The 56,300-nt window shown below is 64.4% G+C and carries 53 protein-coding genes (2 of these 53 only partly in view); 19 read left to right on the top strand and 34 right to left on the bottom strand.

The window, feature by feature from the left end; genetic code table 11:
* A protein-coding gene (locus FHP91_RS04750) for a recombination-associated protein RdgC (protein ID WP_144308480.1) crosses the window boundary here: on the bottom strand, positions 1-692 show its 5' portion. 217 nt of this gene lie to the left of the window's left edge; only the first 692 of its 909 coding nucleotides appear in the window; its start codon is at positions 690-692; the stop codon falls past the left edge of the window.
* 22 nt (positions 693-714) lie between these two features.
* A complete protein-coding gene (locus tag FHP91_RS04745) occupies positions 715-1,188 on the bottom strand; it encodes an SRPBCC family protein (protein WP_144308479.1) in 474 nt (157 codons plus the stop codon).
* 69 nt (positions 1,189-1,257) lie between these two features.
* On the opposite strand from FHP91_RS04745, the gene FHP91_RS04740 reads away from it, so the two are divergent.
* From FHP91_RS04740 to FHP91_RS04700, 9 genes are all read left to right on the top strand, one after another.
* Positions 1,258-1,977 carry a pseudouridine synthase gene (locus FHP91_RS04740; protein ID WP_144308478.1) on the top strand — a complete coding sequence of 240 codons (720 nt, stop codon included), beginning with the start codon at positions 1,258-1,260 and terminating at the stop codon, positions 1,975-1,977.
* A 505-nt stretch (positions 1,978-2,482) separates the two neighbouring features.
* Positions 2,483-3,613, top strand: a complete 1,131-nt coding sequence (gene earP, locus FHP91_RS04735; RefSeq protein ID WP_144308477.1) for an elongation factor P maturation arginine rhamnosyltransferase EarP — start codon at positions 2,483-2,485, stop codon at positions 3,611-3,613.
* A 56-nt stretch (positions 3,614-3,669) separates the two neighbouring features.
* The gene (efp, locus tag FHP91_RS04730; protein ID WP_144176122.1) at positions 3,670-4,227 is read left to right on the top strand and encodes an elongation factor P; all 558 of its coding nucleotides are present in this window, start codon (positions 3,670-3,672) and stop codon (positions 4,225-4,227) included.
* Between the two features lie 167 nt (positions 4,228-4,394).
* Positions 4,395-4,874, top strand: a complete 480-nt coding sequence (locus FHP91_RS04725; protein ID WP_144308476.1) for a hypothetical protein — start codon at positions 4,395-4,397, stop codon at positions 4,872-4,874.
* 15 nt (positions 4,875-4,889) lie between these two features.
* On the top strand, positions 4,890-6,203 hold the full coding sequence (locus FHP91_RS04720; RefSeq protein ID WP_391527558.1) for an AmpG family muropeptide MFS transporter: 1,314 nt from the start codon (positions 4,890-4,892) through the stop codon (positions 6,201-6,203).
* Positions 6,200-6,922, top strand: coding sequence for a uracil-DNA glycosylase family protein (locus tag FHP91_RS04715; protein ID WP_144308475.1), 723 nt, complete (start codon positions 6,200-6,202; stop codon positions 6,920-6,922). Before FHP91_RS04720 ends, FHP91_RS04715 begins: the two co-directional genes overlap by 4 nt.
* A gap of 1 nt (position 6,923) precedes the next feature.
* Complete coding sequence (locus FHP91_RS04710) at positions 6,924-7,823, top strand: ROK family protein (protein ID WP_222105108.1); 900 nt, start codon at positions 6,924-6,926, stop codon at positions 7,821-7,823.
* Positions 7,820-8,515 carry an MOSC domain-containing protein gene (locus FHP91_RS04705; protein ID WP_246116215.1) on the top strand — a complete coding sequence of 232 codons (696 nt, stop codon included), beginning with the start codon at positions 7,820-7,822 and terminating at the stop codon, positions 8,513-8,515. The genes FHP91_RS04710 and FHP91_RS04705 overlap by 4 nt, the downstream gene beginning before the upstream one ends.
* A complete protein-coding gene (locus FHP91_RS04700) occupies positions 8,508-8,765 on the top strand; it encodes a PGDYG domain-containing protein (RefSeq protein ID WP_222105107.1) in 258 nt (85 codons plus the stop codon). The genes FHP91_RS04705 and FHP91_RS04700 overlap by 8 nt, the downstream gene beginning before the upstream one ends.
* A 6-nt stretch (positions 8,766-8,771) precedes the next feature.
* Here FHP91_RS04700 and FHP91_RS04695 read toward each other — a convergent pair whose 3' ends face one another.
* The 17 genes from FHP91_RS04695 to rpmH form a co-directional block, all read right to left on the bottom strand.
* The gene (locus FHP91_RS04695) at positions 8,772-10,943 is read right to left on the bottom strand and encodes a primosomal protein N' (protein WP_144308474.1); all 2,172 of its coding nucleotides are present in this window, start codon (positions 10,941-10,943) and stop codon (positions 8,772-8,774) included.
* Between the two features lie 406 nt (positions 10,944-11,349).
* Positions 11,350-12,420: a uroporphyrinogen decarboxylase gene (gene hemE / locus FHP91_RS04690; protein ID WP_144308473.1), complete on the bottom strand. Its 1,071-nt coding sequence runs from the start codon at positions 12,418-12,420 to the stop codon at positions 11,350-11,352.
* Between the two features lie 91 nt (positions 12,421-12,511).
* Positions 12,512-13,975, bottom strand: a complete 1,464-nt coding sequence (locus FHP91_RS04685) for a TrkH family potassium uptake protein (protein ID WP_144308472.1) — start codon at positions 13,973-13,975, stop codon at positions 12,512-12,514.
* Between the two features lie 16 nt (positions 13,976-13,991).
* Positions 13,992-15,449, bottom strand: a complete 1,458-nt coding sequence (locus FHP91_RS04680; RefSeq protein WP_144308471.1) for a TrkH family potassium uptake protein — start codon at positions 15,447-15,449, stop codon at positions 13,992-13,994.
* Positions 15,450-15,516: 67 nt separating this feature from the next.
* The gene (gene trkA, locus FHP91_RS04675; protein ID WP_144308470.1) at positions 15,517-16,920 is read right to left on the bottom strand and encodes a Trk system potassium transporter TrkA; all 1,404 of its coding nucleotides are present in this window, start codon (positions 16,918-16,920) and stop codon (positions 15,517-15,519) included.
* Positions 16,921-17,017: 97 nt separating this feature from the next.
* Entirely contained in the window at positions 17,018-18,268 is a 1,251-nt protein-coding gene (locus FHP91_RS04670) for a sigma-54-dependent transcriptional regulator (RefSeq protein ID WP_144308469.1), read from the bottom strand.
* Between the two features lie 4 nt (positions 18,269-18,272).
* The gene (locus tag FHP91_RS04665; RefSeq protein ID WP_144308468.1) at positions 18,273-20,393 is read right to left on the bottom strand and encodes a sensor histidine kinase; all 2,121 of its coding nucleotides are present in this window, start codon (positions 20,391-20,393) and stop codon (positions 18,273-18,275) included.
* Entirely contained in the window at positions 20,390-20,950 is a 561-nt protein-coding gene (locus tag FHP91_RS04660) for a DUF4390 domain-containing protein (protein ID WP_246116214.1), read from the bottom strand. Before FHP91_RS04660 ends, FHP91_RS04665 begins: the two co-directional genes overlap by 4 nt.
* A gap of 7 nt (positions 20,951-20,957) precedes the next feature.
* Entirely contained in the window at positions 20,958-22,247 is a 1,290-nt protein-coding gene (rsmB, locus tag FHP91_RS04655; RefSeq protein ID WP_246116213.1) for a 16S rRNA (cytosine(967)-C(5))-methyltransferase RsmB, read from the bottom strand.
* Between the two features lie 32 nt (positions 22,248-22,279).
* Positions 22,280-23,152, bottom strand: a complete 873-nt coding sequence (speE, locus tag FHP91_RS04650; protein WP_144308465.1) for a polyamine aminopropyltransferase — start codon at positions 23,150-23,152, stop codon at positions 22,280-22,282.
* Positions 23,153-23,170: 18 nt separating this feature from the next.
* Positions 23,171-23,602: an adenosylmethionine decarboxylase gene (gene speD / locus FHP91_RS04645; RefSeq protein WP_246116212.1), complete on the bottom strand. Its 432-nt coding sequence runs from the start codon at positions 23,600-23,602 to the stop codon at positions 23,171-23,173.
* A 52-nt stretch (positions 23,603-23,654) separates the two neighbouring features.
* Positions 23,655-24,425: a sulfite exporter TauE/SafE family protein gene (locus tag FHP91_RS04640; protein WP_144308464.1), complete on the bottom strand. Its 771-nt coding sequence runs from the start codon at positions 24,423-24,425 to the stop codon at positions 23,655-23,657.
* A gap of 51 nt (positions 24,426-24,476) precedes the next feature.
* Positions 24,477-25,823: a tRNA uridine-5-carboxymethylaminomethyl(34) synthesis GTPase MnmE gene (gene mnmE / locus FHP91_RS04635; RefSeq protein ID WP_144308463.1), complete on the bottom strand. Its 1,347-nt coding sequence runs from the start codon at positions 25,821-25,823 to the stop codon at positions 24,477-24,479.
* Positions 25,807-27,453 (bottom strand): membrane protein insertase YidC, encoded by a 1,647-nt coding sequence (gene yidC, locus FHP91_RS04630; RefSeq protein WP_144308462.1) that lies wholly within the window; start codon positions 27,451-27,453, stop codon positions 25,807-25,809. Before yidC ends, mnmE begins: the two co-directional genes overlap by 17 nt.
* Before the next feature lie 24 nt (positions 27,454-27,477).
* Positions 27,478-27,687 (bottom strand): membrane protein insertion efficiency factor YidD, encoded by a 210-nt coding sequence (gene yidD, locus FHP91_RS04625; RefSeq protein WP_144176137.1) that lies wholly within the window; start codon positions 27,685-27,687, stop codon positions 27,478-27,480.
* Positions 27,684-28,055, bottom strand: coding sequence for a ribonuclease P protein component (gene rnpA, locus FHP91_RS04620; RefSeq protein ID WP_144176138.1), 372 nt, complete (start codon positions 28,053-28,055; stop codon positions 27,684-27,686). The genes yidD and rnpA overlap by 4 nt, the downstream gene beginning before the upstream one ends.
* A 1-nt stretch (position 28,056) precedes the next feature.
* Positions 28,057-28,191 (bottom strand): 50S ribosomal protein L34, encoded by a 135-nt coding sequence (gene rpmH, locus FHP91_RS04615; protein ID WP_144176139.1) that lies wholly within the window; start codon positions 28,189-28,191, stop codon positions 28,057-28,059.
* A gap of 258 nt (positions 28,192-28,449) precedes the next feature.
* Between rpmH and dnaA the strand changes: the two genes are divergently transcribed.
* The 4 genes from dnaA to FHP91_RS21265 all read left to right on the top strand — a co-directional run bounded on the left by dnaA (position 28,450) and on the right by FHP91_RS21265 (position 34,033).
* Positions 28,450-29,901 (top strand): chromosomal replication initiator protein DnaA, encoded by a 1,452-nt coding sequence (gene dnaA / locus FHP91_RS04610; RefSeq protein WP_144308461.1) that lies wholly within the window; start codon positions 28,450-28,452, stop codon positions 29,899-29,901.
* A 49-nt stretch (positions 29,902-29,950) separates the two neighbouring features.
* Positions 29,951-31,057, top strand: a complete 1,107-nt coding sequence (gene dnaN, locus FHP91_RS04605; protein WP_144308460.1) for a DNA polymerase III subunit beta — start codon at positions 29,951-29,953, stop codon at positions 31,055-31,057.
* Between the two features lie 155 nt (positions 31,058-31,212).
* Positions 31,213-33,696 (top strand): DNA topoisomerase (ATP-hydrolyzing) subunit B, encoded by a 2,484-nt coding sequence (gyrB, locus tag FHP91_RS04600; RefSeq protein WP_144308459.1) that lies wholly within the window; start codon positions 31,213-31,215, stop codon positions 33,694-33,696.
* Positions 33,697-33,742: 46 nt separating this feature from the next.
* Positions 33,743-34,033, top strand: a complete 291-nt coding sequence (locus FHP91_RS21265; protein ID WP_222105106.1) for a VOC family protein — start codon at positions 33,743-33,745, stop codon at positions 34,031-34,033.
* A 10-nt stretch (positions 34,034-34,043) separates the two neighbouring features.
* Here the strand turns inward: FHP91_RS21265 and FHP91_RS04590 are convergent, their stop codons facing one another.
* The 6 genes from FHP91_RS04590 to FHP91_RS04565 form a co-directional block, all read right to left on the bottom strand.
* Positions 34,044-36,035: a sigma-54-dependent Fis family transcriptional regulator gene (locus FHP91_RS04590; RefSeq protein WP_144308458.1), complete on the bottom strand. Its 1,992-nt coding sequence runs from the start codon at positions 36,033-36,035 to the stop codon at positions 34,044-34,046.
* 330 nt (positions 36,036-36,365) lie between these two features.
* Positions 36,366-38,345, bottom strand: a complete 1,980-nt coding sequence (locus FHP91_RS04585; RefSeq protein WP_144308457.1) for an AMP-binding protein — start codon at positions 38,343-38,345, stop codon at positions 36,366-36,368.
* A 30-nt stretch (positions 38,346-38,375) separates the two neighbouring features.
* Complete coding sequence (locus FHP91_RS04580; RefSeq protein ID WP_144308456.1) at positions 38,376-39,413, bottom strand: zinc-dependent alcohol dehydrogenase family protein; 1,038 nt, start codon at positions 39,411-39,413, stop codon at positions 38,376-38,378.
* 110 nt (positions 39,414-39,523) lie between these two features.
* Complete coding sequence (locus FHP91_RS04575) at positions 39,524-40,030, bottom strand: acetone carboxylase subunit gamma (RefSeq protein WP_144308455.1); 507 nt, start codon at positions 40,028-40,030, stop codon at positions 39,524-39,526.
* 65 nt (positions 40,031-40,095) lie between these two features.
* Complete coding sequence (locus FHP91_RS04570) at positions 40,096-42,420, bottom strand: hydantoinase B/oxoprolinase family protein (RefSeq protein ID WP_144308454.1); 2,325 nt, start codon at positions 42,418-42,420, stop codon at positions 40,096-40,098.
* A gap of 10 nt (positions 42,421-42,430) precedes the next feature.
* Positions 42,431-44,587 (bottom strand): hydantoinase/oxoprolinase family protein, encoded by a 2,157-nt coding sequence (locus FHP91_RS04565; RefSeq protein ID WP_144308453.1) that lies wholly within the window; start codon positions 44,585-44,587, stop codon positions 42,431-42,433.
* Positions 44,588-44,675: 88 nt separating this feature from the next.
* On the opposite strand from FHP91_RS04565, the gene FHP91_RS21260 reads away from it, so the two are divergent.
* Positions 44,676-45,299: a hypothetical protein gene (locus FHP91_RS21260; protein WP_222105105.1), complete on the top strand. Its 624-nt coding sequence runs from the start codon at positions 44,676-44,678 to the stop codon at positions 45,297-45,299.
* Between the two features lie 120 nt (positions 45,300-45,419).
* Here the strand turns inward: FHP91_RS21260 and FHP91_RS04555 are convergent, their stop codons facing one another.
* Together FHP91_RS04555 and FHP91_RS04550 are read right to left on the bottom strand one after the other, a co-directional pair.
* Positions 45,420-45,743 (bottom strand): hypothetical protein, encoded by a 324-nt coding sequence (locus FHP91_RS04555; RefSeq protein ID WP_144308452.1) that lies wholly within the window; start codon positions 45,741-45,743, stop codon positions 45,420-45,422.
* A gap of 111 nt (positions 45,744-45,854) precedes the next feature.
* Complete coding sequence (locus tag FHP91_RS04550) at positions 45,855-46,322, bottom strand: DM13 domain-containing protein (RefSeq protein WP_144308451.1); 468 nt, start codon at positions 46,320-46,322, stop codon at positions 45,855-45,857.
* Positions 46,323-46,780: 458 nt separating this feature from the next.
* Between FHP91_RS04550 and hppD the strand changes: the two genes are divergently transcribed.
* The gene (hppD, locus tag FHP91_RS04545) at positions 46,781-47,857 is read left to right on the top strand and encodes a 4-hydroxyphenylpyruvate dioxygenase (protein ID WP_144308450.1); all 1,077 of its coding nucleotides are present in this window, start codon (positions 46,781-46,783) and stop codon (positions 47,855-47,857) included.
* A gap of 83 nt (positions 47,858-47,940) precedes the next feature.
* Here the strand turns inward: hppD and FHP91_RS04540 are convergent, their stop codons facing one another.
* The 3 genes from FHP91_RS04540 to FHP91_RS04530 form a co-directional block, all read right to left on the bottom strand.
* Positions 47,941-48,750 (bottom strand): DUF2145 domain-containing protein, encoded by an 810-nt coding sequence (locus tag FHP91_RS04540; protein WP_144308449.1) that lies wholly within the window; start codon positions 48,748-48,750, stop codon positions 47,941-47,943.
* A complete protein-coding gene (locus tag FHP91_RS04535; RefSeq protein WP_222105104.1) occupies positions 48,747-49,241 on the bottom strand; it encodes a hypothetical protein in 495 nt (164 codons plus the stop codon). Before FHP91_RS04535 ends, FHP91_RS04540 begins: the two co-directional genes overlap by 4 nt.
* Before the next feature lie 167 nt (positions 49,242-49,408).
* Positions 49,409-50,536: an aminotransferase class V-fold PLP-dependent enzyme gene (locus FHP91_RS04530; protein ID WP_144308448.1), complete on the bottom strand. Its 1,128-nt coding sequence runs from the start codon at positions 50,534-50,536 to the stop codon at positions 49,409-49,411.
* Positions 50,537-50,770: 234 nt separating this feature from the next.
* Here FHP91_RS04530 and FHP91_RS04525 point away from each other — a divergent pair, with 234 nt between their 5' ends.
* Positions 50,771-51,475, top strand: a complete 705-nt coding sequence (locus FHP91_RS04525; protein ID WP_281281759.1) for a pirin family protein — start codon at positions 50,771-50,773, stop codon at positions 51,473-51,475.
* A gap of 266 nt (positions 51,476-51,741) precedes the next feature.
* On the opposite strand, the gene murB is transcribed toward FHP91_RS04525, so the two are convergent.
* Together murB and FHP91_RS04515 are read right to left on the bottom strand one after the other, a co-directional pair.
* Positions 51,742-52,758: a UDP-N-acetylmuramate dehydrogenase gene (murB, locus tag FHP91_RS04520; protein WP_144308447.1), complete on the bottom strand. Its 1,017-nt coding sequence runs from the start codon at positions 52,756-52,758 to the stop codon at positions 51,742-51,744.
* Positions 52,755-53,201 (bottom strand): PACE efflux transporter, encoded by a 447-nt coding sequence (locus FHP91_RS04515; RefSeq protein WP_144308446.1) that lies wholly within the window; start codon positions 53,199-53,201, stop codon positions 52,755-52,757. Before FHP91_RS04515 ends, murB begins: the two co-directional genes overlap by 4 nt.
* Positions 53,202-53,317: 116 nt before the next feature.
* On the opposite strand from FHP91_RS04515, the gene FHP91_RS04510 reads away from it, so the two are divergent.
* Positions 53,318-53,755, top strand: a complete 438-nt coding sequence (locus FHP91_RS04510) for an acyl-CoA thioesterase (protein ID WP_144308445.1) — start codon at positions 53,318-53,320, stop codon at positions 53,753-53,755.
* Complete coding sequence (locus FHP91_RS04505; RefSeq protein WP_144308444.1) at positions 53,755-54,111, top strand: hypothetical protein; 357 nt, start codon at positions 53,755-53,757, stop codon at positions 54,109-54,111. The genes FHP91_RS04510 and FHP91_RS04505 overlap by 1 nt, the downstream gene beginning before the upstream one ends.
* A gap of 6 nt (positions 54,112-54,117) precedes the next feature.
* Here the strand turns inward: FHP91_RS04505 and FHP91_RS04500 are convergent, their stop codons facing one another.
* Both FHP91_RS04500 and ilvA read right to left on the bottom strand, forming a co-directional pair.
* Positions 54,118-54,537 (bottom strand): hypothetical protein, encoded by a 420-nt coding sequence (locus FHP91_RS04500; RefSeq protein WP_144308443.1) that lies wholly within the window; start codon positions 54,535-54,537, stop codon positions 54,118-54,120.
* A 9-nt stretch (positions 54,538-54,546) separates the two neighbouring features.
* A complete protein-coding gene (ilvA, locus tag FHP91_RS04495; protein WP_144308442.1) occupies positions 54,547-55,824 on the bottom strand; it encodes a threonine ammonia-lyase in 1,278 nt (425 codons plus the stop codon).
* Positions 55,825-56,003: 179 nt separating this feature from the next.
* Between ilvA and FHP91_RS04490 the strand changes: the two genes are divergently transcribed.
* Positions 56,004-56,300 carry the beginning of a PAS domain-containing protein gene (locus tag FHP91_RS04490; protein ID WP_186301441.1) on the top strand. Its footprint extends 3,027 nt past the window's final position, so the window shows 297 of its 3,324 coding nt (coding positions 1-297); its start codon is at positions 56,004-56,006; its stop codon lies off the right edge, out of view.

The following is a 56,300-nucleotide window of genomic DNA, read 5'->3' as shown; positions in this document are numbered from 1 at the left end:
AATGCCAGCTTGGTCGGCAACTTGCCTTCCTGCAAGTGGGTCTTGATCTCGTCGCCATCGAGGCTGTGACGCACATAGCGCACCGCCGCCTTGTCTTCGGTCACCGACTTGAGTTCGCAGTCCATGTCAATGGTGAAGTTGCCCGGCACATCGCCGCCGGCGAGCCAGTCGCTCATGGCAGCCACCGGACTCAATTCGGTGCGCACCAGGGTCAGCGGGAACGCTTCAAGGCTCTGACGCAGCGCTTCGAGGATGTCCTCGGCGCGGGTCACGCTGGCCACATCCACCGCCAGCCAGCCGTCCTGCGGGTCGATCCAGGCATACACCTTGTTGCGACGGGTAAAGGCGCGGGGCATGAACTCCTGAGTCACCTCGTCGCGCAGATCTTTCATCTGCTTGCGACCGGGTTTGAAACCTTGCTCCAGCTCGATGCGCGCCGCGCGTTCTTCGGCTTCCTGCTTGACCACGGAGGACGGCAGCAGGCGATGTTCGATGCCCAGCGCGATCAACCATTGGCCACCCACGGCGTGCACCAGCGGACCATTGGCCACCGGCGGCAGCCAACCGCGGGATTCCGGATCTTGCGAACCGCAGGGCGTGAACGCGCGGCGGGCAAGCTGATCTTCGAGTTGGTCGATACGCATATCCCAGCGCACCGGCAGACGATACAACTGCAGGTTACGAAACCACATGAGTCAGGATTCTCTTCAGAAACTAGTCGGTTCGGGTGGACTCGACGATCATGCGCACGACCTTGACCGTATCCAGATCGGACTGGTGATAGGCAGAGCGCACATAGTCGGCGTATTTCGCGTCATCGCCAGCCGTCTCCGACAAGCCAGTGCGGTAGGCAAAACGCAAGAACAGCGCCGCGCTGTCCGGTTCGGGTTGTTCAAGGCTGATGGTCAGCCGGCCACTGGGATGCTCAGCCGTCGCGGCCGATTCGAAACAGATCCAGTCCATCGCCTGCCAGCGCACGGCATCGAAAATCTGCACCTTGCCGAAATTCAGACGACGCGTCAGCGCGGTTTCGCTGCGTGTGAGCACCTCGCAGGACTCGAGCCCGGGCAGAAAGGGGCGTGGATCCTCGGCCCGGCACAACAGGCCAAACCACACTTCTTCGCGGGTCAGATCCGGAACAGCAGGGTCGTCGAGGAGATTGACCTCGACCAGATGTTCGAACTCCAAAACACCAGCTCCAATCGGTTGAGGCGGGAGTGTAGCGTAAAGCGCCGGGCCTTTCGGTAAACTGTGGCCATGCAAATCGCTCGCCTTCTTCAAACCCAGGGTTTCGGCAGCCGCAAGGACTGCCGACTGCTGGTCAGTGCCGGCCTGGTCACCGCCAACGGTGTAGTCATCGATAATCCCACCGCCGAGGTCGATCCGGCCGGGCTGGTCTTTACCGTGGAGGGCGAAGAATGGGCCTACCACGAAAAAGCCTACCTGATGCTCTACAAGCCCGAAGGCTTCGAGTGCAGCCGGGTGCCCAAACACCACCCCTCGGTGTTCAATCTGCTGCCGCCGCAATTGGGCGAACGCGGTGTGCAGACCATCGGCCGGCTCGATCAGGACACCACCGGCCTGATCCTGCTCTCGGACGACGGACAGTTCATCCATGTGTGGAGCTCGGGCAAAAAGCAGACGCCAAAGCGCTACCGCGTCACGCTGAAGCATGGTCACACGCCGGAACTGCTGACCGCGCTGCGCGATGGGGTGGAACTGGTCGATGAACCCGGTGAGCTGGTCGCCGCCGTTTCTGTCGAAGCCATTGATACCCACACCATCTGGATGACCATCACCCAGGGCAAATATCATCAAGTCAAACGCATGGTCGCGGCGGCAGGAAACCGGGTTGAGGTCCTGCATCGTGATCGTATCGGCGGATTGGATCTGCCCGCCGTACTCGAACCCGGTGACTGGGCCTGGCTGACCGAAGCCCACATGACGGCCTTGGCCGATTTTCCCAACTTCAACTGATCGACCCGCCTCTTGGGGGCAATCGTCCTGATTGCCCCATGCCTGATCCCGTTCCCGTTGTTTTCCTGCTAGGCAGAAACCTTTCCAGATCCGCTGTCATTCATGGCCTGTGAATGATTGCGGCCAGCGTTTGGTTTTTCCGAGCAGTTGTCCTTGAATCGAGGCGCCATCCTAACGGAAAAACCGGTGGGATTGTGCGCTTTGCAAATCAAAAAAAAGCGGCGGTTTTCTGGCCGCGGCTTTTGTCTACAGGGGTGTTAACTGTTTTATTTATATAAATAACAATAATGTATACGCTCGGCACTTTTCTGTGGAAAGGTGATTTTTTATCAGTTAATTCATCGACTTACGGCAATGATAAAGCTGGTGATAAGCCAGCCCCTGTTGTGTGAGTGGATTGTTCATGGTTTTTGAGCCGGGCCGAAAACCGCGGCTTGTCCACAATTCATCCCATGGATGTAAGGCCAGTTGTGTACATTCGACCGATCGTTGGGAGTGTTGAGCAATGCAGTGGGATATTTTCTGCCGGGTTGTGGATAACTTTGGGGATATCGGTGTTTCATGGCGCCTGGCGCGTGCTTTGGCGCAGCGTTCTCCGCATGCGGTGCGGTTGTTTGTGGACGATTGGGATACCTTACGTCGACTGCTGCCGTGTGCGCCGGCGGTGCCGGCACCGTTCGTCGATTCGAAGGTTTCGGTGCAGCCATGGGCAGTCGCCGAGGCGCCGACAACGCTGGCGGACGGCGTGATCGAAGCTTTCGCTTGCGCGCTGCCGCCGATCTATCTGGCCGCCATGCGTGATACACAGACCCCGCCGGTGTGGATCAATCTGGAGTATCTGAGTGCGGAAGACTGGATTGAGGATTGCCATGGACTGCCCTCACCGGATCCGGCCACCGGTCTGGCCAAGACCTTTTTCTTTCCAGGCTTTACCGCGCGAAGTGGTGGCCTGATTCGTGAGCCTGATGTGTTTTCACGACGTGATGCAGCACAAGCCGAAACAGGCCGCCACCAATGGTTGGCGGCGTATGGCGGTGCGGACGTGTCGGCGTCGGCGCAGTGGATTTCCTTGTTTGCCTACGACAATCCCCGCTTGGTACCGCGTCTGACGGACTGGCAGATCAGTGAGACGCCGGTCGTGCTGTGGGTGCCGGAAGGTACGGTCTGGCGAGGGCTTATGCCGTGGCTGGGTGAATCGCATGCGGCCCAGACATGTTGGCAGCGCGGGGCGCTCACCGTGTGTGCCTTGCCTTTCTTGTCGATGGAGGACTACGACCGATTGTTGGCGATGTGCGATGTCAATTTCGTGCGTGGTGAAGACTCCTTTGTTCGTGCACAGTGGGCGGCTCGGCCTTTTGTCTGGCAGGCTTATCCACAGGCCGATGCAGCGCATGTGGATAAAATGGAGGCGTTTCTCGGTCGCTATCTGACAAAGGTCGACACCGCGAATGCTGCGGTGATAGAAGCCATGTGGCGAGACTGGAATGGCCTTGGTGCCCAAGAACAGGCGTGGCAGCGCTTCAGTGCGGCCTTGCCGACGCTTCGTCAGCATGCGCGGCAATGGTGCGATCAGATCGCGGCGACGGACGGTCTGGTCGAGAGGCTGGTGAAAATGGTTCAACCCGACGTAAAATAGCCGGTTTTAAATGACGAGCAGCCTCGCTGCTGTCCGAAGACCCTCAGGTATACGCGATGAAAACTGCTCAGGAACTGCGCTCCGGTAACGTGATCATGGTGGGCGGTAACGCGCTCGTCGTGCAAAAAACCGAATACAACAAGTCAGGCCGCAACTCTGCGGTCGTGAAAATGAAGCTGAAGAACCTGCTGACTGCAGCGCCTTCGGAGTCGGTTTACAAAGCCGACGACAAGTTCGAAGTCGTCCAGCTCGAGCGCAAGGAAGTGACCTACTCCTACTTTGCCGACCCGATGTATGTGTTCATGGACGCCGATTACGAGCAGTACGAAGTCGAAGCCGACAACATGACCGACGCGCTCAAGTACCTCGAAGACGGCCTGGCCTGCGAAGTGGTGTTTTACAACGGCAAGGCGATTTCGGTCGATCTGCCCAACTCGGTGGTGCGCGAAGTCACCTACACCGAACCCGCCGTCAAGGGCGACACCTCAGGCAAGGTGCTCAAGCCGGCCAAGATTGCGACGGGCTTCGAGCTGATGGTGCCGGCCTTTGTCGAGATCGGTGACAAGATCGAAATCGACACCCGTACCGACGAATACAAAAACCGCGTCAAGTAAGTGTAGTCAGGTGTTGGACGACGAGGCCCGCAAGGGCCTCGTGTCATTTCAGGGTTGGATTGATTCAATCGGTATCGGCGATGTCGGCCAGCGGGTCGTAAAGCGTGAGCTGTGGGACAATCCAGGCATTGATCGATCAATTCAAGTCGACGCGCTGGAGACGAGTGATGGGCCGGGTGCCCCCGTTGTATTTGCTGTTGAGTGGAAGCTTGCTGGCCGGTTGCGAACCGGCGCCGACCACCGAACCTGCACAGGCGCCGGTCGAGGAGCGGGCTGATCCCGCCTTGCGTGACGCCGGGGTGGCAGCGCGCGAAGCCCTGGAGAAAGCGGGCGAAGCCCTTAAGAAACTGGGTGAAGCGGCAACGGGCAAGGCCGAAGAAACCCTCCCCGAGCCGCCAGAGATGACGCAGCCGGCCGCGCCGGTTGAAGAAAAAAGTCTGGTGCCTATTGATCTGGCGGGTGACGGGCCGATCGACGAAGTCCGTGATTCCGGCGCAGCCACCGCCGAAGCCGCAGCGCGTTTTCTGGACGCAACCCGTAAAGCCGCGGCCAAGGTCAAGGAAGCGGGCAAAGATGTGGTCGAGGCGATTCGTGATGACACGCCCGCAGATGCGCCGGCAGATGCCTCCGATCATGCTGTCAAATAAGGCCCTCCCCCCGTCGTGACCCACCCCGCCAATGTCGCACCCGCTGGCGCCAAGCGACCGCACTGGCGAGATGTGCTGCTCAACCGGCGCATGCTGGTGTGCATCTTCACCGGGTTTGCCTCCGGCCTGCCGCTCTATCTGCTGCTCAATCTGATCCCCGCCTGGCTGAAGACGGAAGGGTTGTCGTTGAAGGCCATCGGTGCGTTTGCGCTGATTCAGTTTCCCTACACCTGGAAATTCCTCTGGGCCCCCCTGCTCGATCGCTTCGGCATTCTGCCGGTGCTCGGTCGGCGTCGCAGCTGGATGCTGGTCACACAACTCGGGCTGTTGGCATCGATTGCATGGTTGGGCCGGCTGTCACCGACAGAGCAGCTCACCCTCGTGGTGGCTCTCACCGCTGTGATTGCGCTGTGTTCGGCGACGCTCGATATTGCGTTGGATGCGTTTCGTCGGGAGATCCTGGCGGACGAAGAACTCGGTCTGGGCAATGCGATCCATGTGAATGCCTACCGTATCGCTGGCTTGGTGCCCGGTTCGCTGTCGCTGATCCTGGCCGATCATCTGCCCTGGTCGCAGGTGTTCCTGATCACCGCGGCCTTCATGCTGCCCGGCATGATCATGACCCTGATGGTGAATGAGCCCGCGGCGGCAAGCAATCGGCCGCGCACCCTGCGCGATGCGGTGGTCGAGCCTTTCCATGAATTTTTCAGTCGCCATGGCGTGCAATCGGCGTTGTGGGTGCTGGCTTTCATCTTCTTGTACAAGCTTGGCGATTCGCTGTGCACTGCACTGGCCACGCCCTTCTATCTCGATATGGGCTACAGCAAGACCGAGATCGGCGTGATCGCCAAGAACGCCGGATTGTGGCCGATGGTCATCGGCGGCATTCTCGGTGGCATCTGGATGGTCAGGCTCGGCATTAACCGGGCGCTGTGGCTGTTTGGTGTGGTGCAGATCGTCACCATTCTTGGTTTCGTGTGGCTGGCCTGGCTGGGTCCGGCGCCCTCGGATGCGGCCCGACTGGTGGTGCTGGCGACGGTGATTGCCGGCGAAGCCGTTGGTGCCGGGCTGGGCACCACTGCCTTCGTGGCCTACATGGCGCGTACCACCCACCCGGCCTATTCGGCCACTCAGCTGGCCTTGTTCACCAGCCTGATGGCGGTGCCGCGTACCTTCATCAATGCCTCCGCCGGCTGGCTGGTGGAGGGTATGGGCTGGTTCAATTTCTTTCTGTTGTGCTTTGTGTTGGCGATTCCCGGCATGGTGTTGCTGCTCAAGGTGGCACCATGGCGGGCGGGGCCGGAGCCGGCCTTGGGGGCAAGCGCATGAGCGCAACTCACCCGCTGATCACGGCGGCAAAAAATCTGTCGGCGCAGGTGGATGCCTTGCAGTTTTCACCGCCGGTATCTCATGTGTATAACCCGCTCAGCTATGCTTGGCCGGTGCATGAAGCCTATCTGCGCCGCTACGGCAGCGGGCGAAAAAAAGTGGTGTTGATGGGCATGAACCCCGGCCCCTTCGGCATGGTGCAAACCGGTGTGCCCTTCGGTGAAGTGGCCATGGTGCGCGACTGGATGGGCTTGTCCGGCGAAATCGGACAGCCCGCCATCGAGAACCCGAAGCGCCCGGTTGAAGGCTTTGCGTGCACGCGCTCCGAGGTCAGCGGTCGGCGCCTGTGGGGGCTGTTTCGAGACCGTTTCGGCACCGCGGACGCCTTCTTTGCCGATCATTTCGTGGCCAACTACTGTCCGCTGGCTTTCTTTGACGGTGGGCGCAATCTCACGCCCGATAAATTGGCCGCAGCTGAAATGGCGCCGGTGATGGCCGCCTGCGATACCCATTTGCGCACGCTGATCGAAGCGCTGTCGCCCGAGTGGGTGATCGGCGTCGGTGCGTGGGCAGAACAGCGTGCAGCCAAGGTGGCTGCTGGCTTGCCGGTGAAGATCGGTCGGGTGCTGCACCCCAGCCCGGCCAGCCCCGCCGCCAATCGTGGCTGGAGCGAAGCCGCGACACGCCAGATGCTGGCGCTCGGGGTGTGGGCCGACTGAGATGCTGCGGATCGGGGTGGATCTGGGCGGCACCAAGATCGAGGCCATCGCGCTCGATGGGGCCGGTCGGGTGCTGGCGCGCGAGCGCATCGCAACCCCGCAGAACGATTACATGGCGACGGTGATGGCGGTGGCCGGTCTGGTCGAGCGAATGGAACAGTCGCTGGGTGACCGGGCACGCGTGGGCGTTGGCACGCCGGGGGCGCTCTCGACGCTGACCGGCTGCATCAAGAATGCCAATTCCACCTGTCTCAATGGCCAGCCCCTGCTGCGCGATTTGCAGGCCGTGCTGCGCCGTGACATCCGCCTGGCCAATGATGCCAATTGTTTTGCCGTGTCCGAAGCAACGGATGGCGCGGCGCGCGGCGCCAGGACGGTGTTCGGCGTCATTCTGGGGACCGGGGTGGGTGGTGGTCTGGTCATTAATGGCCAAGTGCTCAATGGTGCGAATGCAATTGCCGGGGAATGGGGTCACAATCCGCTCGCCGATGAGGACGCCGGGTCGCCGTGCTATTGCGGTCGCAACGGCTGTGTCGAGACTTGGCTGTCGGGGCCGGGCATGGCGGCGGATCATCGTCGCCACGGCGGCGAGGCCATCGATGCGGCCACCATCTCGGCGCGCGCCGAGGCCGGCGATGCGCGCTGCGAGGCGTGCTTTCAGCGCTATGTCGATCGCCTGTCGCGCGCGCTGGCAAGCGTCATCAATATCGTGGATCCTGAGGTCATCGTACTCGGGGGTGGTCTGTCGTCGATGGCCCGTTTATACACTGAGGTGCCAGCGCGCTGGGGTCGGTACGTATTTTCGGATCAGGTGTCCACCCGACTGTTGCCACCCATGCATGGCGACAGCTCCGGCGTGCGCGGTGCAGCGTGGTTATGGCCGATGGAGGATGCTGAGTGAACGAGAGATTGGGTGGTCCGGTGACGGTGTTTGCCGGCGGGTTGCGGCCGCTGCCCCCGGAGGGGCAGATGACCGGCATGTTCAAGACGCGGCTGGACGCACCTGTGCTGTGCAGCCGCGAGGGTCTGGTCGGCGACAAGCAGGCCGACCGGCGCTATCACGGCGGGCCGGACAAGGCGGTGCACCTTTACCCGGCGGACCACTATGCGCGGCTGGTCGCAGCGTTTCCGGCGCTGGCAGGTCAGGTGGGGCCGGGCACGCTCGGCGAAAACCTGTCGGTCGCCGGCGTGGATGAAACGCAGGTGTGTCTGGGCGATGTGTTTGCGCTGGGCGACTGTCGATTGCAGATCACCCAGTCGCGCCGTCCGTGCTGGAAGATCGATCATCGCCTGGGCGTCAGCGGAGCTTCGCGTCGGGTGGCGGACGAGGGCATCACCGGCTGGTATTTTCGGGTGCTGGATGAAGGCGTGATTGCCCCCGGCGATGACATGATGCTGGTTGAACGGCCGAACCCGGACATCTCGCTGGCCCGGCTGTGGGCCGTCGAGACGGCGCATCGACCGGCGGTGGATGAAGTACGTGCGCTGTCACGTGCAGCGGGTTTGTCGGCCGGTTGGGCCAAGAAGCTGGCCCAGCGGGCCGACTGGCTGGAACGGCAGGCGGATGGGATGAACGGAGGCTCGAATGATTGAGATCAAACGCCTGCCCGATGGCAGCCATGAATGCGCCAGTGCCCTGCCGGACGCCGTGCGAGCGGTCAAGAAGCCGATCCCGCTTGAGGTGCGCCGCATGCCCGAGGCCTTTGTGGTTGAGACCATGGAGGGGCGCATGCAGGGCAAGGCGGGCGACTGGTTGATTACCGGTATCGACGGGGAAATGTATCCCTGTGATGCGGCGATTTTTGCCAAGACCTATGACGTGGTCGGCGGCGAGGCCACTTAAGCGGCTCTAGACGTCCAGCGGGTCCACATCCACCCGCCAGCGCAGCTCGCGACCGGCGGGCAGGCGATACAGGCGCGGCACCCATACCCCCAGAAACTGTTGCAACGCGGCGCGCTCGGTCGATTCGACGAGCAGCTGCGCACGTTCGCGTCGGGCCAGGCGATGCATGCGCATGGGTACCGGGTCGTAGAGCATGAGCGCGGCTGGCAGGTCGGTCATTGCGTCGTCACGGGCGCGTTGCAGGAAGGCGATGGCGTCTTCGAGCTGGGGGGCGTCGGCGCCGAGCATGGCCTGGAAGGTGAAGGGCGGAAAACCGGCTTGACGGCGCTCATCCAGCGCGAGGCGGGCAAAGGCGTCGGCGTCCTGGCGCTTGAGGCACTGAAACAGCGGGTGGTCGCCGAATTCGGTCTGGATCAGCACTTCGCCCGCCAGATGCGCGCGACCGGCGCGGCCACCGACCTGCATCAGTTGCTGGAACAGACGCTCGGGCGCGCGGAAGTCCGAGGCGTACAGCGCGGCGTCGGCGCCGACCACGCCGACCAGCGTCAGGCGTTCGAAATCATGCCCCTTGGCCATCATCTGCGTGCCCACCAGGATGTCCGCCTCACCGGCGTGGATCTTGGCCAGCAAGGCCAGCCAGTCGCCGCGTGAGCGGGCCACATCGCGGTCGACGCGCAACACCCGCGCTTCGGGGAAGCGTTCGGTCAGATGGACTTCGAGCTTCTGCGTACCGCGGCCGAGCGGCTGCAAGTCCTGCTCGCCGCAGTCGGGACAGGCGATGGGAATCGGGCTGTCGAAGCCGCAGTGGTGACAGCGCAGGCGGCGGTCATTGAGGTGCACCACGCGGTTGGCCGCACAGTGCGGGCAGGCGCTCACCCACTCGCAGGAGGGGCAGGCCAGCACCGGGGCAAAGCCGCGCCGGTTGAGAAAGATCAGGCTCTGTTCCTTGCGCGCCAGGCGCTGCCCGATGGCCTCGATCAGCGGCTTGGACAGGCCGCCGTCGAGCTTGGCGCGACGGGTGTCGATGAGGCGCACGGTGGGCATCTGGGCGGCCACCGCGCGCTTGGTGAGGCGCAGGTGACGGTAGCGGCCGTCGGTGGCATGACGCCAGCTTTCGAGCGAGGGCGTGGCCGTGCCGAGCACGATGGGCACGGCTTGATGATGGGCCCGCCAGACGGCGACATCGCGCGCCGAGTAGCGCACGCCTTCCTGTTGCTTGTAGGAGGGGTCGTGTTCTTCGTCGACGATGATCAGGCCGAGCCTTGGCAGGGGCGTAAAGACTGACAGCCGGGTGCCGAGCACGATGTCGGCGTCGCCTTCGAGGGCGCGCAAGAAGCCGCGCGAGCGGGCCATGTCGCCGGCGCCGGAATGCAGCGAGACGATGCGTGCGTGCGGAAAGCGTTCGGTGATGCGCGATTCGAACTGTGGCGTGAGCGCGATCTCCGGCACCATCATCAGTACCGTCTTGCCCAGCGCCAGACTGCGTTCGGCCAGGCGCAGATAGACCTCGGTCTTGCCCGCACCGGTCACGCCTTGCAGCAAGACCGGGAAAAAGCCCGGTTTGGCAGTGGTGATGGCGTCGAGGACAGCGCTTTGCTCGTCGGTAAGCGTCGGCAGCTTGGGCGGCGTCAGCGCCGGGTTTGCCGGCGCGGCGGGATACACCCACTGCCGACGTAGCAGGTCGGCGGTGGCGTCGCCATCGGGCCATTGGCGGGCGACCGATTTGCGGGTCGGGCCGGCCTCGACCAGGGCGGCGAGATGACGCCGCGCCCTGGAGGGGCGGCCGCCTTCGTTGAGGGCGGTGTGGCCGGCGGGGGTGAGGGCCAGCAGGGGGTCGTCGTCACGGATGTCGACCGTCGTGGCGCGGCGCAGCTCCGGCGGCAGTGCCAGCGCCATGACTTCGCCGACCGGGGCGTGGTAGTAGCGCGCCACAAAACGGGTCAGGGCCAGCCAGTCGGCGCTCATCGCCGGGGTGTCACGCAGGATCTGTTCGACGGGCCGCAGACGGGCTGGCGCGATGTCGCTGGTGGCCGGCAGTTCGACCACAATGCCGGTCTCGATCCGGCGACCAAAGCGCACCCGAACGCAGCGGCCGACATCGGTCGGGACGGCATGATCACACGTGTAATCAAAGAGTTGCGGAACCGGGACAGGGATCGCAACGCGAACGATGCTCATTAAAAGCGATGCCTGTTTTTGCCTAATCCATTTAAAACAATGGCTTGCGTGATGTTTTAGAGAATGAATCTGGGAAAGACGACTAAGCCCTTGCCAAGAAAACGCATTCGCGGCTTGCTCACAAAACCTGTGGATAACTTTGTGAGCAATACGGGGAAATGCCGGCTAAGCCCTTGATTCGCCGAGGCATGAAATCGGCCAGCCAGACAAATGAACCGCAAAATTCTTTGTAAATCAATAAATTAGCTTGTAATGCAAATGCCATCTACCAAGAGTCGCACTTCTAGGGTGTGCCGTTGATCTTGTGTATAAGTCAACCCCGAAAACACGATTATTCGGCTTGACGCCCCAGGGTTTTTCCTGAGATTGCGCGCCCTGGCCGGCCTGCCGGCCAGGGCGTGTGGTGTCAAGCCGATTGCCGCAGCTGCCGGCTGTATTGGTGGACGGTGTCGACCAGCACGCTGACGTTTTCGGGCGGCGTGAATTGCGAGATGCCGTGGCCGAGGTTGAACACATGGCCGGCGTGCGGGCCGAAGGAGTCGAGCACGCGGCGGGCTTCCATGGCGATGGTGTCGGGGGTGCCGAACAGGATGGACGGGTCGATGTTGCCTTGCAGGGCAACCTTGTCACCGACACGCTTGCGCGCGTCGCCGATGTCGATGGTCCAGTCGAGACCGACGCCGTCACACCCGATGGCCGCGATCGATTCCAGCCACAGGCCACCGCCCTTGGTGAACACGATGTTGGGCACACGGCGGCCGTCGGCTTCCTTGGTCAGGCCGGCGACGATGCGCTCCATGTATTGCAGCGAGAATTCGCGATAGGCGGCATGCGACAACACCCCGCCCCAGGAGTCGAAAATCATCACGGCTTGTGCGCCTGCGGCGATCTGGGCGTTGAGGTAGGCAATGACCGCCTCGGTGGTGATGTCGAGGATGTGGTGCAGCAGATCCGGGCGGGTGTAGGCCAGGGTCTTGATGTGCTGGTAGTCGCGCGAGGAGGCGCCTTCAACCATGTAGCAGGCCAGCGTCCAGGGGCTGCCGGAGAAGCCGATCAGCGGCACACGGCCATCAAGGGCGCGGCGGATTTCGGAGACCGCGTCGACCACATAGCGCAGTTCGCCATGCGGATCGGGGGCGTGCAGCGCTTTGATGGCGGCTTCGTCACGCAGCGGGCGCTCAAAGCGCGGGCCCTCGCCTTCGGCGAAGTACAGGCCGAGGCCCATCGCATCGGGAACGGTGAGGATGTCCGAGAACAGGATGGCGGCGTCGAGCGGGAAGCGATCCAGCGGCTGCAGCGTGACTTCGCAGGCCATGGACGGGCTCTTGCACAGCTGCAGGAAGCTACCGGCGCGCTTGCGGGTTTCGCAATATTCGGGCAGATAGCGGCCGGCCTGGCGCATCAGCCACAGCGGGGTGTAGTCGGTGGGTTGGCGCATCAGCGCGCGCAGGAAAGTGTCGTTGCGCAAGGGGCTCACGAAGGTGTCCTTGTTCGTCTTGAATCGGTCAATAGGCGATTATCCGGTTTTTGACGCCAGACGCACACCGATGGCGTCAAATTCGTGCCGATTACTTGCGCCAGAAGGTCGGCGTGAGGACCACCAGCAGGGTGAAGACTTCGAGTCGGCCGATGATCATGGCGATCGCGCAGACCCAGGTCTGGAAGTCGGTGAGTACGGCGTAGTTGCCGGCCGGGCCGAGGGCGTTCATGCCTGGCCCCGTGTTGTTGATGCAGGCAATGACCGCCGAGAAGGCGGTGACCATCTCCAGGCCGCTGCCGCCGAGCAGGAGGGTCAGGATGATGATGCTGACCATGTAGATGAAGCCGAAGGCCAGCACCGCGTGCAGGATGGTGTTGGGCACCACCGCCCGGCCGAGCTTGACCGGGCGCACGGCGGCCGGATGCAGGGCGAGCGTGATTTCGCGAAACACCTGCTTGTAGAGGATGATCGCGCGCACCATCTTGATGCCGCCGCCGGTCGAGCCGGAGCAGGTGACGAAGCTGCACAAAAAGAGCAGCCACAATTGGCTGAACATCGGCCAGGTACCGTAGTCGGTGCTGGCCAGGCCGAGCGAGGTGGAAATCGACACCACCTGGAAGGCAACATGGCGCAGCGTGGTGGGCAGCGTCATGGGCGCGGGTTGCGTCATCAGGAAGGCGGTGAGCATGCACACGCTGCCGATGAGCACGAAAGCGAAGAAGCCGACCTCGGTGTCCTCTCGGTAGGGCGTCAGACTCCGTTTGTGCAGGGCCCGGTAGTGGGTGGCAAAGTTCAGGCCGGCGGCGCAGGCGAAGACGATGATGACGCCTTCGATCAGCGTGCTGTCGTAGTGGGCAATCGAGTTGTCCCAGGACGAAAATCCGCCCAGGCCCATCACTGAAAAGGCATGGATCAGTGCCTCCCAGCCTGGCATGCCGGCCAGCCACAGGGCGATGCCGCAGGCCAGCGTGAGGGCGGCGTAGGTGACCCACAGGGCTTTGGCGGTCTCGGTGATGCGCGGGGTGAGGCTGGACTCCTTCATCGGGCCCGGCGCCTCGGCGCTGAACATCTGCCGGCCGCCGATACCCAGCAGCGGCAGAATCGCCACCACCAGCACGATGACGCCCATGCCGCCAATCCAGTGCAGGAAACAGCGCCACAGGTTGATCGAGAGCGGGAGCTGGTCGAGGCCGGACAGTACGGTGGCGCCAGTGGTGGTCAGTCCGGAGGCGGCTTCGAAGTAGCCGTCGGTCAGCGATAGCTCCGGGAGGTAAAGGACCAGCGGCAGCATGGCGAAGACCGGCAGAATCAGCCAGGTGGCGCTGACCAGCAGAAAGCCGTCGCGGGTGCGCAGGTCGCGTCGTGTGTGGCGAGCGCCGTACCACAACACCAGGCCGACGCCGAAGGTGATGAGGATCGACTCATCGTAGGCCGTGGTTGCGCCATCGTGCAGAAAGAACGAGACCGCCAGCGGAAAGCCCATCATCAGGCCAAAGATCATGGTGATCAGACCGAAAGCACCAATGACCGGGGCGTAGCTTCGGGCGTTCATGCGGGGCGCGTGGGGCTTATTTACGCCAGAAAGCCGGCGTCAGGACGACGATCAGGGTGAACAGCTCGAGACGGCCCAGCAACATGGCGAAGGCACAGACCCAAGTCTGGAAGTCGGTCAGCACGGCATAGGTGCTGGCCGGGCCGACCGCGTTGAGGCCGGGGCCGGTGTTGTTGAGGCAGGCGATCACGGCGGAGAAGGCGGTGATCAGCTCCAGCCCGGTGGCCGACAGCACCAGGGTGAGCGAGACAATGGTGACCATGTAGATGAAGCTGAAGGCCAGCACCGCGTGCAGGATCTTGTCGGTGATCTGCGCCTTGCCGAGTCGCACCGGCTTGATCGCGCTGGGGTGGATGGCGCGGACGACCTCGCGGAACACCTGCTTGTACAGAATGATGGCGCGCATCAGCTTGATGCCGCCGCCGGTGGAGCCGGAGCAGGCGATGAAGCTGCCGAGAAACAGGATCCACAGCTGCGCAAACATCGGCCAGAAGGTGTAGTCGGAGGTGGCGAAGCCAAGCGAAGTCGACAGCGAAATGGTGTGAAAAGCCACGTAGCGCAGCGTGTTGGCGAAGCCGTCATACACGTTGAAGGTGCTCAGATACAGGCTGAGCGCGATGATGCTGACGGTGAGGACGCCGAAGTAGAAGGGCAGCTCCGGGTCCTTGAGGTAGGCCTTGGGCGAGCGCTGGCGCAAGGCCATGAAGTGGGTGGCGAAGTTGATGCCGGAGAGCAAGGCAAAGCTCATTGCCACCAGCTCGATGGGCACACTGTTGAAATGACCCAGGCTGGCGTCCTTGGTCGAAAACCCCCCCAGGCCCATGATCGAGAAGGCATGCATCAGCGCATCCCAGAACTCCATGCCGACCGCGGTAAGGCTGCTCGTACAGGCAACGGTCAGCAAAAGATAGACCACCCACAGGCCCTTGGCGGTCTCGGCAATGCGCGGCGTGAGGCTGGATTCTTTCATCGGGCCCGGCGTCTCGGCCTTGAACATTTGCCGGCCGCCGATGCCGAGCAGCGGGAGGATGGCCACCGCCAGCACGATGACGCCCATGCCGCCGATCCAGTGCAGGAAGGTGCGCCAGAAGTTGATTGAGATCGGCAGGCTGTCGAGGCCTGACATGACCGTCGCGCCAGTGGCGGTCAGCCCGGAGGTGGCCTCGAAATAGGCGTCGGTGAAGGACATGTCCGGCACGTAGAGCCACAGGGGTAGCGCGGCGAACACGGGCAGTGCAACCCAGGTCAGGACGACCAGCAAAAACCCGTCGCGGACCCGCAGGTCGCGCTTTCGGCTGCGGGTCGTTGCCCACAGCAGCAAGCCAAAAGCGAAGGTGATGAAGATGGATTCGTCGTAAGCGGTGAGCGCGTTGTCAGCGTGCAGCCAGGACACCGATAGCGGAATACCCATCAGCAGGCTGAAGATCAGAATGATCAGGCCGAGCGGATTGAGTACCGGGAAATAGCGCTGCATCTTAACGGCGGGCCGGCGGCAGCGGATGGGTCGGGAGCATGGACAAAATCACGAGACAGCGCGTCGCTCAGAAGAACGAGAAGTCGACCTGGAACAGCTTCTCGACTTGTCGCACCAGCTTCTTGGACGTACAGAAGACGATCAGGTGGTCTTCGGGCTCGATCACGGTGTCGTGGTGGGCCATCAGCACGGTGGGGCGGCCGGGCGAGTCTTCGGTGATCCCTTCCATGCGCACAATCGCGCCAATGGTGGCGCCGCGCGGCAGGCGGATGTCTTCGATGGCGCGGCCCACCACCTTGGAGTTCTTCTCATCGCCGTGGGCGATGATCTCCAACGCCTCGGCCGCGCCGCGGCGCAGGCTGTGCACGGCCACCACGTCACCACGGCGGACATGTGCCAGCAGCGAACCGATGGAGGTCTGTGCCGGCGAGATGGCGATGTCGATATGGCCGCCCTGAACCAGATCGACATAGGACTTGCGGTTGATCAGGGCCAGGGTGCGGCGCGCGCCCATGCGCTTGGCCAGCGAGGCGGACATGATGTTGTCTTCCTCGTCGTTGGTCAGCGCGACGAACATGTCCATTTCGTCGATGTTTTCGTTCTCGAGCAGATTCTCGTCGGTCGAGTCGCCGCGCAGCACCAGGGTGTCGTTCAGCTCGATGGCGATCATCTCGGCGCGGCGCTTGTCGTATTCGAGGACTTTGACTTCGTAGTCTTTCTCGATGGCGCGGGCCAGTCGCAGGCCGATGTTGCCGCCGCCGGCGATCATGATGCGGCGCATCGGGCGGTCGACATGGGTCAGCTCGCGCATGACCCGCCGGATGTTGGCGGACGCGGCCAGGCAGAAGACTTCGTCGCCCGGCTTGATGAAGGTGTCGCCCTCGGGAATGATCGGCTCGCCGTCACGGTAGATGGCCGAGACGCGCACTTCGATGTTGGGCATGTGATAGCGCAGCGCCTTGATGGGGTGACCCACCAGCGGGCCGCCTTCAAAGGCGCGCACGGCGATCAGGCTCAGCGCGCCGTCGGCGAAGTCGACCACCTGCAGGGCTTCGGGGAACTCGATCAGTCGGCGGATGTAGTCGGTCACGATCTGCTCGGGGCAGATCGAGAAATCGACCGCGAAGTTATCCAGACTGAGCAGCTCCGGGTGGTCAACGAAGTCCGATGAGCGCAGCCGCGCGATGCGGGTGGGCAGGTTGAACAGGGTGCGGGCAATGCGGCAGGCGCACAGGTTGGTCTGGTCGGACTGGGTGACGGCGATCAGCAGATCGGCGTCGTCGGCACCGGCTTCCTTGAGCACCGAGGGCGAGGCCGCGTTACCGCAGACGGTGCGCAGATCGAGCCGGTCACGCAAGGTGGCCAGGTGGTCGGCATCGGTGTCGACCATGGTGATGTCGTTGGCTTCCGAGACCAGGTTTTCGGCCACCGAAGCGCCGACCTGTCCTGCACCGAGGAGAATGATTTTCACGTGTCGAGTCGCTGAACCAGTGCGAAAGTGGGGCCGATTCTACGCCCTTTGTCTGAGCGATGGCCAAATTTTTGTGCGGCGCACAATCGACGCAGGATCATGCGTTCTCGTTCCGCCGCCCGGTTTGTATGCCGAGTTGCTTGAGCTTGCGGTAGAGGTGCGTGCGTTCGAGGCCGGTCTTTTCGGCCAGGCGCGTCATGTTGCCGTTCTCAAGGCGCAGGTGATAGTCGAAGTAGATGCGCTCGAAGGCCTCGCGCGCCTCGCGCAGTGGCAGATCAAGATGCAGGCCCGGGGCGGCGGGCTGGGGGTCGAGCATGCGATGCACGTCCTGGTGTTCGATGCTTTCCTCGAGTGTGCCCAGCGCCAGTGAGCGGACGGCGGCGCGCAATTCGCTATAGCCGCCCGGCCAGGCGTGAGTGCGCAAGACATTGAGAGCCGCGGTACTGAGCTTCCGGTTGGGTACTTCGCCGGCTTCGACCAGATGCACCAGTAGTTGCTGCGCCAGATCAGGGATATCGTCGCGGACGTCCGCCACGGACGGCACCGGCAGGCTGATCTCGAAAAGACGGTGCAGCAGCGCGGCGTCCCAGCCAGTGGCTTCGAGGCTGTCGGCGCTTTGGTCGGTGGCGGCAACGAGGCGCAAGTCGTAGCGCTCGAGGCGCTCGAGTGCAAACGCGAGATTCTTTTGCTGCGGCTTGGAGAGGCGCGACAGTTCGGCGATGTACATCGCCCCGCCCTGGTGTTTTTGCAGGAGTTCGACATCCAGGGGGCCGCTGACGGCGCTCAGATCGAGCCAGGCGTCGCTGCGTCGGCCGGGCAAACTGCGCGCGGTGAGCTCGGCCAGCGAGCCACTGCCGACCCGCAGCAGCAGGTGGCGGGAGCGCGCGGTGATTTGTTCGAGCTGCTTTTTGAGGTCGCGCAGGACGGTTGAGCGCGGAAAGGCGTCGAGCGTCAGTGCCGCGACCGTCTTGATGCCGCCACTGGGTTGGGCGGTCAGCGCCCGCTTGATGGCGGCGAGCAGCTTTTGCAGGCCAATGGGTTTTTCGAGATAGTCGATGGCGCCGATGCGGGTCGCTTCAACGGCGGTGTCGATGGTGCCGTGGCCCGACATCATGATGACAGGCATATTGAGCTGGCCGTTGGCCGACCATTCCTTGAGCAAGGAAATGCCATCGGCATCTGGCATCCAGATGTCCAGCAACACCAGATCGGGCCGGTTGGCGTGGCGGGCGGCGCGAGCGCTGGCGGCGTTCTCGGCCAGTCGAACGGTGTAGCCCTCGTCGCGCAGAATCTCGGAGAGCAGTTCGCGGATGCCGACTTCGTCGTCGACGATCAGGATGGATGGCATGGTGTCAGCGTTTTTCCGTGATGGCGGGGCGCAAATGAACGCGCACTTCGGCGCCGCCGTCTTCGTGGTTGATCAGGCGGATGTCGCCGCCGTGTTCGTCGATGATTTTCTTGACGATGGCCAGACCCAGGCCGGTACCGCGGGCCTTGGTGGTGAAATAGGGTTCGAATGCGCGGCTGAGCATGTCGCCGGGAAACCCGGGTCCATTATCGCGCACACTCAGCCGAATGCGACCGTTGTCGCGCAGGCTGGAGCGGATCACGATGTGCGCCGCCGGGTGTTCGGTCAGCGCGTCTTCGGCATTTTGCAGCAAATTGTGAATCACCTGACGGAGCTGGGCGGCGTCGCCCTGCACGGCCGGCAGGCCGGCTTGCAGGTCGGGGTCGATACGCACCGGTGCGCCATCGTAGAGGGCGAGCACTTCTCGGACAAGCGCGTTGAGGTCCAGCGATGCGAGTACCGGTGCAGGGAGGCGTGCGTAGTCGCGGAAGGCGTTGACCAGATTCTTCATCGCTTCGACCTGGTTGACGATGGTGCCGGTGGCGCGCTCGAGCATGTTGCGGCCGTCGTCGTCGAGGCGTGGCGCGAGCTTCATGGCGAGGCGCTCGGCGGAGAGCTGAATGGGGGTGAGCGGGTTCTTGATTTCGTGAGCGAGCCGGCGGGCGACCTCTGCCCAGGCGGCGGTGCGTTCGACGGCAATGAGGTGCGAGATGTCATCAAAGACCACCACCGTGCCGCCGCCGGCGGCCTGCGGTAGCGCGGTGCCATGAATGAGCAGGGTCTTTTCGCCGCCGTCGGAGGCGCGCATCTCGATTTGTTGTTGCCAGTCGGCGTCTTCGCCCGCCAAGGCGGCGACGAGGGTGTCACGGAACTCGATGTGTTCCGGCCAGTCGGCGATGGTGATGTCTTCATAGCCGTCGAGCGGGTCGTCGAGAATTTCGGTCGCCCCCCGGTTGGCCGCGCGCAGGGTGCCGTCGGGCGAGAAGGCCAGCACGCCCGCGGACAGGTTGGCCAGCACGCTTTCGAGATAGCTTCGCGCGGCTTCGACAGCCGCCCGGTTGCGCTCGGCGAGCGCGCGCGCTTCGTCGAGCTGGCGGGTCATCTGGTTGAAGGATTGGGTGAGCACGCCGAGTTCGTCATGCGCGGGCAAGGCGCGGCGTGGGCTGAAGTCGCCCTGGGCCACGGCCTCGGTGCCCTGCGCGAGAATGATCAGGGGCTTGGAGAGCTTGCGCGCGAGGACGAAGGCGATCGCGATGGCGGCGAGCAGCGCCAGCAGCAGCGACAGCGTCAGCGTGAGGCTGTAGATGCGCTTGAGGCCGTCGCGCCCGAGCGAGAGTTGTTGGTAGTCACGATACGCGGTCTGCACGGCATTGGCATGGCGGCTGATGGACTCGGGCACCGGCTGGATGAGCTGCAGGTAGGTCGGCTCATCGGTAATGCTCCGATTGGGGATCGGAACGATGACCCGCAGTTCGATCCGGCCCTCGGGGTCTGAATCGACAAACAGCGTGCGCTGACCGTTGCGGGCCTGGCGCATCTGGTCGATGTTGGGCAAGGCGGGTAGCAGCGTGGTGACGGAGTTGGAGGCGGTCGCCTGGATCCGGCCGCCGCCGGAGAACAAGGTGGCGCTGTCAACGCCGGCCTGTTCGCGCAGGCGGTTGAGACGGGAGGCAGCCAGTGCCGGCGAGTCGGACAGGCTCAGCGCCATATCGCTGGCGTGGCCCTGAAGCTGCCGGCCGAGGTAGTCGAGCGAGGTCTGGCCGAGGGCGATGCCGCCTTCGAGCGCCGCATCGACACGGACGTCGAACCATGTTTCGATACTGCGTACGACGAACTGCAACGAGACGGTGTAGATCATGACGCCCGGCACGATGGCCATCAGCGCAAAGAAGGTGAGCAGCCGAAGCTTGAGCTGTGAGCCGAACACTTTGGCACGGCGATCGGCCAGCAACTGGCGGACCTGCACCGTGACCAGGCCGGCCAGCGCGACGGCGATGAAGCCGTTGAGCGCCAGCAGGTAGGGATAACTGTCGGCGAACATGTCGGTGTTCGCGGTGGCGCTGGCGAGCAGAAACAGCGAGATCGCGGCAAGCGCGGCAGCGACGGTGAAGGCAATGCGCTTCATGGTGCGGCCCGGCCTGCGGTGAGGAAGATCCAACTCATCTCTTCGGTGTCGATGGACCAGTCCCGGCTACCGAGTGCGGAGACCTTGAACGGGCGCGGCAGCAGGTCGGTGTCGAGGCGAAAGCGCAGGGTGACCTTGTAGGACTGTCCGGGCTCGAGCGTGTCGATGCCGGCGACGCGCCAGCGGCGTACGCGCGTCATGGTGCGAACCGCCGCATCGAGGCTATCGAAGCTTTGATGGAAGTTGCCAATGGCCAGCCGAAAGCTGCGGGTGAGCGCGTGATAGGTGAGGCGATAGCTGAGCGATTCGTTGACCAGGGATTTGTCGAGCCAGTACCAGCGAGGTGATTCGATGCTCGCTTCGAGGACGAAATACACCGCGATACCGTGGCGAATCGCGTCTTCCACTCGCGGGTTGAGGGTCAGTTCAATGTCGGCGTTGATGACATAGTCGGCGCTTTCTAGCTGGATCTCGCCGTAGGCGATACGCGGTGCCTCGTTGGCCTGTGCCGGCAAGACGAACAGGCACAGCGCCAGGCCGATTGCACGGAGCAGCAAGGGGAGATCAACGCGCCTTTTCGAGCAAGGCGTAGTAGAAGCCGTCGTGTTCAGCATCGGGCAGCAGCTTGTGCTCCATTCGGCCTTGGATGGTGACCCGTTTGGCATCGGGGTGGCTGGCGCAGAATCGGGCGATCTGGTCGCTGTTTTCCTCGTCAAACACCGAGCAGGTCACGTAGAGCATTGTGCCACCGGGGGCGAGGGTGCGCCACAGCGCATGCAGGATGTCTGCCTGCTGGGCGGCGAAGCCGGCGATGTCGGTGGCACGTCGAAGCCATTTGATGTCGGGGTGGCGACGGGCAACGCCGGAGGCGGAGCATGGGACGTCGGCGAGGATTCGGTCGAAGGGCTGACCATCCCACCACTGATCGGGGTCGCGGCTGTCGCCGATAAGGACCTCGGCCTTCAGGCCGAGTCGGCTGAGCGTGTCGTCGATTCGTCGGGCGCGGACCGGGTCGAGTTCGAGCGCGGTCAGGTTGATGTCTGCGGTCTCGAGCAGATGGGCGCTCTTGCCGCCCGGCGCAGCGCAGGCGTCGAGCACGCGGTCGCCAGGGCGCGGCGCCAGCCACTGGGCGGCCCATTGGGCGCCGGCATCCTGAACCGAGTATCGGCCTTCAAAGAAGTCGGGGATCTGGTCGACGGGCACGGGTGTGTCGAGCAGCAAGGCGCCGTTGTCGAGGACGCGGTGGGCGATGCCAGCGCTGTGCAGGCGATCAGAGGCGTCGTCGAGTGTGCCTTGTCGCAGATTGGCGCGCAACGACATGGGCGGGTGTTGATTGCCCGCGGCCAGTACGGCGATCCATTGATCAGGCAGGCACTTCTGGAGCTTTTGAATCCACCAGTCGGGGTGTTGGTAGCGACTGGCGGCGTGCCCGGCCAGCGTCTGCCCGAATGTGGCTTGCTGGCGCAGGAAGTTTCGCAGCACGCCGTTGGCAACCGGCCGAAGCCCGGGCGCGATCGAGCCAATGGCGGTGACGGCCTGGTCGACAACGGTGTGCGCGGTGTCGGGGCGCGCGGCGAGGCGATGAATGGCGACGAGGAGGATCGTGTGTAGTCGTGTCGGCAGTGGTTTGGAGAGCAAGCGCTCGAGCACGGCGTCGCCTTTGCCATATTCGCGCAAGGTGCTGTAGGTGAGATCGAGGATGGCGCCGCGCACGGGGCGGGGCAGATCGGTGAGGCGAGCCAGTGTCATCATTTCAGTGAGGGCCTTGCCCTCAATGACGCCTTCAATGAGCCCGGCGGACTGATCGATCGCGAAGGCCAGGCTATCCACAGCCAAGGGCGGCGGCGGAGGCATGGGGGCACGTCTGGGCTTGCGGTCGAATGAGGTCATGGTGTGAGGCACTGTCGAATGTAGTTGGGCTGGGCAAATGCCGCCCGATGGGTGTCGCCGTTGTAATACTGTAGTTGCTGGATGCCGCGCGACAGAAGGCGCTGGTCGACCTCGACCGGGCTGAGTCTTAGCGGGTCGATGTGGTCCGACGCACAGGCCATGCCCCACAAGCTGCCGTACAACGGAATGTAGTGGAAGTGGGGCCTGACTGTGTTGAACACCCGACGCAAGCGTGTGACCAGCATGGCCACCCGCTCGCCTTGAAATACCGGGGCGCCCAGATGCAGTGAGAGCGCGCCTTGATCGCTCAGCAGGCGCTTGCAGTCGGTAAAGAAGGCTTCGGTGTAGAGGGCTTCGGCGGGGCCGATCGGATCGGTGAGATCGAGCACGATCAGGTCGAAGCGCTCGCCGGCCGCCGGGGCGGTGGTGCGAACGTAGGCCAGGCCGTCGGCGATCTGCAGGTCGAGGCGGGGGTCGTCGAGGGCGCCGTTGTGAACCTTCGGCAGGTGGCGGCGCGCGATATCGACAACCTTCTGGTCGAGTTCGACCAGCGTGACCTTCTCCATCGTTGGGTGCTTGAACAGCTCATCAGCGGATCCACCGTCACCGCCGCCGATGATCAAGGCACGGCGGGGGTCGATCTGGCAGATGCTCGGTACATGGATGAGGTTCTCGTGATAAAAAAATTCATCGCCTTCCGAGGTCATGAAGAAGCCATCGAGTCGGAACAGTCGCCCGAACTGAGGGGTGTCCCAGACCTCGTAAGACTGAAACGGCGTGTCGCCCGCTTCGATGAGTCGGCCGCTTTTGAGGTAGTGGCCGGCGTTTTCGTTCAGGGCTTCGATCAGCCGATCGTTGTCAGATGACATCGCGCGAAGATTCCTTGCTCAGACAGATGTGGGCAGTTCGCCGCGCATGACATCTTTCTCGATCATCTCCCCGGGCTGCAACAAATCGATCAGGTGCTGGTAGACCGCGCGCGCACGATCGCTGTTGTCGCGAGAGAAGTTGCAGACGTAGACGTCGAGCGTCACGGCGTTGGTCTCGGGCCAGGTGTGAATGGCAACGTGTGATTCGGCCAAAACAACGGTGCCGGTAACGCCGGCCTTTTCGCCGTCGTCGTGCGTGAACTGGTAAAAGTAGGCGCCAAGCGGTGTGAGACCGGCTTCTTTGCAGAAATTGACGCAGCGCGTTTCGAGGACATTCCGATCAAGCAAGACGGCAGGGTCGCAGTCACAGTGGTACAGATCGGCAATGAGATGAAGACCTTGCATGGCATCCCCATCCAATGGATTAAAAAAGGCCTGTGATTTTAACACCTTGGGGGCCTTCAGGCCGGCCGCGTTCCACGTGAAACAAATGAGGTGCGTGTCAGTGGGTGCTGATCATGTCCCACGCCATCTTGGCGATGAGCGCACTCACCACAATCAGGAAAAAACGTCGAACAAATCGGGTGCCGTGCTTGAGTGCCATGCTGCTGCCCGTAACAGCGCCAGCAAGATTACACGCCGCCATCAGCAGACCGACTTTCCAGAGAATGGCACCGGTGCCAGCGAAGAAGCTGATCGCGGCGAGATTGGTTGAAAAATTGAGGATTTTGGCGGATGCCGATGCCTGCAGAAAATCCATGTGCAGGGCGCGGATAAAGAGGAAGATGAAAAAACTTCCGGTGCCAGGGCCGAAAAATCCGTCGTAGAAGCCGATAGTGACACCGATGACCGCAATCCTGAGGCGTGTCGTGGCGAGGGGTAGCGGTGCGCCGGCGTCGGTGCCGAAGTTGGGACGCAGGTAGGTGTAGATGGCGACGGCAATCAGCAATGAAAGGACGAGCGGTCGGACAAGTGTCGGGTCGAGCAGCGCCACCGACTTGGCGCCAAACCAGGCACCAATAAGAGCGGCCGCCGCTCCGGGCAGGACGATTCGGAAATCGATGCGTACGCGTCGTGCGTACTGAACAGCGGCACTCGCCGTGCCTACGATACTGGCGATCTTGTTGGTACCGAAAAGCGTTGCGGGCGCATGTTGCGGCAGGCTCGAGAATAGCAGGGGTATCTGGATGAGTCCGCCGCCGCCGACGACGGCATCGACAAAACCGGCAAAGAAGGCGCCGGCGCCTAGAAGAAGCCAGAGGGCATCAGTCATGAGGGGGAATTTGTTTCACGTGGAACCGGCGTGCGGACGCGATGTTTTGCGCTACTTTCCGATACAGAAGCGGGAGAATATTTCGCCGAGCAAATCGTCGGGTGTGAACTCACCCGTAATTTCGCCCAATGCATCGTGACTCTGACGTAGCTCTTCTGCCATCAGTTCAAGTGCCTGGTTTTGTTCGAGTGCTGTTTCAACATGAGCAAGCGCTGAGGACAAGGCGCCGAGGTGGCGCTTTCGCGCAAAAAACACATCTTCGCTGTGCGGGTGCCACCCCGCAAGTTTGAGCAAATGCTCACGCAGCAACGTAATACCGTCGCCCGTTTTTGCGGAGAGTCGAATCCGGGTGCTTTGGTCGGTCTCTGTCAGTTGTGTGTCGAGCTGAGCCAGGTCGCACTTGTTTTCGACGGTAATGCGCGGCACGCCGGATGGTAGGCGTGCATCGATGCCTTCATCTTCCGAGGTGATTCCGTGACGCGCGTCGACAATGCGAACGATGACATCGGCATCTTCGATTTCTTTCCATGTCCGTTCGATGCCGATCCGCTCGACGGTGTCGCCGGTGTCGCGCAGGCCGGCGGTGTCGATGATGTGCAGCGGGATGCCGGCGAGCTGGATGGTTTCCTTGAGTGCGTCGCGAGTGGTGCCGGCGATATCGGTGACGATGGCGCGTTCATGGCCGGCCAGCTGATTGAGCAGGCTGGACTTGCCGACATTGGGCTGGCCCACCAACACGACGTGCAGACCTTGTCGAAGCAGCGCGCCTTGCTCGGCGCGGTCGAGAATGTCGCGCAGCGCGGCGGCGATGGCCTGCATGCGTTCGACCGCGCGTGCGGCGGCGAGAAAATCGATCTCTTCTTCGGGGAAATCGAGGGTGGCCTCGACCAGCATGCGCAGGTCGATGAGCTGGTCGCGTACGTCGCCAATGGCATCCGAGAACACGCCACTGAGCGAGCGCACGGCAGAGCGTGCCGCGGCGACCGTGGAGGCCTCGATGAGATCTGCCACCGCCTCGGCCTGCGCCAGGTCCATCTTGTCATTGAGAAAGGCGCGCTGGGTAAACTCGCCGGGTTCAGCGAGTCGGGCGCCGAGCGACAGGGCGCGCGCCAGCAGCAGTTGCATGACGACCGGCCCGCCATGGCCTTGCATTTCGATGACGTCCTCGCCGGTGAAGGAGTGCGGCGCGGGAAAGTACAGCAGCAGGCCTTCGTCGATCAGGCGGCCGTCGCTGTCATGAAATGACCCGAAGATGGCTTGGCGTGGCGGAGGCAGTTTTCCGTTGCCAAGCGTCGCGGCCAGCGAACTGAGGTCGGGGCCGGAGATGCGAACAATGCCGACGCCACCACGCCCAGGCGCGGTGGCGACAGCGGTGATGATGTCAGGTCTTCTGCCCACTTTCGATCATCTTGGTGATCTGCCACTGCTGGGCAATCGACAGAGTGTTGTTGACCACCCAGTACAGCACCAGACCGGCCGGGAAGAACAGGAACATGAAGGTGAACACGATCGGCATGGCCATCATGACCTTGGCTTGCATGGGGTCCGGCGGCGTCGGGTTGAGGCGCATCTGGATCAGCATGGTGGCACCCATGATGATCGGCAGGATGAAGTACGGGTCTTTCACCGACAGGTCGGTGATCCAGCCCAGCCAGGGCGCCTGACGCATTTCGACGCTGCCTAGCAGCACCCAGTACAGCGCGATGAAGACCGGGATCTGCACCACGATCGGCAGGCAGCCGCCAAGCGGGTTGATCTTCTCTTTCTTGTAGATCTCCATCATCTCCTTCTGCATGCGCACCTTGTCGTCGCCATGCTGCTCCTTGAGCCGCTGCAGGCGCGGGCCCAGGGTGCGCATCTTGGCCATCGACTTGTAGGACGCGGCGGAGAGCGGGAAGAAGATCAGCTTCAGGCAGATCGTGACCAGAATGATGGCCCAGCCCCAGTTGCCGGTGAGGTTGTGGAACCACTGCAGCACCCAGAACAGCGGGGCGGCGATGACCGTCAGCCAGCCGTAGTCGACTACCAGGTCGAGACCCGGGGCGATGGCTTCGAGGTGTTCCTGTTCCTGCGGGCCGGCGTAGAGGCGGGTGGCGACCGTGGCGGTGGCGCCAGGGGCGATCTCGTCGACGGGCAGGATGGTGCCGGCGGTGTACAGGCGGTCGTTGATCTTGCGCGCGAAGTACTCGCGCGCCACACCTTGTTCGGGCAGGAAGGCGCTGACGAAGTAGTGCTGCACCATTGCCACCCAGCCGTTGTCGTCCTTCTTGGCGAACTTGGCGCTGCCGTCGGCAATGTCTTCAAAGCTCACTTTCTGGAACTTGAGCGCATCGGTATAGAAGGCCGGGCCGGTGAAGGTGCTCACGCCCATGGCTTCGGTCGTTTCGGCGGCTTCACCGTCGCGCTGGAACTGGAAGTAGGCATCGGTGCGCACCGGGGCGTCGCTACCGTTGCTGATCTCGTAGGCCACGTCGATGATGTAGCTGTCGCGATGGAAGGTCAGTAGTTTGCTGACGTTAATGCCGTTTTCGGTCGGTGCGTCCAGGCGCACGGTGAGCGTCTTGGCATCGGCGGCCATCACCTGCTCGCCTTCGGGCAGGGTGAAGCGTGTCTTGTGGTTGGGCAGACCCTGGCCGGTCAGGCCGGACTGCGCAGCGTAGATATGGCGGGTGCCGTTGTCGAGCAGGACGTAATTCTTGGTCTTGTCGGCCGTGGCTTTGTGGCGCGTGAGCTCCAGGCGAACAATGTCACCACCGTCGGCGGAGATTTGCGCCAGCACGGAGTCGGTGCGAACGGTAAGTGTAGGGGCTGCGCCGCCGCCGCTGCTGACCGCGTCAACCGGTACGCTGCCGTCGGCACTGAGTTGCGTGCGTGCCTTAGGAATGCTCGCATCGGTGCTGGCGGCGGCGCCGGCTTGACTGCTGGCGACCTGGGCGACCGGCGGATTGGTGTACTTTCCCCAGCCGTCCCACAGCATGAAAATGGAGAAGGCGAAGATCGTAAGCAGGATGAGGCGACGATTGTCCATCGAAACGAGACCGTAGTTAGCAGGTTAGGGAACCGGGTCGTGACCGCCGTTGCACCAGGGGTGACAGCGCGATACCCGCTTGGTCGCCAGCCAGCTACCGCGCAAGGCGCCGTAACGATTGATGGCTTCGACCGCGTATTCCGAGCAACTGGGGACGAATCGGCAATTGCTGCCCAGCATGGGACTGATCGCGTAGCGATAGACCTTGAGCAGGGCCAGCAAGAGTGATTTCATCCCGGTAGTCGCCTCAGCAGGCCAGAGAGATCCTCGTGCACGCTGGTGCGCGTGGCATCTTTCAGTGGCCGATGTAGCCGAACGATCATGTCCAGCGCCGGTAGTGTGCCACGTTGCAGGCGAAATCCCTCGCGCACGACGCGTTTGATGCGGTTGCGCTCAACCGCGCGCCGAGCAAGTTTTTTTGCCACCACCACGCCAAGGCGGGCGGTATCTCCGCCATTGGGGCGGAAATGCACGATCAGGTAGCGACCTTTTATCGCGCGCTTAAATGCAAAAACGGATGAATACTCATCCGTTTTTCGCAATCGGTAAGCGTCGCGGAAATGGTGATCAGCCTGATCGACATCCGGCGACTGGTCGCCCACCTTAGACGGCGAGGCGGTGACGACCTTTGGCCCGACGGGCACGGATCACGGCGCGACCACCGCGGGTACGCATACGAACCAGAAAACCATGGGTGCGCTTGCGCTTAATAACGGAGGGTTGGTAAGTACGTTTCATGTTGACTAGCCAAGTGTTAAGTCAAACGAAGAATTTCAACCTAATCACCTTGTTTTGTCAACGATTCTTTTTGGACGGCCTTGTGGATAAGTCTCGCGTAGCGGGGTAGAATCGTCCTTTGCCCGCCGAGCCTCCCTCGCAATCGGTTCGTCAGAAACCGGCGGCGGCACTCCCGAAAAACAGAGAACGGCCGTGGCGTCCCGGGCTAACCGGTTGACCACGGACCATGTTCCTACTCGATGTGACCCGCCAAAGCCTGTGACGCAAGATTTCTGGACTTTCTGCTTGACCCGTCTTCAGGGTGAGTTGCCGCCTCAGCAATTCACCACCTGGATCAAAGCCCTGCGCGCCGATGATGACGCAGGGGCGAACACGGCTGCGCCGGCCGTTCTCTTGGTCGCCCCCAACCGTTTCGTGTTGCAGTGGGTGCGTGAGCGCTATGTGCGACGCATTGGCGAGCTGGGCGAAGAATTTTTTGGTGCGCCCACCGAAGTGGCGCTGACGCTGCCGGTCAATGGCGAGGCCATGCGTCGGCCGGTGACTGCATCGGCCGCAAAGGTCGCGCCCTCCCCGGCCTCGGTCAGCGCACCGGCGATGCCACCGGCCGCAGCAAGTTCAGCACCGGTTGCTGAAGCGCCCCGGGCAGAGTCGCCCCGTCGTGCGCCGGCCGCTTCGACCAGCGCCTATGACAAGACCCGGCTGAACCCTGATTTTACGTTTGACACCCTGGTCACCGGCCGCGCCAACGATCTGGCCCGCGCCGCAGCCATGCAGGTGGCCGACAACCCCGGCGTGTCCTACAACCCGCTGTTTGTCTATGGCGGCGTCGGCCTCGGTAAGACGCACTTGATTCACGCGCTCGGCAACGAGGTGTTCCGGCGCAATCCGAAGGCCATCATTCGCTATGTGCACGCCGAGGACTACTACGCCGACGTGGTGCGCGCCTATCAGCAAAAGAGTTTCGACGTCTTCAAGCGCTACTACCGCTCACTCGACGTGCTGATGATCGACGACATCCAGTTCTTCAATAACAAGAACCGCACACAGGAAGAGTTCTTCCATGCCTTCAACGCGCTCACCGAGGCGAAGAAGCAGATCATCATCACCTGCGACACCTACCCCAAGGATATCCAGGGGCTGGAAGACCGGCTGATCTCGCGCTTCGACTGGGGCCTCACCGTGCAGATCGAGCCGCCGGAGCTTGAAATGCGCGTGGCCATTCTCAAGAAAAAGGCCGATAGCCATAACATTACGCTGTGCGACGACGTCGCCTTCCTGATCGCCAAGAACCTGCGCGCCAACGTTCGCGAGCTCGAAGGCGCGCTGACCAAGGTCGTGGCCTTTGCCCGTTTCCACAGCAAGCAAATCACGCTCGATGTGGCCAAGGAAGCGCTCAAGGACTTGCTCAATGCCCACAACCGGCAGCTGACCATCGAGCACATCCAGAAGACGGTGGCCGACTACTTCAAGATCAAGGTGGCCGACATGCACTCCAAGAAGCGCACTCGGGTCATCGCCCGGCCGCGCCAGGTGGCCATGGCCCTGGCCAAGGATCTGACCCCGATGAGCCTGCCGGCCATTGGCGATGCCTTTGGCGGTCGCGATCACACAACCGTGTTACATGCTTGCCGTACCATCGCAGAATTGCGCCGGAACGACACCCAACTCAACCACGACCTGCACGTGCTGACGCAGGTCCTGCGCGGCTAAAATGCCGATGCGATATAACAAGAACCCGATTCACGGAGATTGAACGACGATGCAACTGCTGACCACCACCCGGGATGCTCTGCTTGGCCCACTCCAGTCGGTGTCCGGCATTGTGGAGAAGCGCCACACCCTGCCGATCCTGTCCAATGTGCTGATCGAAAAGCACGGTGACCGCCTCACCCTGCTGGCGACCGACATCGAAATCCAGATCCGCACCACCGCCATCGTCACCGGCGGGCCGGACGACCTCAACATCACCGTGGCTGCGCGCAAGCTGCAGGATATTCTGCGTGCCCTGCCCGGCGACACCGACATCGCTCTGTCGCTCGACGAGAGCCGCATGACCGTCAAGGCCGGCCGCAGCCGTTTCCAGCTGCAGACCTTGCCCGCCGCCGATTACCCGCGCCTCACCGTGGCCGAAGACGAAGGCGTGCGCTTTACCGTGTCACAGCGCGCCTTCAAAAAGCAGCTCGCGCTGGTGCAATACGCCATGGCCCAGCAAGACATCCGTTACTACCTTAACGGCCTGCTTACCATGGTCGACGGCGCCACCCTGCGCATGGTCGCCACCGACGGTCACCGCCTCGCTTATATCGAGAGTGAAATCGACGGCAACTACCCGCGCACCGATGTCATCCTGCCGCGCAAGACGGTGCTCGAGCTGGCCCGTCAGCTCGCCGACAGCGACGAGCCGCTCGAAATCATCATCGCCGGCAACCAGATCGTCTTCCGCTTTGGCGACGTCGAGCTCATCTCCAAGCTGGTCGATGGCAAGTTCCCCGACTACGAGCGCGTGATCCCGCAAAACCACCCCAAAGAGCTTCGCCTGGCCCGTCAGCCGCTGCACGCGGCCCTGTCGCGCGTGGCCATTCTCACCAACGAGAAATTCCGCGGCGTGCGCATTGTCCTGTCGAGCGGCAGCCTGAAGATCCTCAGCACCAACGCCGAGCAGGAAGAAGCCCAGGAAGAGCTCGAGATCGACTACGAAGGCGATGGCCTCGATATCGGCTTCAATGTCACCTATCTGCTCGATGTGCTCAACAACGTGTCGACCGATGACGTGCTGGTGCGCCTCAACGACGGCAACTCCAGCGCACTGATTACCCTGCCCGGCAACGACGCCTTCAAGTATGTCGTGATGCCGATGAGAATTTGACCGGCACTGGCGCGTCGGCACAAGCGGCGCGTCAGTCGGTCTGTCTGCCATCGCGGGGCGTTGCTCCGCCGGTGGCATGGCGCCCCACCGGGCGCACCTAGCAGTCTGATGAGTATTGAGGGGCGCCCCAGGTGCTCCGGAGTGAAGAGAATCCTATGTCCGAATCGCAGAACACGCCGCAGGGCGGCTACGACGAATCCAGCATCCAGCAACTCGAAGGTCTGGAGGCCGTGCGCAAGCGCCCCGGCATGTATATCGGTGATACCTCCGACGGCACCGGCTTGCACCACATGGTCTTCGAAGTGGTCGATAACGCCATCGACGAAGCCCTGGCGGGTTACTGCGACGACATCCTCGTCACCATCCATACCGACAACTCCATCTCCGTCACCGACAACGGCCGCGGCATCCCCGTGGGCGTCAAGATGGACGACAAGCACGAGCCCAAGCGCTCGGCGGCCGAAATCGTCATGTGCGTGCTGCACGCCGGTGGCAAGTTCAACCAGAACAGCTACAAAGTGTCCGGCGGCCTGCACGGCGTGGGTGTGTCCTGCGTTAATGCCCTGTCCCGCTGGTTGCGCCTCACCATCCGCCGCGATGGCAAAAAGCACTTCATGGAGTTCCAGCGCGGCAAGGCCGCCGACCGTATCGTTGAAACGGTCAATGGCATCGAAGTGTCGCCGCTCAAGGTGATCGGCGAGTCGGCCAAGAGTGGCACCGAACTGCACTTCATGGCCGACGAAGAGATCTTCGGCCCGGTCGAGTTCCACTACGAAATCATCGCCAAGCGCCTGCGCGAGCTGTCCTTCCTCAACAACGGCGTGCGTATCCGCCTGATCGACCAGCGCATCAACAAAGAAGAAGACTTCGCCTTTGCCGGCGGCGTGCGCGGCTTTGTCGACTACATCAACCGGTCCAAGACCGTGCTGCATCCCACCGTGTTCTACTCGGAGGGCACGGCCAAAACCTCCAACGGCACCGACCACGACATCGAAGTCTCCGTCGAAGTCGCCATGCAATGGAACGACAGCTACGCCGAACAGGTGCTGTGCTTCACCAACAACATCCCGCAGTCCGACGGTGGCACCCACCTCACCGGCCTGCGCGCGGCCATGACCCGCGTCATCAACAAGTACATCGAAGAAAACGACATCGCCCGCAAGGCCAAGGTCGTCATCTCCGGCGATGACATGCGCGAAGGCCTCGCCTGCGTGCTGTCGGTCAAGATGCCCGACCCCAAGTTCGCCTCGCAGACAAAGATGAAGCTGGTCTCCTCCGAAGCGCGCCCGGCGGTCGAAGAAGTCGTGGCCGCCAAGCTGGCCGACTACCTGCTCGAAAACCCCATCGACGCCAAAACCATCTGCGGCAAGATCGTCGAAGCCGCCCGCGCCCGTGACGCCGCCCGCAAGGCCCGCGAAATGACCCGCCGCAAAGGCCTGCTCGACGGCGTCGGCATGCCCGGCAAGCTGGCCGACTGCCAGGAAAAAGACCCCGCCAAGTGCGAAATCTACATCGTCGAGGGCGATTCCGCCGGCGGCTCCGCCAAGCAGGGCCGCGACCGTAAATTCCAGGCCATCCTGCCGCTGCGCGGCAAGGTGCTCAACGTCGAAAAAGCCCGCTTCGACAAGCTCATCTCCTCCGAGCAGATCGCCACGCTCATCACTGCGCTGGGCACCGGCATCGGCAAGGAAGAGTTCAAGCCCGAGAAACTGCGCTACCACCGCATCATCATCATGACCGACGCCGACGTCGACGGCGCCCACATCCGCACCCTGCTGCTCACCTTCTTCTATCGCCAGATGCCCGAGCTGGTTGAGCGCGGCCACATCTACATCGCCCAGCCGCCGCTCTACAAAATCAAGCATGGCAAATCCGAGCGCTACATCAAGGACGACACCGAGCTCAACGCCCATCTGCTCAAACTCGCCCTCGACGGCGCCGCGCTCATCCCGGCCGAAGGCGCCGACCCGATCAACGGCAACGCCCTCGCCGAACTGGCCCGCAACTACCTGCTCGCCGAAGCCGTCATCAATCGTCTCGCCGGCTACATCGAGCCCGATGTGTTGCACGCCATGCTCGAACGCAATGTGGCCATCAGCCTCGCCGACGAAGCCGCCGCCATCGCCAGCGCCGCCGCGCTCACGCCGCACCTGTCGGGCGCCGTTACCGTGCGCGCCGAATACAACGAAGAGGCCGAAGCCTGGCGCCTCGCCATCGAGCGCATGTACCACGGCAACCTCAAGTACGCCACGCTCGAAGAAGACTTCCTCATCTCCGGCGACTACGCCCAGATCCGCACCGCCGCCGAAGCCATCACCGGCCTCATCACCACCGGCGCTATCATCGAGCGCGGCGACAAACAACAACCGGCCGTCAGCTTCGGCAAAGCCATCCGCTGGCTGCTCTCCGAAGTCGAACGCAACCTCGGCAAACAGCGCTACAAGGGCCTCGGCGAAATGAACCCCGAGCAGCTCTGGGAAACCACCATGGACCCCACCGTTCGCCGCCTGCTCAAAGTGCAGATCGACGACGCCATCGCCGCCGACGAAATCTTCACCACCCTGATGGGCGACCACGTCGAACCTCGCCGCCAGTTCATCGAAAACAATGCGCTGTATGCGCGGAACATCGATGTGTGATTTTGTCGGGAGCTACGAAAGCTGAGATCTGTGCCGAATAGGTGAGATGTTGTTGTCACAGATGATGAGAAGAAACGCCAAAGCTCCCTCGGGAGCTTTGGCGTTTCTGTCTCTGTTGTTGGCAGAAATTCGGCCTTATGTGGAGCTCAAAATAAGGCCGAGAAACTGCCGCTCCGTCGTCGTCATTCAATCAGCACTCCCAATCGCCGTCTTCCAGCGCCTGCAGGCGCTGGATGCGGAGATCGTCCAGGAGCCGACCGACCAGCCCTACGGAGTGCGCGATTTCGGGGTGCGCGATCCGGCCGGCAACATGATCCGGATCCAGCAGATGGCATGAGGCCCGATCGTCAGCGCATGCCCAGCCGCTGGCTGCGTTGCTGCATGACTTCGTCGTAGAGGCCGTAGTCCCTGAGTTTTTGATAGAGGGTGCTCTTGGCGATGGCCAGTTGCCGGGCGGCGCGGGTGAGGTTGCCGCCGGTGTCGGCGATGGTGCGGCGGATGAGTTCGGCCTCGACATCGCTGATGCGCTGCCCGCTTGCGATGGCGGACAGGGCTGGTGTGGTTTCGGGATCCAGCGCGTCGAGTTCGGGTGGCAGCATGTCGATGTCGAGGCGGTCGCCGTCGCTTACCAGCAGCATGCTCTCGACCACGTTGCGCAGTTCGCGCACATTGCCCGGCCAGGCATAGCGGGCCAGCCGGGCGGTGACCGCGTCGTCGACCGCGGGGATCGGCATGTGGTGGCGCTCGGCGAAGTAGGCGAGGAAATGGCGCAGCAGCAGCGGGATGTCGCCGACGCGGTCGCGCAGCGCGGGGATGCGGATCGAGGTGACCGCGACCCGGTAGTAGAGGTCCATGCGAAAGCGCCCGTCGGCAACCTCCTGGCGCAGGTCGCGGTGGGTGGCGGCCACCAGGCGGAAGTTGGTCTGGCGCGGCACGTTTTCGCCGAGGCGGTAGATCTCGCCCTGCTCCAGCACCCGCAACAGGTGGGGTTGCAGGTCCATGGGCATTTCGCCGATTTCGTCGAGAAACAGGGTGCCGCCGTTGGCCGCTTCGATCTTGCCGATCACGCCGCCGCGCCGCGCGCCGGTGAAGGCGCCGTCCACATAGCCGAACAGCTCGCTGGCCAGCAGCTCGCGCGACAGCCCGCCGCAGTTGAGCGCGACGAAGGGGCCGTCGCCGAAGGGGCTGGCCTGGTGGATGCCTTGGGCGAATTCCTCTTTGCCGACGCCGGTCTCGCCGAGCAGCAGCACCGGTACCTTGGAGCGGGCCAGCTGCCCGGCCTTGCGCACCGCGGTTTGCAGGCCGCGGTCGGCGGTGACGATGTTGCCGAAGCCGGCCGGCAGGCTGTCGACCGCCTCCGCCGGTTTGTCGCGCAGGCGCCCGAGTGTGGGCAGTGGCAGGACGAGCAGCGTGCCGATGCGGGCGCTACGGTCGGTGACGGGGGCGAGCCACTCGGGTCGCAGCCACGGCGGCAGCTCCGACAGATCGCCCTCCAGGGCGAGGGCGGGGATGCGACGTGGCCGGCTCAGGTCGAGGTCGGCGCCGAGCGCGGTGAGCACCGCCTGGGCATTGCCGTTGGCCTTGACCGGATAACCGCGCCGGTCGAAGAGCACCACGCTGTCGGTGCCGGACGACCAGTGCGGCAGGGCGGCTTCGAGCAGGCGCAGGCGCAGCTCGGTCTCGCGCATGGTGAGCCGGCTTTCGATGCGGTTGGCGGTGGTCACCACCAGCGCCAGGCTTTGGCGGTTGTAGGTTTCGGACAGGCCCGAGACGTCCACCACGCCGAGGATTTCGCCATCGATGGGGTGGCGGACCACCATCGCCGAACAGGTCCAGCGCTTGATGCCGGCACAGTAGTGTTCCGCCGAGTGGATCTGCACCGGCTCGCCCACCGCCAGGGCGGTGCCGATGGCGTTGGTGCCGCAGATGCGTTCGCTCCAGGACACGCCGGGCAACAGGTGGATGTTTTCGGCCGCGCCCACGGTGCGGGTGTCGCCCTCCATGCTGAGGATGGTGCAGCGCGTGTCGGCCAGCGCCATGATGGTGCCGGTTTCGGCCAGGAAGTCGCGCGCGCAGGCCATCACCGGCGCGCTGGCTTCGAGCAGTTCGGTGTGGGTGTGGCGCAGGGATTCGAGCCGGGACTCGGTCAGCGGCGGCGGGGCGCTGCGCTTGTCGGGGTCAACGTTGTGTTCGCGGCAGCGCCGCCACGAGCCTTCCACCAGGCTGCGCAGCGCGTCGGCCGGTCGGCCGCTGCCATCCAGAAAGTGCTCCCATGCGGCCATCACCGCGGCGTCGTTGCCGGGCTCCGAGAAACGTTGCCCGTCGGCTGTCTCCGCCATCCGTTCGATCTCCTCCTCGTTGCAAGTCAGCGCCCGGCTGCTCGTCTGGCAGGTGGAGATCGTCGCGGCGTCTCCTCCGTCGTGCTGGTTTGGTGTGTTGCGTCCGTGCTGTCAGCTTAGCTCAAGCGGGCCGGCTGTCACCTCCGGGCGACCGCTGGCGCTAATCCACGAGCAAGCTTGGTGCCACCTGCCGTGTGGCGGGAGGATGCGCGCGTGGGCGGGCGATTGCCCGCCGGTAGGGCGCCTCGTCGCCGACGCGAAGCGGCGCTGGCGGCGTTCGATTTCCGAACGTTCGTCGTCCGAACGGCCGGAAATCGAACGCTTCGGCACTCAGGCGACGGCTTCGCCGGCCGCGCGGCACTCGGCCAGGGCGTCGAGCGCGGCCGGGTTTTCGAGGGCGCTCTGGTCGCCCGGATCGGTGTCGAGCCACACCGCCCGTACCACGCGCCGCAGGATCTTGCCGTTGCGGGTGCGCGGCAGCGCGGCCACCCGGTGCACCCGCGCCGGCGCCAGCGGCTTGCCGAGCAGGGCCGCCACATGGCGGATCAGCTCGGCCTCGACCCCGGGCCAGTCGCCCGCGACCGCCCCACCGGCGACGGTGACGAAGCAGGTGGCCACTTCGCCCTTGACCGGGTCCGGCACGCCGATGGCCACCGCTTCGGCCACCACGGGATGGGCCACCAGGGCGGACTCGTACTCGGCCGGGCCGACGCGCTTGCCGGCGATCTTGAGGGTGTCGTCGCTGCGCCCCTGGATGAACCAATGACCGTCGGCGTCCACCCGTGCCCAGTCGCCGTGCACCCACAGGTCGGGGAAGCGCGACCAGTAGGTGTCCAGGTAACGCGCCGCGTCATGCCAGAAGCCGTGGGCCATGCCGGGCCAGGGGGCGCGCAGTACCAGCTCGCCGATCTCCTCGCCGGTGCCCTGGTCGAGCAGCGAGGCGCCGTCGATGTCGACCACATCGGCCTGCATGCCGGGGATCGGGCCGGCGAAGGCACAGGGCTTCTGCGGCAGGCCGGCAAAGCAGGCGAGGATGCCGCCGCCGATCTCGGTGCCGCCGGAATAGTTGATGATCGGGCAGCGGCCCTGGCCCACGGCGTCGAACAGCCAGTGCCAGGGCGCGTCGTTCCAGGGCTCGCCGGTGGATCCGAACACCCGCAGGCTGTCGAGCTGGCCCGGTTGCGGCAGGCCGGTGTCGCCGGCGGCCATGAGCAGGCGTGCGAGGGTGGGCGACAGGCCCAGGTGAGTGAGGCGGTGGCGGGCCACCAGTTGCCAGATGCGGTTCGGCGTGGGGTGGTCGGGCGTGCCTTCGAAGAACACCAGCGTGGCGCCGCGCAGCAGGCCGCCGAAGACTAGCCAGGGGCCCATCATCCAGCCCATGTCGGTGATCCAGGCGAGGCGGTCGCCGGGCTTGAGATCGAAGGCCATGAGCAGATCCTGCGCGGCCTTGAGCGGGAAGCCGGCATGGGTGTGGACCACGCCTTTGGGGCGGCCGGTGGTGCCCGAGGTGTAGAGAATCATCAGCGGCGTCGAGGTGCCGTGGACGGCCGGGCCGGTGTCCGGATCGCTGGCCGCCACCAGGCTGCGGTAGTCCCACTCACGCCACTGCCCGCTCGCCTGCGGCGCCCAGGGCGTGCCCAGGCGTGGCACCACCAGCAGATGGGCCAGGGCCGGGGCGGGCGCGGCGGCGGCGCGGGCCTCGCCGAGCATGTCCACCCGCTTGCCGCGGCGCAGATAGCCGTCGGCGCAGACCATCACCATCGCTTCGCTGTCGATCAGGCGGCTGGCCACGGCGTCCGCGCCGTAGCCGGAGAACAGGGGCAGCACGATGGCGCCGAGGCGCGCGGCGGCGAGGAACACCACCGCGGTCTCGGGCACCATGGGCAGGTACATGGCGATGCGCTCGCCCGGGCACACGCCCAGCCGCGCCAGCGCGGTGGTGAGGCGCCGGGCTGCGTCGTCCAGCTCGCGCCAGGTCAAGCGGCGCAGGTCGCCGTCGTCGCCCTCCCAGATCAGCGCGGGCTGGTCGGGGGTGCCCCGGGCGTGGCGGCCGACGAGGTTCTCGAACAGGTCGAGCTCGCCGCCGACGAACCAGCGCGGCCACTCGGGGCCGTGGGACAGGTCGCACACGGTGTGGTAGCGCCGGTGCCAGGTGAGTCCGACGGCGTCTTCGACTTCAGCCCAGAAGCGGGTCGGCTCTTCGCGGGCGCACAGGTGCAGGGCACCCAGGTCGGCATGGCCGTAGTCGTGCAGGAATCGGCACAGCGCGGTGTCTTCGAAGCGCGTGCCGTGCGCCAGATAAGTCGTCATGGGGGCGAGCTCCTCCATCGTCAATGCCGCTCAGGCTTCGAGGATCACTTTCATTGCCTTTTCGCGCGCGGCGTTGCCGAACACGCGATAGGCCGCCTCGATGTCGTCGAGGGCGAAGCGGTGGGTCACCAGCGAACCGGGCGACAGCGTGCCGGCCTGCACCGTTTGCAGCAGCATCGGCGTGGTGTGGGTGCTGACCAGGCCGGTGGTGAGGGTGATGTTGCGGATCCAGAGCTTGTCCAGATGCAGGCTCACGGGGGTGCCATGCACGCCGACGTTGGCGATGTGGCCGCCGGCGGCGACGATCTCTTGGCACAGATCGAAGGTGGCGGGAATGCCGACCGCTTCGATCGCCACGTCGGCGCCGCGCCCGTCGGTGAGCGCCATGAGGCGCTCGACGATGTCGCCTTCGGTGGGGCTCAGGGTGTGGGTGGCGCCGAGCTGGCTGGCGGTCTCGAGGCGGTTGGTGTCCATGTCCACCATCACCAGCCGGGCCGGCGAGTAGAACTGGGCGGTGAGCAGCGCGGCCATGCCGACCGGGCCGGCGCCGACGATGACCACGGTGTCGCCGGGCTTGACCTGGCCGTTGAGCACGCCGATCTCCAGGCCCGTGGGCAGGATGTCGCTGAGCATCACCAGCGCTTCCTCGTCGGCGCCTTCCGGGATCGGGTGCAGGCTGTTGTCGGCATGGGGGATGCGCACATACTCGGCCTGGGTGCCGTCGATGAGGTGGCCGAGGATCCAGCCGCCGTCTTCGCAATGCGCATAGAGCTGGCGCTTGCAGTTGAGGCAGCGGCCACAGGCGCTGATGCAGGAGATGAGGACATGGTCACCGGGCTTGAAACGGCTCACGCCCTCGCCCACCGATTCGACGATGCCCACGCCCTCGTGACCGAGGGTGCGCCCCGGCGTGACGGTGGGCACATCGCCCTTGAGGATGTGCAGATCGGTGCCGCAGATGGTGGTGCGGGTGATGCGAACGATGGCATCCGTCGGTTTGTCGATGACGGGTTTGGCCTTGTCCTGCCAGGCCATCTTGCCGGGCTCTTGATAGACGAGCGCTTTCATGAGGACTCCAATAAAAAAAGAAGCCGACGCGGCCCGGTTGCGCCGCGCCGGCGGGAGAGAACGGGTGATGCGCACGCCCCGACCGGCGGGGCGTGGCGATGCAAGTGCGGTCAGGCGGCCTTTTCGGGCACCGGCAGGCCGACCCACTCCTCGTAGAAGGCTTCGATGTCGGGCTCGAAGTCGTGGATCACCGGGTACCAGGGCGTCGGCGCTTCGACGTCGTGCATGGTCCCGCAGCTGGGGCAGTAGTACTCGCGATAGACCTGCCAGGCGGTGTCAGGGGCCATCAGCTTCGGATAGACCTCGGTCATCGCCTCTTCGGTGTCGCGCACATACACCACGGCGTTGAGCTTCCAGTTCTCGCGGTAATCGCCGAACTCGTGGCCGCAGTCGCACTTGGTCACCCATTGTTTGCTCTTGGCGTTCTGGGCGATGTAGAGGTGCGGGCCGAGCGGCAGGACGATCTTGTCGTCCCAGCTCACTTTCTTCTGCAGGGCTTCGACGAAGAGGGCGAAGCGTTCGTTGTCCTTGGGCATGGCGAGCATGCGCATGGTGGTGTCCCAGTCGAGCTTGCCGTCAGCCAGCTTGGCCACCTGTTCCTTGGTATAGCGACTCATGATGTGTCTCCTGATGTTCTGCGGGCCGCCGGCCGGGGCCGGCGGCGATCGGTGTCAATGGGCGGTCATTCCTCGACCAGGGTCACGGTGCGCACGTCGGGCATCTTGGCCAGGTCCATGCGGTACTTGCTGCCGTAGGACGGCACGTCCAGTTCGTCTTCGGTCATGTCCCAGTCCTCGGGCAGGTTCCAGAAGGACTTGAACTGCGCCTTGAACTTCTCCGACAGGCCGAAGCTGGTGGCGAACATGTGCTTGACCTGCCCGCTGGCATGCTTGGTGACGATCCGCTCGCGTTCCTCATGCATCCATTCGCGGGTCGGCACGGCGCGGGCGAGCCGCTCCTGGCGCACCTCGGCGCGTCGCTTCGCCGTGGCCTCGGCATCGATGCTCCACACCCCCTTGGCGTCCCGACGGATGACCGCGCCATAGACCTTCTGCGCATACTCCGGCAGTAGCCAGGCGTTGTTGAGGTCGCGGGCGATGGCCTCGGGTTCGCGGTCGAGTGGGTCGCCGTAGCCGGGGCCGCCGCGCAGGTAGTTCAGATACAGGTCGTAGTTCTCGTAGCAGTCCTCGGTGGTCATGCACTGGTGGTCGCGCTTGACCCGCGCACCGGCATCGATGTGGCGCTCGTAGTCCGGGGTGTCCGGATTCACGTCGGCGCCCAGCGGCAGGCTGTCGCCGACCACGATGCGCTGCTCGAGGCCTGTCTTGTGAGCCTCGAAGCGGTAGCCGGTGGCGGACGGATAGCCGCCCATCAGGCCCCAGTCGCTGTTCATGAAACCGTTGCCCATGAAGAACATGGTCCAGTCCTGCGCCTTCCACACCATGCGCAGGGTCTCGAAGCCGCAGCCACCGCGATACTTGCCGTAGCCGCCGGAGTTGCACTTGGCGTTGCGACCGAGATACAGCAGCGGCTCGGCCATCTCCCAGATCTCGATGTCGCCCATGTCGCCTTCCGGGTTCCAGATGGCGGCGGCATGGTTGAGGCCGTCCTTGATGGCCGAGGCGCCGGTGCCACAGGAGGAGGCTTCGAAGGAGTTGACCGCGTGGATCTCGCCGTCCTGGTTGATGCCGCCGCCCTGCAGCCAGTTGGAGGTGTTGGCGTTGCCGGCGTTGACCTCTTCCAGATAGCCGCGGCTGAAGTAGGCCTGCGAGAGGCCGCGCCACATGGTGGTCCAGGCCGAGACCAGGAAGTGCCAGGCATAGGCATGGCCGGTGCGGCGGTCGTCCGGGTTGTTCCAGCCGCCCTTGGGCATGTGGAATTCGGTGCCGTAGTAGGCGCCGTCATTGATGCGCTGGGTGGGCACCAGGGTCTGGGTCATCATCACCCAGATGCCGCTGGTGAAGGCCACCTGGTGGGCGTTGTAGCTGTGCCAGCCCCAGCGGCTGGCGCCCTCGAAGTCGAGCCGCCAGGTACCGTCCTTGCGGATCTCCATCTCCACCGGCGCGTGCATGATGGTGTCGAGCTTGGCGAAGGCGTTGGAGGTCTGCACATCTTCGTGGGCGTAGGGCACGTCCACGAAGGCCACCTTGCGGTATTTGCCCGGCAGGGTCATGGCTTTGAGGCGCGTCGAGAGGCCACGGCGGCCTTCCTCGATGACCTCGAAGGCGAACTGCTCGTAGGCCTCCAGCCCGTCTTCGGCGATCACCTCTTCGACAAGCTGGCGCACCATGTGGCATCCGGCGATGCGGGTCTTCTCGTCGAGGATCCAGTACTTGGGCGTGCGCACCGAGCGCTGCGACTCATGCAGCCAGTCGCGCAGCGGGGTGTCGTTCACCCCGGTCTTGCGGCAGGTGATCATGTAGCCATCGCCAAAGCGCTGGGTCTGGCCGGTGGACATGGAACCCGGCGTCACCGCGCCGGTGTCGATCACGTGGGTGACGCCGCCGACCCAGCCGATGAGCTTGCCGGCATGAAAGATGGGCACGATGGTGGCGATGTCGCAGGGGTGCACATTGCCGATCGAGCAGTCGTTGTTGGTGAACATGTCACCGGGGTTGATGCCGGGGTTGGCCTCCCAGTTGTTCTCGATCATGTACTTGATCGCCGCGCCCATGGTGCCGACATGGATGATGATGCCGGTGGAGGTCAGGATGCAGTCGCCGGCGGCGTTGTAGAGGGTGAAGCACAGCTCGCCCTCCTGCTCCACGATGGGGCTGGCGGCGATCTTCTTGGCGGTTTCCCGCGCATGCACCAGGCCGCCGCGCAGCTTGGAGAACAGCTTCTCGTAGCGGATCGGGTCGGCCTCGCGCAGCGCCAGCGTCTCGAGGCCGTTGTAGTGGCCGCTCTCCTTCGTGCGTTCGAGGATCGCGTCGCGGTATTGCTTCAGGGTCTGGCCGGTGCCAAGCAGGTTGGCGAAGCCGGTTTCCTTGTGGGTCATCATGTTCATGGTTGTCTCCTCACTTGCCTTGGATTTCGCGCAGGTGGAACAGGCGATGCTTGTCGAGCCGGGTGGCGAAGCCGTCGGGCACGACGAAGGTGGTGGCGTCGGATTCGATGATGGCCGGGCCGGTGATCTCGTTGCCGGGCTTGAGCGCTTCCATCTTCCACAGCACCGCATCGACCCATTTCTTGTTGCGATAGAACGGGCGGGTGCCCAGGTGCGCGTCCTCGGGCGGCGTCGGGCCGGCTTCCTCGTCCTCGGGCAGCGAGGGCTTCTGCACTGTGACCAGGCCGCGCATGATCGCGCCGGTGACCGAGAAGCCCAGCTCCGGCGAGCGTGCCGAGCTGGCATACACGCGCGAGTAGGTCTCCTCGTAGGCCTCGACCATCTTGTCCCAGTCAGCGGCGGTGGCCGCGCCGGTGATGGGGGAGTCGATCTCCAGGTCGTTGAGCTGGCCCATGTACTGCATGCGGTAGCCCGGGCGCAGGATCACGTCCTCCGGCTTGAAGCCGTTGATGACGAATTCCTCCACCACCTTGGCGGCCAACTCCTCCCAGGCGGTCTGGATGGTCTGGCTGGCGGCGACTTTCTCGTCGTCGCTGCCATGCTGCGGCACGGCCACGTCCACGCTCTTGTCGTAGCGGTACTCGAAGTCCGCGCAGGCGCAGCCGAATGCCGAGAAGCCCGCCGCCCAGGCCGGCACGATGACGTCCTTGAAGCCGGCGCCCTCGGTGTAGCCGTAGGTGTGCACCGGGCCGGCGCCGCCGTAGGAGAAGCACACGAAGTCGGCCGCGTTGTAGCCCTTGGCGCTGATGTTGGCGCGCAGGTAGTCACGCAGTTGCAGGTCGAGCAGCTCGATCACGCCGGCGGCTGCGTCCTCCACCGACAGGCCGAGTGGGTCGGCGATCTGGGCCTTGATGTGTTGGCGGGCGCGCTCCACGTCCAGCGTAATGGCGCCGCCGAGGAAGTTGTCCGGGTTCAGGTAGCCGAGCACCACGTGGCAGTCGGATACCGACACCGTGTCCAGCCCGCTTTCCGGCCAGCAGGTGCCGACGCGGTAGCCGGCCGAATCCGGCCCGAGCTTGATGCCGCCGCTGTAGGGGTCGATGCGCACGAAGCTGCCGGCGCCGGCGCCCACCGAGTCCATCGCCACCAGCGGCAGGGAGAGCACCAGGCGCGCCATGTCCGGGTCGGACATGATCGAGAACTTGCCCTTGGTGATCAGCGCCATGTCGAAGGAGGTGCCGCCGATGTCGGAGCAGGCGATGTTCTCGTAGCCCAGGGTCTCGCCCAGCAGCTTGGAGCCGATCACCCCGCCGATGGGGCCGGAGACGATGGTGCGCGCCAGCTCCTTGGCCTTCCACGAGATCGTGCCGCCATGGGTGGCCATGACCCGCAGGTCGAACTTGGCGCCGTGCTTCTTGAAGCGGTCGCTCACCTTCTTGAGCGTCTGGCGGGAGGGCTCGGCCGCATAGGCCTCGAGCACCGTGGTGTTCATGCGGTGGCTCTCCTTGCGCGAGGGGTAGTAGTCCACCGAGGCGAATACCGGGAGGTCCACGCCCAGGGCCTTCAGCTCTTCGCGGCACACATCGCGGGCGCGTTTCTCGCTCGCCTCGTTCTTGTGTGATTGCAGTAGGCAGATGACGATCGCCTGAGCGCCGACCTCGACCAGCTCGCGCGTGGCCTGGCGGACCTCGTGCTCGCGCAGCGGAATCACCACCTCGCCCTGCACGTCGGTGCGCTCGGTCACGCCGCGGGTGCGCGACAGCGGCACCAGCGGATCGTCATAGCGGTGGGTGTTGAGGTGGATGCGGTCTTCGAGGGCATAGCCGAGATAGCTCTGGATCGCCCGGCCCATCGAGTGCACCTGCTCGAAGCCCTTGTTGCAGATCAGGCCCACGTCCAGGCCCTTGCGCTGCACCACCCGGTTGAGCATGGCGGTGCCCGAATACACGCAGGTGACCAGCTCCGGATACACCTGGTCCACGGTGCGTGCCCAGTGGGCCAGCGCGTCCTCGGACGAGTTGAAAATGGCGAGCGATTCGTCCGCCGGGTTGCTTTGCGCCTTGCCGACCACGAAGCGGCCGTCTTCGCGCACGAAGAAGGTATCGGTCATCGTGCCGCCGGCATCGATCCCCATCACCTCCACGCGAGATGCAGTCTGGACTTCCATGTTTGTCTCCATTCCGTTTTTTTTCGATGGCGGTGCGCAGATGGCGCCGCACCGACTTCTCCTTCGCAATGGCTGTGCCCGGGCGCACATGCTGCCGCGCAGCATCGGCGCCCAGGCGCGGCTGACGGCGGCCTGCGCCTTGGCACCCACTGCAGCGCAGCACGATGCCGCGGCGCGCGGCGGCGATCAGAAAGACGATGAACGGATGGAAATCGAACGTACGATGGCGCGGGCGCCGGGCATGGGTGACCGGCGTTGTGGCGATGACCGGTATCGGGATGCAAGACGCACGGGCGCGGGTTGGGGATTGCAAGGTGTCGTTGCGCGGCCGCCACCGCGGCCGGCGACAGGCAAGCGCCGGCATGCGGAAACGGCGGCGCCTGTGCGAAGATCCGGGCTGCCCCATGATGAACGACGCGCCACCATGATCCGCTCACTGCTCAAATTCGCCGCCACCCTGATCGTCATCGCCGCCGCCGGCGTCTTGCTCAACCCCTCGCCGGAAAAGCATCGCGACACCATTCGCGACGAGCTGGCCGCACGCAGCGAAGTGGCGAAACTGCTGCAACTCGGCCGCGTCGCTGCCTTCTTCTCCGAGTACCACGCCTTTGGCGTCGGCTCCTATACCACCGTCAACGACAAGGTGGTGTCCATCGGCGCCTTCGGCATGGTGTTCGTGCGCGAGAACGCGGCGTTGAAGAAGGCATTCTGACCCCCGGGCATGCCGCCCGAGGCGGCGTGCCGAGGTCGTGCTTTGCCGGTGATCGGCGCGATCAGACGGCGGACCTTGCGTCCGCCGTTTGCCGACCGGCGCATGAGCAGGGCGACAGCGTCAGGCGCTGCCGTCGTCGTGGTCAAGCGCCCCCATAAACCGCGCCCGCGCCGCCGCCAGCGCCATCCGTCCCGATTCATCCACCAGCCGCATTGCTGTGCCGTGATAGGCCTCGAAAGCGGCCAGTACGGTGTCGGCGTCGACTGTGCGTGCGGCCTCGGGTGGCGGGGGCGGGGCTTCGCCGTCGACGGCTTTGAGCACCGCAAATTTGGGGATGAAGACTGAGCCGCCTTTTTCGGTGGCGCCGGTCATGGGGCCGGTCTTGGTGAGGATCTTGCCCTGGTATTCGAAGCGGGTGCCGAGGGGGAGTTGGTTGAGTTTCATGGGGGGAGCGTACTTCAATCAGCGTGGGGAATGGCGTAGGGCGGAAAAGCGCAGCGCATCCGCCGTCTCGTTTGGGCCACCGATGGTGGACGCGCCTGCGGCTTGTCCGCCCTACTGGTATTTGGCCGCAGTGATGAACTGGCCGAAGCTTTCGCACCAGACGATGGCGGTGGTGTAGCGCGCGGGGTCGATGTGGGGCGGGATGTCGACGATGAAGTTGTCGAAGCCGTGGATTCTGCCGACTTGCACCAGCGTGGGCTTGAGGCGTTTGAAGTCGGCTTCGGTTTCGATGAAGTCGGGCGAGAGGTAGAGGCGGTAGTCCGGGCCGGGGGCAATGCTGCCTTCGAGGGCGATGGCTTTGGCACTGACGAGCAGCGTGCCTTCGCCCCAGTGGAGGGCGTCGCTGTCTTCGAGATCGCGGCGAACCTGACCGGTAAACAGGGTGGCGCCGACGCGCTCGCGCAGCTGCTCGGTGCTGGGGGCGTCGGGGGCAATGAGGATCGGTAGCAGGTAGACGGCCCCGATGAAGCCAATCGCGACGGCGAGGGCGTGGGTGGCGATCAGGAGGGGGCGCTTCATCGGTTTATTGCGTCCATGGGGTGATTTTCTGGTGATACGCAGGGAATGCATCCCGCTTCGGCCCGGCAAATTGGCAGAACATTGCGCGGCCTCGGTTCTAAACTGGGAGCATCTGCCGCTAGAGCAGAATACCCAACAGGAGACAGCATGGCGAGCGCGAATCACGCAGGGCATTCGGTGCCGCCGGCCGCACGGCCGGTGCGGCTTTCGCGTGCCTGTCTGCCCGGTGCGTGTCGTTGCGGGTGTTCCCATTCGCGTCGGCGGGGCTGTGTGCTGGTGCTGTCTTCGCGTGTGCGCTGTTCATTTGGCGCGCCCTTGCGTCGCTCGGCATTGTGCCTTGGCGAGCATCTGGCGCGCAGTGTGCGCGGGGTGCCAGGGGCACCTCCGGCCGCCTGATTGATCCAAACCTTCATGGCCGTGTTTTGTCACGGCATTCAGGATCTTTCAGGAGTTTTGACATGGCTGACCTTTTTGACAATCCGATGGGGCTGATGGGCTTTGAGTTCGTCGAGTTCGCCTCGCCCACCCCCAATGTGCTCGAGCCGCTGTTCGAGAAGCTGGGCTTCAGCAAGGTGGCGACCCACCGCTCGAAAGACGTAGTGTTGTACCGCCAGGGCGACATCAACTTCATTATCAACAACGAGAAGAAGAGCGTGGCGCACTACTTTGCCGCGGAGCACGGCCCGGCCGCTTGCGGTTTGGCGTTTCGCGTGCGCGACGCCCACAAGGCCTATAACCGGGCGCTGGAGCTGGGCGCGCAGCCGGTGGACATCCCCACCGGGCCGATGGAGCTGCGGCTGCCGGCGATCAAGGGCATTGGCGGCGCGCCGCTGTACCTGATCGACCGCTTCGAGGACGGCACCTCGATCTACGACATTGATTTCGATTGGATCGAGGGCGTCGATCGCCATCCGGTGGGTTACGGCTTCAAGCTGGTCGACCATCTCACGCACAACGTGTATCGCGGCCGCATGGCGCACTGGGCGGCGTTTTACGAGCGCATCTTCAACTTCCGCGAGCTGCGCTATTTCGATATCAAGGGCGAGTACACCGGCCTCACCTCCAAGGCGATGACCGCGCCGGACGGCAAGATCCGTATTCCGCTCAACGAGGAGTCGTCCAAGGGCAGCGGGCAGATCGAAGAGTTTCTGATGAAGTTCAACGGTGAGGGCATTCAGCACGTGGCGCTGATCACAGACGATTTGTTTGCCTCGGTCGACAAGCTGCGCGCGGCCGGCGTGCCGCTGATGACGGCGCCGCCTGCCACTTATTACGAGATGCTGGCAACCCGTCTGCCCGCGCATGGCGAGAATGTGAGCAAGCTGCAATCGCGCGGCATCCTGCTCGATGGTACAACCGATGGCGGCCAGCCGCGCCTGCTGCTGCAGATTTTCTCCGAATGCCAGCTCGGGCCGGTGTTTTTCGAGTTCATCCAGCGCAAGGGCGACGACGGCTTTGGCGAGGGCAACTTCAAGGCGCTGTTCGAGTCGATGGAGCGCGACCAGCTGCGGCGCGGCGTGCTGACGGCCGACTAAGTCGCGTGCCGTGATGCGCAGGGAGACAACAGGCGGGGAGCGATTCCCGCCTGTTGTGTTTTGGGGTGCCCTTGCCTTGCGGCTTAGGTGCCGAGGCGTGCGTGATGGCGCGGCGCTTCGTCGGGCGTGATGACTTGCGCCGCAGCGCCCAGGCCTCTGCGCGTGAGCCAGTCGAAGACGGAGTCCACCGTGACCGTGTCGATGTGCCCGGCCATGCGCCGGCCGAAGGGATGGTCGTCGAAGTCGATGTGTGCCGTGCCCACCCGCGCGCCGAAACGCTTCATGGCGGAGATTTCCAGCGTCGTGGGGCGGTAGCCCTGCTGGCGCAGCCAGGCTTGGGCGCGGGGGCGTGAGTCGGCGGCGGGGTCGAGTTGCATGGCGAGGGTTTCGATGGCCCACTGGTTGCTTTGTTGATACGCCGTGTTCCATGGGTAGGCGAGCATGTTGTAGCGCGCCTCGTGCAGGTGGCTGAGTTGGGTGTTGTCCTTGAGCGCGGGCAGCAGTGCCGACTGCACGGCGGGAGTGAGCACCACAAGGCCGGCCTCGTAGCGATGCAGGCCGTCGCTGAAAAACTGCGCGAGCCCCTGTCGATACAGATCGCCCTTGTTGCTTCCGCACTGGTTGAGCTTGTGCGCCACTCGCCACACGTCGCCGTCCCGATAGGCAAAGCCGAGGTGCGAGTAACGCAGCCGGTAGTCGGATAGATCCTGCCCCGCGCGGGCCAGCACCACCACTTTTGCGCCGGATTGGTCGAGCGCGCGCGCCGTGCTCGCGGCCAGCGCGAGGCTTTGGCGCAGTTCGTCGACCGTGAGTTTGCGCGCTTCGCAGTTCTGCCCAGCCTGGGCGAGCAGGGGCAGCAGGCACAGCGCGGTGAGGAAGGCGCGGGCGTTCATAGGGTGATCCGCTCGTCGTAGAGCATGGACTCGCCTAGTGCATTGGGAATCAGGCACAGGGCTTCGCCCGCCGCCGACAGCAGCCATCCGGCGGATACCGCGGTGACCGTCATTGCGGTGCCGACCGCCACCGCCGAGCCGGCAATCGCCTCGCCGCTGAATTCGATCGCCGCGCTGACGCCATCGGCCGTGCGCTCAAGCACCCAGACCGTGCCGGTGGCCGAGGCTTCGACGGCGGTAAGGGTGAGCTCGGCACCGGCGGTAAAGAGGATGCTTGACGCGGTGACGGAGGCGGCGACCGGCAAGGACACGGCCAAACTCGAGGCCGCGCTGGCCTGAGGCGCGCTGTCGCCGGCGCTTGCCGTGGTGCTCAGGGAGCAGGCGAACACGATGGCGAGCAGAAGGTGGAGCAGTGCTTTCAGCGGCGCGCGGCGGTGGTGCCGCGCCTGTGTGGGGTGAGCAACGGACGATTGGGGGGTAAGGTCTGCCATGACATGACTCCATGTGGTGATACATGGGCGCATGTTGCGCAGTGTCTGGCCGTGCGCCAAGCGATGACTTCGGTGTGGCCGAATGCGACGCTTTGGGTATTGCCTGGTGCGACTCCGGCCGGACGCGGGGCGCTGGCAAGCCCCTTTGCCCGGCCGGATGGCGGTGCTTAGCCGACCGCGTCGAGTGCTTTCTTCAGGTTGGCTACGGTGCGCTCGACGTTGTGCAGCTTGTCGAGCCCGAACAGACCGATGCGGAAGCTGCGGTAGTCGGCCGGTTCGTCACATTGCAGCGGCACGCCGGCAGCGCTTTGCAGGCCGGCGGTGGCGAACTTCTTGCCGCTGTGGATTTCGGCGTCACCGGTGTAGCTGACGACCACGCCGGGCGCCTGGAAACCGGCGGCGGCGACGCTCTTGAAGCCTTTCGATTCAAGCAGTGCGCGCGCTTGGCGGCCGAGTTCGAGCTGCTCGTCGCGCACCTTGTCGAAGCCGTAGGCTTCGGTCTCGAGCATGATGTCGCGCATGCGGGTGAGTGCGTCGGTGGGCATGGTGGCGTGGTAGGCGTGGCCGCCGCCTTCGTAGGCCTGCATGATCTGCAGCCACTTCTTGAGGTCGGCCGCGAAGCTGGTGCTGGTAGTGGTGTCGAGCACCGCCAATGCGCGGGCGCTCATCATCACCATGGCGCAGCAGGGCGAGCCGCTCCAGCCTTTTTGCGGCGCGCTGATCAGCACATCCACGCCGGTGGCGGCCATGTCGACCCACACGGTGCCGGAGGCGATGCAGTCGAGCACGAACAGGCCGCCGACTTCATGCACCGCGTCGGCCACGGCGCGCAGATAGTCATCGGGCAGCATCATGCCCGAGGCGGTTTCGACATGCGGGGCAAAGACCACCGCTGGCTTTTCAGCACGGATGGTGGCGACCACCTCGTCGATGGGCGCGGGGGCGAAGGCGGCTTGCGGGCCGGTTTCAATCTGCCGAGCCTTGAGCACGGTATGCGCCGAGGGGATGCTGCCCATCTCGAAAATCTGTGTCCAGCGGAAGCTGAACCAGCCATTGCGGATCACCAGGCAGCGTTTGCCGGTGGCGAACTGGCGGGCGACGGCTTCCATGCCGAAGGTGCCGCTACCCGGCACGATGGCCGCGGCGTCAGCGTGATAAACGGTTTTGAGGACGCGCGAGATGTCGCGCATCACGCCCTGGAAGCGGGCCGACATATGGTTGAGCGCGCGGTCGGTATAAACCACGGAGTATTCGAGCAACCCATCAGGGTCGATATGGGGTAACAGGCCAGGCACGGTTTGCTCCGGTTGCAAATTCGGGAAAAAGGCGACCCCAAGGGCCGCCGGCAAACCCAGAGGATGCCACTGTTTGCTTTGGGCTCCAAGCCAGCGGGCTGCATGGACGGTCGCGGCACGCGGCGGCACTTATTGTTGCGAATTGGCGAACAGTTATTCATCGATTCAGCGGATTGTCTTTGATTGTTGTCGGACGCATCATGAACCCATCGCAATTCTTTCAGGAGCACGAACATGAGCATGACGATTCGCAAGGCCGACGCGCGCGGTCACGCCAACTTTGGCTGGCTCAATGCACGGCACACCTTCTCCTTTGGCGAGTACCACGACCCGGCGCATATGGGCTTTGGTCCGCTGCGGGTGATCAACGACGACCGCATCGCGCCGGGCGGCGGCTTCCCTACCCACCCGCATGCCGACATGGAGATCCTGACCTATGTGATCGACGGCGCGCTGGCGCACAAGGACAGCCTGGGCAACGGCTCGACCATCCGCCCTGGCGAGATCCAGTACATGCGCGCCGGCACCGGCATTCGCCACAGCGAGTTCAACCCCTCCGAGAGCGAGCCGCTGCGCTTGTTGCAGATCTGGATTTTGCCGGCCCAGCGTGGCACCGCGCCGGGCTACGGTCAGCAGCGCATCGACGCTCTGCCGGTGAACAACGGCCTGCGCCTGATCGCCAGCGGTGATGGTCGGGACGGCTCGGTGCACATCGGCCGGGATGTCGACCTTTACGCAGCGACGCTCGACGGAGCCGATCAGGCGGACCTCGCGCTCGCGCCGGGCCGGCTGGGTTGGGTGCAGGTCGCCCGCGGGTCGGTGATGCTCAATGGCGTGGCGCTGGCCGAAGGCGATGGCGTGGCCCTGAGCGACGAGACGCAGTTGCGTCTCACCGGGGGCGATGGCGCGGAGTTGCTGGTGTTTGATATGGCGGCGTAGTGCGGTATCGGTTGAGTGGCTCTCCGGCGACCCTACGGGAGGTGCGCGGACTCGTGCTCTGAGCCGCGGCAATACCGCCGTCGCAGGGTGGTCAGCTTTGGTGCCCACCGAGCGGCGTTTGTCGTGAGGCACGATGGTGGGCGGCACTGCCCAACCGATCACGCCGCATGACGGGGGTAGGTTGGGTTGAGCGTAAGCGAAGCCCAACACACCGTCGGCGCGTCATGGCACATCGTATGTTGGGCTTCGCTTACGCTCAACCCAACCTACACAAAGCTGGGTTCGGCCTCGAGCGTGATACCAAATCGGCTATGCACATCGGCGGCGATGGCGTCGGCCAGTTGGCGTACATCGGCGCCAGTGGCCCCGCCATGATTGACGATGACAAGCGCCTGTCGGGCGTGGCAGCCGACCGGGCCGAGGCGTTTGCCCTTCCAGCCGCATTGGTCGATGAGCCAGCCGGCGGCGAGTTTGATGCGGCCGTCGGCCTGGGGGTAGTGCGGTGCGCCGGGGTGTTTCGCGAGCAGGCGCTCGGCGGTGGCGGTGTCGACGATGGGGTTCTTGAAGAAGCTGCCGGCGTTGCCGAGCACGGCGGGGTCGGGCAGTTTGGCCTGGCGCACGGCGATGACGGCGTCGGAGATCTGCCGTGCGGTGGGCGTGACGATGCCTTGCTCGGCCAGATGGCGCTGCAGGTCGGCATAGCCGGTGAGCGGCGGCCAGGGGCGGGGCAGGCGGAAGATGACGCGGGTGATCAGCCAGCGGCCGGCCTCGGTTTGTTTGAACACGCTGTCGCGGTAGCCGAAGCGGCAGTCGGCGGCGCTGAACTGGCGAAGCTCGCCCGTATCGAGATTGACTGCGTCGAGCGACTCGAAGCGTTCGGCCATTTCCAGGCCGTAGGCGCCGATGTTCTGGATGGGGGCGGCGCCGACGGTGCCGGGGATGAGCGAGAGGTTTTCCAGGCCAGGCAGGTTTTCGTCCAGCGTCCAGCGCACGAAGTCGTGCCAGGGCTCGCCGCCGGCCGCGGCGACACGCCAGGCGTCGTCGGCGTCGGCCAGGCGTTCGCGACCGCGCAGCGCCACATGCAGCACCAGGGCGTCGACATTGCCGGTGAACACCACATTACTGCCGCCGCCGAGCACCAGGCGCGGGCCGCGCAGGGCGCCGTCGCGGGCCAGTGCGACGAGCTGCTCGACAGTGTCGATGCGCCGATAGCGCGCGGCGGTGGCGGGCAGGCCGAAGGTGTTGAAGGCGTCGAGCGGGACGTGAGTCTGTTCGGGCGTCATTCGGTGGCGCGGATGGGGAAAAGCCGATCGTAGGCCAGATTGAAGATGAAGGCGTACACCGTGTAGGCCACGGCGAGGGCCAGATCGGCGATGAGCGCGGTGAGCCAGTCCATGCCGGTCCAGGCCATGACGATGGGCAGCGTCATGATCAGCAGCCCGGTTTCGAAGCCGAAGGCATGCGCGACGCGCAGCGGCCAGGGGCGGCGGTCGGCGGTGCGACCGGTGCGGCGGCCCTCGACCCAGTCGAAGCCGATGTTGTAGGCGGCATTCCACAGCGCGGCGATGAGGGCGATGAGCGCGAGCATGCCCAGCGAGTCGGCAATGGGCACGCCGCTGGCCCAGGCAAAGGGCGGGGTGATGAGCAGCAGGCCGCCGGCCTCGAACAAGGCGATCTGGCGGGCGCGGTCCCAGAAGCGGCGCAGCGGGGGAGCCTTGTGTGTCACGTCGGCAGTCGGTGTCAAAACCGGCACGATAGTCAGCCCGGCGGCCGGATGCAAATCGGCGCGCGCTGATGTGTGGTTCAATCAGGGCTTCCGTCAATCACTGCAGCGCAACCACCATGGCCCGCATTCAGATCGATCTGCCCGACCGCTTCGATTTTTCGACCGACATCACGCTCTATCTCAGCCACATCAATTACGGCAACCATCTCGACAACGCGATGCTGCTGACGGTGGTGTCGGAGGCGCGGCTGCGTTTCTTGAAATCGATGGGTTACACCGAGCTGAATGTGGAGGGCGTCGGCATCATTGTGTGCGACGCGGCCTTGCAGTACCGCTCCGAGGCCCACCATGGCGAGGTGATGCGGGTGACCGTGGCGGCCTGTGACTTCAACAAATACGGTTGCGACCTGGTGTGGCAGATGACCGAGGCCGAGTCGGGGCGCGAAGTGGCGCGTGGCAAGACGGGCATCCTCTTTTTTGATTACGCCGCGAGCAAGGTGACGCGCGTGCCCGAGGGCTTTGCCGCGCGCTTCGCCCCGCAGGCGGTGACCTGATGTGGCGCGCGCTGGGCGCGGTGCTGCTGTGTCTGCCGGCGTGGGCCTGGGCGGGCGAGGCCGAGGTGCTGGACGCGGTGGCCGATTGCGATGCCAGCCGGGTGTGCGGTTTTTCCGTGACGGTGCGCCATGCCGATACCGGCTGGGACCACTACGCTGATGCATGGGAAGTGCGCGGGCCGGATGGCGCGGTGCTCGGCCGGCGGGTGTTGCTGCATCCGCATGAAAACGAGCAGCCGTTCACGCGTTCGCTCGGAGGCGTAAAGATTCCGGCCGGGGTCAGTCGTGTGCGCGTGCTGGCGCATGATCTTGTGCATGGCTGGGGCGAGGCCGGCGTGTCGGTGACGATTCGCTAAGCGGATTCAGGGTGTCATGCTCGCGGCGTCGATCTGCGCCAGCGTCCAGTCGCGTGCCGACGCCAGTGTCTCGAAACACTCGACCGCTTGGAATCCGGCGTACATTCGCGCAAACACACTTTCCATGATGCCGTGGCCTTCGACTTCGGGCGGCAAGACATAGGCCATCGCCACGCGATGATACTGCCCGGCCAGCACCCGCGCGCCATCGGCCAGCGCTTGCAGCGCGTCTCGTGGCGCCAGCACGCTTCGGTGGCAGATCGCGATCTGGCCCCAGGGGCCGTCGGGTGCGAGCTGTTTTATGAACGGCGCGACTTCGATGCGGTAGCGGTCGACCAACTCGATATTCCAGGGGCCGGTCAGCTCGGCAATCAGCAGCCGGCCGTCAACGCGCAGCGAGAATTCACCATGGGCGGGAAAGGGCATGACGGCTCGTCAGGGCGATGAAGCGCGAAGCATATCGCATGCGCTTCCCGGGAGTTGCAGCAGGTTGCGCGCGCTGAGCCCCTGGTGGGTGAAGTCGGCGAGCAGTTCGCACTGGTGCTCGAAGTCGCGCGTTTCCATCTGCAAGATCACCTCGGTCATGCCGACCGGCACATGCAGTTCGCCGCGGCGGTGTTCGACATGGCGGATATTGATGCCCAGCGCGGCGACCCGCTGGATCATGGTCAGCAGCTGGCCGGGTGCGTCGGAGGTGGTCACCGCCACGCTCATCAGCCGGCCGCTGGAGGCCAGGCCATAGTCGATGGAGCGCCCGACCAGGGTCATGTCGACATTGCCGCCCGAGATCACGCAGACCACGCGGTCGCTTGGCGCGAGGCGGATCTTGCTCTGCATCAGCGCGGCCAGGCCAACCACGCCGGCGCCCTCGCCCATGGTGCGGGTACGCTCGACCAGGGTGACGATGGCTTCGGCGATGGCATTGTCGTCGACCGTGACGATCTCATCGACCAGCGCGGCGATGACTTGTCGGTTACGCTCGCCGGGGCGTTTCACCTTGATGCCGTCGGCGATGGTGTGGGCGCCGGGCGGCACGGTTTCGAGCGTGCCGTCGACCAGGAAATTGCGGTAAGGCGCGACGGTTTCGGTCTGCACGCCGATCACCCGGATGTCGGGCCGTTGTAGTTTGAGCGCCAGCGCGATGCCGGCGATCAGCCCGCCGCCGCCCAGCGGCACCACAGCCACAGTCATGTCGGGCGCGTCTTCAAGCATCTCGAGGCCGCAGCTGGCCTGGCCGGCGATCACGTCCCAGTCGTCGTAGGGGTGGAGGAAGGCGAGGTGCTCGGCGGTGGCGCGCCGGCGCGCTTCGTCGGCGGCCTGCTCCAGGGTGTCGCCTTCGAGCACCACCTCGGCGCCGAGCGCGCGGCAGGCCTGGATCTTGGTGAGCGGCGCGGTGCCCGGCATCACTACCACCGCTTTCAGCCCGGCCAGCGCGGCGGCGCGGGCCACGCCCTGCGCATGGTTGCCGGCCGAGGCGGCAATCACGCCGGCCGGGCGCTCGCCGCTGGCCAGCAGGCGGTCGATCTTGTGGGTGGCGCCGCGCAGTTTGAAGGAACCGGTGCGCTGGAGGTTTTCGAGTTTGAGCTGCAGTGGCACACCGACGGCCTCGGAGAGGGGGTCGTTATGCCACTGGACGGTGCGGATGATGGCGTCTTCGATGCGCTGGCGAGCGGCGATGAGTGCACTCAGGTCGAGCGGCAGGGGCGATGGCATGCGGGATCTCCGGGGGGCGGTGGGCGCGGTGCGGCTTGTGGCCGGGGCGCCGGGTCCCGCTGATTGTCATGGCCGGCGGGGCCGGGCGCAAGCTGCGTTGCAGCAGGGTTCAAGCTGACCCGTGTCGCTGCCGTTAACCGGCCGCGGCGTCGATGGCGCGACGCTTGGCGGGAGTGAAGATGCAATATCTCATCGTGTTGTGTATTGGCGCGCTGTCGGCGCTGGCCTGGGCCGTGTGGCGCCTGCGCGTGCTGCGCCGCGCCTTGTCGGCGGCGACCGCGCAGCAGACGGTGATGAATCGTTTTGGGTCGGACTGGCACTGGACGCAGGACGCGGCGTTTCGCTTCACCGGCTTTGAAGGCGCCACCCTGGCGCGCCATCATCTGGTACTCGATGCCCTGCGCGGCAAGTGCCGCTGGGAGCTGCCCGGCCACGAGGTGTTCGAGGCCGACATGGCGGCCCACCGCGCGTGTTGC

Origin of the sequence: Denitromonas halophila, assembly GCF_007625155.1 — a bacterium.
Taxonomy (GTDB): domain Bacteria; phylum Pseudomonadota; class Gammaproteobacteria; order Burkholderiales; family Rhodocyclaceae; genus Nitrogeniibacter; species Nitrogeniibacter halophilus.
Note: the sequence above shows the minus strand (reverse complement) of the source record. Positions and strands in the feature narration are given on the sequence as shown.

What these genes read in the sequence shown, in the direction of transcription:
- FHP91_RS04740 (WP_144308478.1), top strand. Translation starts at nt 1,258, where the DNA reads ATGCAAATCGCTCGCCTTCTTCAAACCCAGGGTTTCGGCAGCCGCAAG.
- earP (WP_144308477.1), top strand. Translation starts at nt 2,483, where the DNA reads ATGCAGTGGGATATTTTCTGCCGGGTTGTGGATAACTTTGGGGATATC.
- efp (WP_144176122.1), top strand. Translation starts at nt 3,670, where the DNA reads ATGAAAACTGCTCAGGAACTGCGCTCCGGTAACGTGATCATGGTGGGC.
- FHP91_RS04725 (WP_144308476.1), top strand. Translation starts at nt 4,395, where the DNA reads ATGGGCCGGGTGCCCCCGTTGTATTTGCTGTTGAGTGGAAGCTTGCTG.
- FHP91_RS04715 (WP_144308475.1), top strand. Translation starts at nt 6,200, where the DNA reads ATGAGCGCAACTCACCCGCTGATCACGGCGGCAAAAAATCTGTCGGCG.
- FHP91_RS04710 (WP_222105108.1), top strand. Translation starts at nt 6,924, where the DNA reads ATGCTGCGGATCGGGGTGGATCTGGGCGGCACCAAGATCGAGGCCATC.
- FHP91_RS04700 (WP_222105107.1), top strand. Translation starts at nt 8,508, where the DNA reads ATGATTGAGATCAAACGCCTGCCCGATGGCAGCCATGAATGCGCCAGT.
- FHP91_RS04695 (WP_144308474.1), bottom strand. Translation starts at nt 10,943, where the DNA reads ATGAGCATCGTTCGCGTTGCGATCCCTGTCCCGGTTCCGCAACTCTTT.
- FHP91_RS04685 (WP_144308472.1), bottom strand. Translation starts at nt 13,975, where the DNA reads ATGAACGCCCGAAGCTACGCCCCGGTCATTGGTGCTTTCGGTCTGATC.
- FHP91_RS04680 (WP_144308471.1), bottom strand. Translation starts at nt 15,449, where the DNA reads ATGCAGCGCTATTTCCCGGTACTCAATCCGCTCGGCCTGATCATTCTG.
- FHP91_RS04670 (WP_144308469.1), bottom strand. Translation starts at nt 18,268, where the DNA reads ATGCCATCCATCCTGATCGTCGACGACGAAGTCGGCATCCGCGAACTG.
- FHP91_RS04665 (WP_144308468.1), bottom strand. Translation starts at nt 20,393, where the DNA reads ATGAAGCGCATTGCCTTCACCGTCGCTGCCGCGCTTGCCGCGATCTCG.
- rsmB (WP_246116213.1), bottom strand. Translation starts at nt 22,247, where the DNA reads ATGCCTCCGCCGCCGCCCTTGGCTGTGGATAGCCTGGCCTTCGCGATC.
- speE (WP_144308465.1), bottom strand. Translation starts at nt 23,152, where the DNA reads ATGTCATCTGACAACGATCGGCTGATCGAAGCCCTGAACGAAAACGCC.
- FHP91_RS04640 (WP_144308464.1), bottom strand. Translation starts at nt 24,425, where the DNA reads ATGACTGATGCCCTCTGGCTTCTTCTAGGCGCCGGCGCCTTCTTTGCC.
- yidC (WP_144308462.1), bottom strand. Translation starts at nt 27,453, where the DNA reads ATGGACAATCGTCGCCTCATCCTGCTTACGATCTTCGCCTTCTCCATT.
- yidD (WP_144176137.1), bottom strand. Translation starts at nt 27,687, where the DNA reads ATGAAATCACTCTTGCTGGCCCTGCTCAAGGTCTATCGCTACGCGATC.
- rpmH (WP_144176139.1), bottom strand. Translation starts at nt 28,191, where the DNA reads ATGAAACGTACTTACCAACCCTCCGTTATTAAGCGCAAGCGCACCCAT.
- dnaN (WP_144308460.1), top strand. Translation starts at nt 29,951, where the DNA reads ATGCAACTGCTGACCACCACCCGGGATGCTCTGCTTGGCCCACTCCAG.
- gyrB (WP_144308459.1), top strand. Translation starts at nt 31,213, where the DNA reads ATGTCCGAATCGCAGAACACGCCGCAGGGCGGCTACGACGAATCCAGC.
- FHP91_RS21265 (WP_222105106.1), top strand. Translation starts at nt 33,743, where the DNA reads ATGTTGTTGTCACAGATGATGAGAAGAAACGCCAAAGCTCCCTCGGGA.
- FHP91_RS04590 (WP_144308458.1), bottom strand. Translation starts at nt 36,035, where the DNA reads ATGGCGGAGACAGCCGACGGGCAACGTTTCTCGGAGCCCGGCAACGAC.
- FHP91_RS04585 (WP_144308457.1), bottom strand. Translation starts at nt 38,345, where the DNA reads ATGACGACTTATCTGGCGCACGGCACGCGCTTCGAAGACACCGCGCTG.
- FHP91_RS04580 (WP_144308456.1), bottom strand. Translation starts at nt 39,413, where the DNA reads ATGAAAGCGCTCGTCTATCAAGAGCCCGGCAAGATGGCCTGGCAGGAC.
- FHP91_RS04575 (WP_144308455.1), bottom strand. Translation starts at nt 40,030, where the DNA reads ATGAGTCGCTATACCAAGGAACAGGTGGCCAAGCTGGCTGACGGCAAG.
- FHP91_RS04570 (WP_144308454.1), bottom strand. Translation starts at nt 42,420, where the DNA reads ATGAACATGATGACCCACAAGGAAACCGGCTTCGCCAACCTGCTTGGC.
- FHP91_RS04565 (WP_144308453.1), bottom strand. Translation starts at nt 44,587, where the DNA reads ATGGAAGTCCAGACTGCATCTCGCGTGGAGGTGATGGGGATCGATGCC.
- FHP91_RS21260 (WP_222105105.1), top strand. Translation starts at nt 44,676, where the DNA reads ATGCTGCCGCGCAGCATCGGCGCCCAGGCGCGGCTGACGGCGGCCTGC.
- FHP91_RS04555 (WP_144308452.1), bottom strand. Translation starts at nt 45,743, where the DNA reads ATGAAACTCAACCAACTCCCCCTCGGCACCCGCTTCGAATACCAGGGC.
- FHP91_RS04550 (WP_144308451.1), bottom strand. Translation starts at nt 46,322, where the DNA reads ATGAAGCGCCCCCTCCTGATCGCCACCCACGCCCTCGCCGTCGCGATT.
- hppD (WP_144308450.1), top strand. Translation starts at nt 46,781, where the DNA reads ATGGCTGACCTTTTTGACAATCCGATGGGGCTGATGGGCTTTGAGTTC.
- FHP91_RS04540 (WP_144308449.1), bottom strand. Translation starts at nt 48,750, where the DNA reads ATGAACGCCCGCGCCTTCCTCACCGCGCTGTGCCTGCTGCCCCTGCTC.
- FHP91_RS04535 (WP_222105104.1), bottom strand. Translation starts at nt 49,241, where the DNA reads ATGGCAGACCTTACCCCCCAATCGTCCGTTGCTCACCCCACACAGGCG.
- FHP91_RS04525 (WP_281281759.1), top strand. Translation starts at nt 50,771, where the DNA reads ATGAGCATGACGATTCGCAAGGCCGACGCGCGCGGTCACGCCAACTTT.
- murB (WP_144308447.1), bottom strand. Translation starts at nt 52,758, where the DNA reads ATGACGCCCGAACAGACTCACGTCCCGCTCGACGCCTTCAACACCTTC.
- FHP91_RS04510 (WP_144308445.1), top strand. Translation starts at nt 53,318, where the DNA reads ATGGCCCGCATTCAGATCGATCTGCCCGACCGCTTCGATTTTTCGACC.
- FHP91_RS04505 (WP_144308444.1), top strand. Translation starts at nt 53,755, where the DNA reads ATGTGGCGCGCGCTGGGCGCGGTGCTGCTGTGTCTGCCGGCGTGGGCC.
- FHP91_RS04500 (WP_144308443.1), bottom strand. Translation starts at nt 54,537, where the DNA reads ATGCCCTTTCCCGCCCATGGTGAATTCTCGCTGCGCGTTGACGGCCGG.
- ilvA (WP_144308442.1), bottom strand. Translation starts at nt 55,824, where the DNA reads ATGCCATCGCCCCTGCCGCTCGACCTGAGTGCACTCATCGCCGCTCGC.